General features: G+C 32.9%; 48 protein-coding genes and 1 other RNA gene (1 of these 49 running past the window's edge). 29 read left to right on the forward strand and 20 right to left on the reverse strand.

The annotated features are described in order from the left end of the window. The 6 genes from L3X39_RS04865 to L3X39_RS04890 all read left to right on the forward strand — a co-directional run. Positions 1–3,343 (forward strand): T9SS type B sorting domain-containing protein (locus L3X39_RS04865; RefSeq protein WP_237230645.1); only part of this gene is annotated, 3,343 nt, incomplete at its 5' end. 11 nt (positions 3,344–3,354) lie between these two features. Continuing rightward, positions 3,355–4,284, forward strand: a complete 930-nt coding sequence (locus L3X39_RS04870) for a PorP/SprF family type IX secretion system membrane protein (RefSeq protein WP_237230646.1) — start codon at positions 3,355–3,357, stop codon at positions 4,282–4,284. Positions 4,285–4,294: 10 nt separating this feature from the next. Beyond that, complete coding sequence (locus tag L3X39_RS04875; RefSeq protein ID WP_237230647.1) at positions 4,295–6,289, forward strand: OmpA family protein; 1,995 nt, start codon at positions 4,295–4,297, stop codon at positions 6,287–6,289. 18 nt (positions 6,290–6,307) lie between these two features. Beyond that, positions 6,308–7,966 (forward strand): OmpA family protein, encoded by a 1,659-nt coding sequence (locus L3X39_RS04880; RefSeq protein WP_237230648.1) that lies wholly within the window; start codon positions 6,308–6,310, stop codon positions 7,964–7,966. Positions 7,967–8,171: 205 nt separating this feature from the next. Then, a complete protein-coding gene (locus L3X39_RS04885; protein WP_237230649.1) occupies positions 8,172–8,990 on the forward strand; it encodes a hypothetical protein in 819 nt (272 codons plus the stop codon). Between the two features lie 373 nt (positions 8,991–9,363). Beyond that, positions 9,364–10,590, forward strand: coding sequence for a porin family protein (locus L3X39_RS04890; protein ID WP_237230650.1), 1,227 nt, complete (start codon positions 9,364–9,366; stop codon positions 10,588–10,590). A gap of 329 nt (positions 10,591–10,919) precedes the next feature. On the opposite strand, the gene L3X39_RS04895 is transcribed toward L3X39_RS04890, so the two are convergent. After that, complete coding sequence (locus L3X39_RS04895) at positions 10,920–11,417, reverse strand: CAP domain-containing protein (RefSeq protein WP_237230651.1); 498 nt, start codon at positions 11,415–11,417, stop codon at positions 10,920–10,922. A gap of 165 nt (positions 11,418–11,582) precedes the next feature. Beyond that, complete coding sequence (gene pdxH, locus L3X39_RS04900) at positions 11,583–12,230, reverse strand: pyridoxamine 5'-phosphate oxidase (protein WP_237230652.1); 648 nt, start codon at positions 12,228–12,230, stop codon at positions 11,583–11,585. A gap of 87 nt (positions 12,231–12,317) precedes the next feature. Between pdxH and L3X39_RS04905 the strand changes: the two genes are divergently transcribed. Both L3X39_RS04905 and L3X39_RS04910 read left to right on the forward strand, forming a co-directional pair. Then, entirely contained in the window at positions 12,318–12,731 is a 414-nt protein-coding gene (locus L3X39_RS04905; protein ID WP_237230653.1) for a hypothetical protein, read from the forward strand. 71 nt (positions 12,732–12,802) lie between these two features. Continuing rightward, on the forward strand, positions 12,803–13,234 hold the full coding sequence (locus L3X39_RS04910) for an SRPBCC family protein (protein WP_237230654.1): 432 nt from the start codon (positions 12,803–12,805) through the stop codon (positions 13,232–13,234). A gap of 32 nt (positions 13,235–13,266) precedes the next feature. On the opposite strand, the gene L3X39_RS04915 is transcribed toward L3X39_RS04910, so the two are convergent. From L3X39_RS04915 to rpsA, 6 genes are all read right to left on the reverse strand, one after another. Beyond that, a complete protein-coding gene (locus L3X39_RS04915; RefSeq protein ID WP_237230655.1) occupies positions 13,267–14,172 on the reverse strand; it encodes a ribonuclease Z in 906 nt (301 codons plus the stop codon). A 1-nt stretch (position 14,173) separates the two neighbouring features. Continuing rightward, a complete protein-coding gene (locus tag L3X39_RS04920; protein WP_237230656.1) occupies positions 14,174–14,644 on the reverse strand; it encodes a DUF3291 domain-containing protein in 471 nt (156 codons plus the stop codon). A 1-nt stretch (position 14,645) separates the two neighbouring features. Continuing rightward, positions 14,646–14,978: a ribonuclease Z gene (locus L3X39_RS04925; protein WP_237230657.1), complete on the reverse strand. Its 333-nt coding sequence runs from the start codon at positions 14,976–14,978 to the stop codon at positions 14,646–14,648. 3 nt (positions 14,979–14,981) lie between these two features. After that, complete coding sequence (locus tag L3X39_RS04930; protein ID WP_237230658.1) at positions 14,982–15,911, reverse strand: aspartate carbamoyltransferase catalytic subunit; 930 nt, start codon at positions 15,909–15,911, stop codon at positions 14,982–14,984. 9 nt (positions 15,912–15,920) lie between these two features. Continuing rightward, positions 15,921–16,460: a bifunctional pyr operon transcriptional regulator/uracil phosphoribosyltransferase PyrR gene (gene pyrR, locus L3X39_RS04935; RefSeq protein ID WP_237230659.1), complete on the reverse strand. Its 540-nt coding sequence runs from the start codon at positions 16,458–16,460 to the stop codon at positions 15,921–15,923. A 147-nt stretch (positions 16,461–16,607) separates the two neighbouring features. Further along, entirely contained in the window at positions 16,608–18,473 is a 1,866-nt protein-coding gene (rpsA, locus tag L3X39_RS04940) for a 30S ribosomal protein S1 (RefSeq protein ID WP_237230660.1), read from the reverse strand. Between the two features lie 296 nt (positions 18,474–18,769). Here rpsA and L3X39_RS04945 point away from each other — a divergent pair, with 296 nt between their 5' ends. Then, positions 18,770–19,150 (forward strand): LysM peptidoglycan-binding domain-containing protein, encoded by a 381-nt coding sequence (locus L3X39_RS04945; RefSeq protein ID WP_237230661.1) that lies wholly within the window; start codon positions 18,770–18,772, stop codon positions 19,148–19,150. 69 nt (positions 19,151–19,219) lie between these two features. On the opposite strand, the gene cmk is transcribed toward L3X39_RS04945, so the two are convergent. The 4 genes from cmk to L3X39_RS04965 all read right to left on the reverse strand — a co-directional run bounded on the left by cmk (position 19,220) and on the right by L3X39_RS04965 (position 24,400). Then, positions 19,220–19,915 (reverse strand): (d)CMP kinase, encoded by a 696-nt coding sequence (gene cmk, locus L3X39_RS04950; RefSeq protein WP_237230662.1) that lies wholly within the window; start codon positions 19,913–19,915, stop codon positions 19,220–19,222. 29 nt (positions 19,916–19,944) lie between these two features. Beyond that, complete coding sequence (gene porQ / locus L3X39_RS04955; protein ID WP_237230663.1) at positions 19,945–20,964, reverse strand: type IX secretion system protein PorQ; 1,020 nt, start codon at positions 20,962–20,964, stop codon at positions 19,945–19,947. A 167-nt stretch (positions 20,965–21,131) separates the two neighbouring features. Beyond that, the gene (lon, locus tag L3X39_RS04960; RefSeq protein WP_237230664.1) at positions 21,132–23,582 is read right to left on the reverse strand and encodes an endopeptidase La; all 2,451 of its coding nucleotides are present in this window, start codon (positions 23,580–23,582) and stop codon (positions 21,132–21,134) included. Positions 23,583–23,749: 167 nt separating this feature from the next. Continuing rightward, on the reverse strand, positions 23,750–24,400 hold the full coding sequence (locus L3X39_RS04965; protein WP_237230665.1) for a rhomboid family intramembrane serine protease: 651 nt from the start codon (positions 24,398–24,400) through the stop codon (positions 23,750–23,752). Positions 24,401–24,462: 62 nt separating this feature from the next. Between L3X39_RS04965 and L3X39_RS04970 the strand changes: the two genes are divergently transcribed. After that, positions 24,463–25,347, forward strand: coding sequence for a lysophospholipid acyltransferase family protein (locus tag L3X39_RS04970; protein ID WP_237230666.1), 885 nt, complete (start codon positions 24,463–24,465; stop codon positions 25,345–25,347). 36 nt (positions 25,348–25,383) lie between these two features. Here L3X39_RS04970 and glmM read toward each other — a convergent pair whose 3' ends face one another. Continuing rightward, the gene (gene glmM, locus L3X39_RS04975) at positions 25,384–26,769 is read right to left on the reverse strand and encodes a phosphoglucosamine mutase (protein ID WP_237230667.1); all 1,386 of its coding nucleotides are present in this window, start codon (positions 26,767–26,769) and stop codon (positions 25,384–25,386) included. A 77-nt stretch (positions 26,770–26,846) separates the two neighbouring features. On the opposite strand from glmM, the gene L3X39_RS04980 reads away from it, so the two are divergent. The 3 genes from L3X39_RS04980 (at position 26,847) to L3X39_RS04990 (ending at position 29,942) form a co-directional block, all read left to right on the forward strand. Continuing rightward, positions 26,847–27,440, forward strand: coding sequence for an acyl carrier protein phosphodiesterase (locus L3X39_RS04980; protein WP_237230668.1), 594 nt, complete (start codon positions 26,847–26,849; stop codon positions 27,438–27,440). 3 nt (positions 27,441–27,443) lie between these two features. Further along, positions 27,444–29,147: a gamma-glutamyltransferase gene (ggt, locus tag L3X39_RS04985; protein ID WP_237230669.1), complete on the forward strand. Its 1,704-nt coding sequence runs from the start codon at positions 27,444–27,446 to the stop codon at positions 29,145–29,147. Positions 29,148–29,219: 72 nt separating this feature from the next. Next, positions 29,220–29,942 (forward strand): hypothetical protein, encoded by a 723-nt coding sequence (locus L3X39_RS04990; protein WP_237230670.1) that lies wholly within the window; start codon positions 29,220–29,222, stop codon positions 29,940–29,942. Position 29,943: 1 nt separating this feature from the next. Here the strand turns inward: L3X39_RS04990 and L3X39_RS04995 are convergent, their stop codons facing one another. Further along, positions 29,944–30,468, reverse strand: a complete 525-nt coding sequence (locus tag L3X39_RS04995) for a DUF8685 domain-containing protein (protein WP_237230671.1) — start codon at positions 30,466–30,468, stop codon at positions 29,944–29,946. A 387-nt stretch (positions 30,469–30,855) separates the two neighbouring features. Between L3X39_RS04995 and L3X39_RS05000 the strand changes: the two genes are divergently transcribed. The 10 genes from L3X39_RS05000 to L3X39_RS05045 all read left to right on the forward strand — a co-directional run bounded on the left by L3X39_RS05000 (position 30,856) and on the right by L3X39_RS05045 (position 42,893). Next, entirely contained in the window at positions 30,856–31,227 is a 372-nt protein-coding gene (locus L3X39_RS05000) for a hypothetical protein (protein WP_237230672.1), read from the forward strand. Between the two features lie 137 nt (positions 31,228–31,364). Next, on the forward strand, positions 31,365–34,202 hold the full coding sequence (gene uvrA, locus L3X39_RS05005; protein ID WP_237230673.1) for an excinuclease ABC subunit UvrA: 2,838 nt from the start codon (positions 31,365–31,367) through the stop codon (positions 34,200–34,202). Positions 34,203–34,250: 48 nt separating this feature from the next. Next, positions 34,251–34,418 carry a lmo0937 family membrane protein gene (locus L3X39_RS05010; protein ID WP_237230674.1) on the forward strand — a complete coding sequence of 56 codons (168 nt, stop codon included), beginning with the start codon at positions 34,251–34,253 and terminating at the stop codon, positions 34,416–34,418. Between the two features lie 171 nt (positions 34,419–34,589). After that, a complete protein-coding gene (locus L3X39_RS05015) occupies positions 34,590–35,279 on the forward strand; it encodes an LOG family protein (RefSeq protein WP_237230675.1) in 690 nt (229 codons plus the stop codon). 125 nt (positions 35,280–35,404) lie between these two features. Next, positions 35,405–38,236 (forward strand): gluzincin family metallopeptidase, encoded by a 2,832-nt coding sequence (locus L3X39_RS05020; protein WP_237230676.1) that lies wholly within the window; start codon positions 35,405–35,407, stop codon positions 38,234–38,236. A 168-nt stretch (positions 38,237–38,404) separates the two neighbouring features. After that, positions 38,405–40,816 (forward strand): alpha-ketoacid dehydrogenase subunit alpha/beta, encoded by a 2,412-nt coding sequence (locus tag L3X39_RS05025; RefSeq protein ID WP_237230677.1) that lies wholly within the window; start codon positions 38,405–38,407, stop codon positions 40,814–40,816. An 18-nt stretch (positions 40,817–40,834) separates the two neighbouring features. Next, positions 40,835–41,311 (forward strand): hypothetical protein, encoded by a 477-nt coding sequence (locus tag L3X39_RS05030; RefSeq protein WP_237230678.1) that lies wholly within the window; start codon positions 40,835–40,837, stop codon positions 41,309–41,311. 29 nt (positions 41,312–41,340) lie between these two features. Continuing rightward, entirely contained in the window at positions 41,341–41,694 is a 354-nt protein-coding gene (locus L3X39_RS05035) for a hypothetical protein (protein WP_237230679.1), read from the forward strand. A gap of 71 nt (positions 41,695–41,765) precedes the next feature. Then, positions 41,766–41,942, forward strand: a complete 177-nt coding sequence (locus tag L3X39_RS05040; protein ID WP_237230680.1) for a hypothetical protein — start codon at positions 41,766–41,768, stop codon at positions 41,940–41,942. 138 nt (positions 41,943–42,080) lie between these two features. Continuing rightward, positions 42,081–42,893 (forward strand): alpha/beta fold hydrolase, encoded by an 813-nt coding sequence (locus tag L3X39_RS05045; RefSeq protein WP_237230681.1) that lies wholly within the window; start codon positions 42,081–42,083, stop codon positions 42,891–42,893. Positions 42,894–43,049: 156 nt separating this feature from the next. Here the strand turns inward: L3X39_RS05045 and L3X39_RS05050 are convergent, their stop codons facing one another. After that, positions 43,050–44,261: a TlpA disulfide reductase family protein gene (locus L3X39_RS05050; RefSeq protein ID WP_237230682.1), complete on the reverse strand. Its 1,212-nt coding sequence runs from the start codon at positions 44,259–44,261 to the stop codon at positions 43,050–43,052. A gap of 140 nt (positions 44,262–44,401) precedes the next feature. Here L3X39_RS05050 and pheT point away from each other — a divergent pair, with 140 nt between their 5' ends. From pheT to L3X39_RS05065, 3 genes are all read left to right on the forward strand, one after another. Beyond that, complete coding sequence (pheT, locus tag L3X39_RS05055; protein WP_237230683.1) at positions 44,402–46,828, forward strand: phenylalanine--tRNA ligase subunit beta; 2,427 nt, start codon at positions 44,402–44,404, stop codon at positions 46,826–46,828. Positions 46,829–46,830: 2 nt separating this feature from the next. Next, positions 46,831–47,688: a phosphatase PAP2 family protein gene (locus L3X39_RS05060; protein ID WP_237230684.1), complete on the forward strand. Its 858-nt coding sequence runs from the start codon at positions 46,831–46,833 to the stop codon at positions 47,686–47,688. 88 nt (positions 47,689–47,776) lie between these two features. Then, the gene (locus L3X39_RS05065) at positions 47,777–48,016 is read left to right on the forward strand and encodes a putative signal transducing protein (protein WP_237230685.1); all 240 of its coding nucleotides are present in this window, start codon (positions 47,777–47,779) and stop codon (positions 48,014–48,016) included. Here L3X39_RS05065 and L3X39_RS05070 read toward each other — a convergent pair whose 3' ends face one another. Further along, positions 48,017–49,642 (reverse strand): ABC-F family ATP-binding cassette domain-containing protein, encoded by a 1,626-nt coding sequence (locus tag L3X39_RS05070; protein ID WP_237230686.1) that lies wholly within the window; start codon positions 49,640–49,642, stop codon positions 48,017–48,019. A 297-nt stretch (positions 49,643–49,939) separates the two neighbouring features. On the opposite strand from L3X39_RS05070, the gene L3X39_RS05075 reads away from it, so the two are divergent. Continuing rightward, positions 49,940–51,361, forward strand: a complete 1,422-nt coding sequence (locus L3X39_RS05075) for a TlpA family protein disulfide reductase (protein ID WP_237230687.1) — start codon at positions 49,940–49,942, stop codon at positions 51,359–51,361. Between the two features lie 4 nt (positions 51,362–51,365). Here the strand turns inward: L3X39_RS05075 and L3X39_RS05080 are convergent, their stop codons facing one another. Together L3X39_RS05080 and ffs are read right to left on the reverse strand one after the other, a co-directional pair. After that, positions 51,366–52,169, reverse strand: a complete 804-nt coding sequence (locus L3X39_RS05080) for an SDR family oxidoreductase (RefSeq protein ID WP_237230688.1) — start codon at positions 52,167–52,169, stop codon at positions 51,366–51,368. A gap of 58 nt (positions 52,170–52,227) precedes the next feature. Beyond that, positions 52,228–52,326, reverse strand: an RNA gene (gene ffs, locus L3X39_RS05085) — signal recognition particle sRNA small type. An 89-nt stretch (positions 52,327–52,415) separates the two neighbouring features. Here ffs and L3X39_RS05090 point away from each other — a divergent pair. Then, positions 52,416–53,450 carry a glutaminyl-peptide cyclotransferase gene (locus L3X39_RS05090; protein ID WP_237230689.1) on the forward strand — a complete coding sequence of 345 codons (1,035 nt, stop codon included), beginning with the start codon at positions 52,416–52,418 and terminating at the stop codon, positions 53,448–53,450. Positions 53,451–53,592: 142 nt separating this feature from the next. Then, positions 53,593–54,243: an acetyltransferase gene (locus L3X39_RS05095; protein ID WP_237230690.1), complete on the forward strand. Its 651-nt coding sequence runs from the start codon at positions 53,593–53,595 to the stop codon at positions 54,241–54,243. 4 nt (positions 54,244–54,247) lie between these two features. Here L3X39_RS05095 and L3X39_RS05100 read toward each other — a convergent pair whose 3' ends face one another. Together L3X39_RS05100 and L3X39_RS05105 are read right to left on the reverse strand one after the other, a co-directional pair. Continuing rightward, positions 54,248–55,735: an aminotransferase class V-fold PLP-dependent enzyme gene (locus L3X39_RS05100; protein WP_237230691.1), complete on the reverse strand. Its 1,488-nt coding sequence runs from the start codon at positions 55,733–55,735 to the stop codon at positions 54,248–54,250. Further along, positions 55,732–57,671 carry the 3' portion of a protein-disulfide reductase DsbD family protein gene (locus tag L3X39_RS05105; RefSeq protein ID WP_237230692.1) on the reverse strand. Its footprint extends 64 nt past the window's final position, so the window shows 1,940 of its 2,004 coding nt (coding positions 65–2,004); its start codon lies beyond the right edge, outside the window; its stop codon occupies positions 55,732–55,734. Before L3X39_RS05105 ends, L3X39_RS05100 begins: the two co-directional genes overlap by 4 nt.

Here is a 57,671-nt window from a genome sequence, read left to right on the forward strand (position 1 = left end):
TGATAGTGCTTCTGCTACTATCCCTGAGTTATGTAATGGTGGGACTGCAACAGTAACTTGGACGATCACTGATTTATGTGAAACTATTAATGTATCTGCTGATTTCTCTGTAACAGCACCTACAGCTATAACTTACACTGCGCCAGTAGATGATTCATCTACAGCTTCTGAATTTGATGACCCAGACCCTGTGGTAGCTCAAAGTAATTTAGATGCAGATTTTGATGCATGGTTAGCTGACCAAAATGCAACAATTAATGGTAGTGTTGTTAATGGCTGTAATCCTGTGATTACTAATGATTATGCTGGTCAAAGAATATCATTCTGTATTTCTGATAGTATTACCGTAACATGGATAATTACTGATTTATGTGAAACCATTAATGTAAATGCTACTTATACTTTTACTCAACCAGACGGTATTAACTTTACGGATCCTTCTAGTAAAACTGCTAATTCTTGTGATTTTGATAATGATGATATTACCATTGCTCAAGCTAACGTTGATAACGATATTGCTACATGGGTAGCGGATCAAACTAATATTATTAATAGTAGTCTTACTGGTGGCTCTCCTGATGTTAGTCACGATTATAATAATGAAACTATCGATATATGTACGGGTGGTGCCATTGTTGTAAACTGGACTATTGAAGATATTTGTGAAACCATAAATAGATCAGCGACTTATACATTAGTTGCTCCTACGGCTATAACATACACAGCACCTGTGAACGATAGTTCGGATGCTTGTGATTATGCAGATCAATCGGAAGTTGATACCGCCTTTAATAATTGGGTGGCTGCGCAAACCAGTGCCTTTGCTATTGCCAATGGATGTTCACCTGTACTTACCAATGATAGTGCTTCTGTTACTATCCCTGAGTTATGTAATGGTGGGACTGCAACAGTAACTTGGACGATCACTGATTTATGTGAAACTATTAATGTATCTGCTGATTTCTCTGTAACAGCGCCTACGGCTATAACATACACAGCGCCTGTGAACGATAGTTCGGATGCTTGTGAATTTGATACGAACGATTTAACAAATGCACAAAACGAACTAGATGCTGATTTAGCTTCATGGGTTAATGATCAAACAACTATTATAAATGGTAGTTTTGCTAATGGATGTTCGCCAACTGTTTCTAACGATTTCAGTACTCAATCCATAGATTTCTGTACAGGTGGTTCAGTAATAATTACTTGGACGATAACTGATAAATGTCAAACTTTTGATGTGAGTGCAACTTATACATTTACTCAACCATCAGCAACAACATTTGATCAAACACTTCCAACAGATATGACAGTTGAATGTGATTCAGTACCAACTGCTGATGCGCTTACAGCATCTAATACATGTGGTGATATTAGCGTGGTATATGATGAAACAAGAACAGATGGAGATTGTCCTAATTCTTATTCACTTTTAAGAACTTGGACAGCAACAAATATTTGTGGAGTAACAATTGAACATAATCAAACTATTACTGTAATTGACTCTACTCCTCCAGTGCTTACATTACCAAATAATGTAACAGCTGAATGTAGTGATGATTTATCTCCAATTAATTTTGGTGAAGCAACAGCTACAGATAATTGTGATCCTAATCCAGTAGTAACATTTAATGATGTTAGAACTGATGGAGCTTGTTCTGGCACATATACTATTACTCGTACATGGACAGCAACGGATTCTTGTGGAAATGTTTCAACAGCGGATCAAATAATTTCAACGTCGGATACAACGGCACCTGAATTTGACCAAACGTCATTGCCAGGAGATGTTGTAGTAGAATGTGACGGTGTTCCTAGTCCAGTAGTATTAACTGCTTCTGATAATTGTGGAAGTGCTGTAGTAACAGTAAACGATGTTAGAAATGACGGTAATTGTGATTTCAATTATACTATTACTCGTACTTATACGGCTACCGATGAGTGTGGTTTAACTAAAACACATGTTCAAACTATAACAGTTCAGGATACAACACCTCCAACATTTGTTGAAGCACTTCCTGTTACAAACATAGTAGTAGAATGTGATTCTATTCCAACACCTCAAACCTTAACAGCTGTTGATAGTTGTGGTTCTGCCGTGGTTACGGTTAGCGACACTAGAACAGACGGAATTTGTCCTAATAGCTATACTTTAACGCGTACTTGGACTGCCACTGATGAGTGTGGTTTAACTACGACGCATTCTCAGAATATTATAGTACAAGATACAACGCCTCCAACGTTTGTTGAAGCTTTACCTAGTGATATGACTGTTGAATGTGATAACATCCCTGATGTTACTTCAATAACAGCTACTGATAATTGTGGTTCTGCTACAGTGACAGTAAATGATATTAGAACTGATGGTGATTGTCCTTCAAATTATTTTATAGCTCGTACTTGGATTGCTACTGATGAATGTGGTTTAACAACAACACACACTCAAATTATAACAGTTCAAGATACTACAGCGCCAGTGCCTACAACGTCTTATGAAGCTACTTTAGATGTAAGTTGTACAGATATTCCTGATGCTCCAGTATTAGAGTTTGAAGATAATTGTTCTGCAAACATTGTGGTTGTTTATAACGAAACAAATTCATTTGACGAAAATGTATTTGTAGACTATCAAATCGTTAGAACATGGACTGTAAGAGATGCATGTAATAATGAAGCAGTTTATACACAAACCTTGAATGTGACCTTAGATGAAGTTTATTCTGAAGTCGTTGCTGAGGATAGATGTTTTGATGAAGGTATTGTAAACTTAAATGATATCATATCTGATACACTTAATACGAATGGAACTTGGGAACTATTAGAAGGAAACCCAGATGCAACGCTTAATGGTAGCATTTTTGATCCAACGCAACTTAAGTTAGCAGCAGATTTTTTACCTGGTGATGGTGGAATAGATTATAGATTTAGATACACTACAACTCATGAAGGATGTATAAGCATTACTGAGGTTATTATGAATATTCATGCGGATTGTGTGGTTCTACCTTGTGGTGAAAATGATATAGTAATCTCTAAAGCTATTACACCAAATGGTGATGGTTACAATGAAACTTTTGATATCGCCGGAATTGATTTATGTGGTTTTGTTGCAGAAGTTAAAATATTTAACCGTTGGGGTGCTTTAGTGTACGAATCTAATAATTACACATTAGGTAGTATTGAAACATCCGGTGCTCAAGGTGATTGGAATGGCTCATCGCCAAAATCATCAATTGGAGCTTCAGGTAAATTGCCAAACGGAACATATTATTACATAATAAAATTACAAAATAGTGGATTGAGTCCTTTAACAGGCCCCGTTTACTTAGGAACCAGATAAACCCTTAACCTATGAAATTTATAAAACATAATATAATCGCTATTGCATTGTTCTGCTGTACGGTTGGAGTTGCGCAACAATTACCGCAATTCACCCAGTACATGTACAATACAATCTCAATAAACCCTGCTTATGCTGGGAGTCGAGAAGCTTTAAGCATAGTTGCATTGCATAGAAGTCAATGGGTTGGTTTTAAAGGTGGCCCAATTACACAGACACTTTCTATTCATACGCCGCTTAGGAATGATAGAATTGGTTTAGGTTTATCGTTTATTGAAGATGATTTAGGCCCTCAAAATTTCACATACTTATATGGAGATTTTTCATATAGTATTCCTACTGGTACAGATGGAAAATTGGCCTTTGGTTTAAAAGCTGGTTTCACGCAGTTTAGTTTTGATACAGACTTCCGTTTAGATCAAGCAAACGCAAATGATCCATTAATTTACGGAACTGAAGATAGATGGACACCTAATGTTGGTGCCGGTATTTACTGGAGTACTAATAGAATATATGCTAGTTTATCGGCTCCAAGAATATTAAATAACGATTTCAGCAACAAAAACAATGATTTTGAAGCTTTAGAGCGTATTAGTTATTATTTTACCGCGGGTGGTGTTATTGATTTAAGTAAATCAATTAAATTTAAACCAGCAGCCTTAATTAAAGCTACTAATGGTGCTCCTGTATCGTATGACTTAACAGCCAACTTCTTATTTAACGAAAAGTTTTGGTTAGGTGGTTCATATAGAATCAACGAACAAACTGCTGCTATCGGTGGTATTGCAGATTTTCAAGTATCCAGACAATTACGTATTGGGTATGCTTACGAAAAACCAATTTCAGAAATAGCAGATTATACAACAGGTACTCATGAAATATTGCTTATTTATGAGTTCAAATTCTTAAGTTCTAAATTAAAATCACCAAGATATTTCTAATATTAGTTCTATGAAAAACAAAGATTACATATTAGTTTGTATCGCATTAATGCTAAGCTTTACAGTATTTTCTCAACAAGGAAAGCAAAAAAGAGCCGATACTTTATTTAACAAATTCTCATTTGTAAAAGCTGCTGAAGTTTATAGAGAACTTATTCAAAACAATTACAATAAGGATTATGCAACCAGACAACTTGCTGATTGTTATGCTTATTTAAGAGACTCAAGAAATGCGGAGCGCTATTACAAAAGTGTTGTAAAACAAAAAAATGTGCCTGTTGAGTATTATTATAAATATGCGCAAGCTCTTCGTGGAATGAAAAAATACGAAGAATCTCAAGAGTGGTTGCAACGCTATAAAGATTCGGGTGGTGTAGTGAATGCGAACGATTTTTCAAAAGACATCAACTTTATTACAAGTGTATTTGGTGCAAAACAGCAGTACTTTTTAGACCGGGTTCGTTTTAATTCAAAATACAGTGATTTTGGTGCTTTTGAACACGATGGAAAAGTTTACTTTACGTCTGCACGCGATGAAGGTGTCGCTGTAAAACGCTTATATGGATGGAACGAACAACCATTTTTAGACGTCTATGTAACCGATGCCAATTCAAAAAAGAACGCAGATTATACCAACAAATTAAAAGGTGATGTAAACTCCATTTATCATGATGGACCTGTAACCATTACTAAAGATGGTAAAACCATGTATTTCTCTAGAAACAACTTTAATGAAGAAGTTGAAACAAAGGATAAAAAAGGGCTTACCAACATGAAAATTTACCGAGCTACTTTGGTAGATGGTTTATGGACTAATATTGAAGATTTACCTATTAACGGCGATAATTTTTCAACGCAACACCCTGCTTTAAATATTGATGATACCAAATTATACTTTACTTCAGATAGACCTGGAACTAGAGGTGGATCGGATATTTGGGTGGTTAATATTCGTCCTGATGGATTATTAATGGATCTAAAAAATGTCGGCGATGTAGTAAATACTGAAAGCGCTGAAGGATTCCCTTTTATAAATAACGAAGGCGTTTTATTCTTTTCTTCAGATGGTCATACTGGTTTAGGTATGCTTGATATTTTTGCAACAATTAAAGATGAAGAAGATAATGAAACCATTGTAGATGTTATTAATCTAGGTGTTCCGGTAAACTCAAATAGCGATGATTTTTCATTTAGCATGAATCCAGATGGTATTACTGGCTATTTTGCCTCAAACCGTCGTGGTGGCCGTGGTAGTGACGATATTTATGCCTTTCATAGAGTGCCTGTTTTACATGTTGAAGGTGTTGTAACTGATGCTATTAATACAAAACCAGTTCCCAGCGCGAAAATTACGCTTTACGATAATAACGAAAATCAAGTGGCCTTTATGGAAACGGATGAAAACGGGTATTATCAAATTAATATAGACAGAAATCAAGACTACAAAATTGTAGCGAGTCAAGATAAATATATTGATGATTACAGAACCTTTACATCAAAAAACATTCAAACAGAGCTTATTACTATAAGTGCCAATTTACTGTTGAATCCTGTTCCAGATGTCGCTAAACTAGCAGACTTGAATAACGTTAATTTCGATTATGAAAAAAATCAAATTGATGGCGATTCTACAGCTGTAGCAAATGCACAACTTAACCCGATATATTTCGATTTTGAAAAGTATAACATCCGTAAAGAATATGCTGTAGAGTTGGATAAAATCGTGAAATTAATGACGGTTGATTATCCTGAAATGGTAATTAAAATTGAAGCGCATACAGATTCTCGCGGAACGCACGAATACAACGATATTTTATCTACAAATAGAGCTAAATCAACCTATAACTATTTAATTTCAAAAGGTGTGAATCCAGCAAATATTGAATCGTATAAAGGTTATGGCGAACGTAGATTAATAAATGAATGTGCTGATGGTGTTTCTTGTGAAGAAGCTAAACATCAATTAAACAGACGTACACAATTTATTGTGATTAAAATGGAGTAAATAGAAGTATTTACAAACATGTACTTTAAAGATTTTTTAATTAATAAAGACCCCATGAAATTAAAAAACAACATACTAATTAGCATTGGTTTACTCACAGGTTTATTAACCTTTGCACAACCTGATGCTCAGAAAGATGTGGAGGCTCGTTTTAATACGTTTGGTTTCGATAATATAAAACAACAACATACTGTAACCAATATGCCTTTTAATTCAAAATTTAGCGATTTTGGAGCTTATGAGCATAATGGAAACATCTATTTTGCTTCCTCTAGAGATGAAGGTGTTTTAGTAAAACATATTGATGAAAGAACCAATGAGCCCTTTTTAGATATTTATGTCACCAATAAAGGCTCCGAGGAAACTCCTGTAGATCACAAATCTAAATTAAAAGGAAAAGTAAATACCGTATTTCATGAAGGTTCTCTTGCCATTACTAAAGATGGTCAAACCATGTACTTTTGTAGAAACGATTTCAATAATCAAATTTTAGGAGCTGATGAAAACCTTATCACGCATTTAAAAATCTACAAGGCTACCTTAAAAAATGATAGGTGGACGAACATTGAAGAACTTCCTTTTAACGGAACGAAGTTTTCAAATGCGCACCCAGCATTAAATGAAGACGAAACCAAATTATATTTCGCTTCCGATATGAAAGGCAGCATTGGTGGATCTGATATTTTTTATGTAGATATTCACAGTGATGGAACTTTCGGAACACCACAAAATTTAGGCAACCTAGTCAATACAAAAAAGGACGAAGGTTTTCCGTTTATAAGTAGCGAAGGGACACTCTTTTTTGCTTCCGAAGGACACGAAGGCTTTGGTTTACTGGATGTTTTTGAAGCCGTTTCAGATACAAACAATAGGATAATTAACGTTGTAAATCTTGGTGAGCCTGTAAACTCAAATAAAGATGATTTTGCCTATTTTTTAAATAACAATGGACTCACGGGTTATTTCGCCTCTAACAGAGAAGGTGGTGTTGGTAGTGACGATATTTATGCGTTTAACAGAATACCACAATTGGCTATTGAAGGTACCGTAACCGATGTAAATACCAACGAACCCATCGCCAATACCAAAGTAACTTTATTAGATACGGATGGCAAAGAAATTACATATGTTGAAACCAATGATGATGGGTATTACAAGATTATTATTGATAGAGATACCGATTATGTAGTGGCAACCAAAAAAGATGCTTTTGAAGACCATGCGGCTTCTATTACCTCTAAAAATATTGAACGACACGTTAAAAGTTTAACAGCAGATTTTGCACTAAATCCTGTTAAAAAAGAGGCGATACCAATAGCAGCACTCTACCCTATTTACTTTGATTTTAATAAATCAGTAATACGAAAAGATGGAACCTCTGAATTAGATAGAATTGTAGATTTAATGGTAAATAAATACCCAGGTATGACAATTAAAATAGAATCGCATACCGATTCTAGAGGGTCATCAGCCTATAACGACAAACTATCGCAAGCGCGTGCTGTGGCAACTTATAACTATTTAATAAGCCAAGGTGTAGACCCTGCAAGAATTGTAGAGTACAAAGGCTATGGTGAGCAAAACTTAATTAATAACTGCGATGGCACAACCCGTTGTACCGAAGATAAACACCAACTTAATAGGCGTACGCAGTTTAAAGTCATACAAATGGAATAATTTAAAGCTAAATTTTATAATTGTAAAAACCACCAAGCAACCTTCTTGGTGGTTTTTTTATTAAATAAGTAGAAGTACTTATTGGTTTTGTGGTAAGAAAATTCTAACTTCGTTTAGGTCTACTATAAATTATAAAAAGATTCATTCCATAAAGTAAGGCCAACATTTGATACATTTACTGACATTAATATCCGAACTTAAACCTATGAAATATCCAATATTTAAATTTATATGCATATCATTACTTTTAATAAACTGTTCAAAGAATGAATCAAATATTGAACCTATTCCAGAAAACATAGAAACAGAACAAAATTGTCTTATAGAAGAAATAAGATTTGCGACATCAAAATATAAATACATTTATAATAATAACAATGAGTTACACCAAATAATTAATACTTATAATGATAATCCCACGACATATTATGTAAATAAAATTGCAAACGACTCCATTGAAGTCGGACTAATATTCGCCGACTTATCTCAAGACTTACCTACTTTAAGTGCAAAATATAATGGTGAAAAGTTAATTCAATTAAAAAGGTTTTATAATCCTTCAACGGCTAATATTTTTAGCATTGAATACACTGAGAATAAAATAACTGTAAGGCAAGACTACTCTAATGGAATATCATATCAAAACATATCATATGCAGACTATTTTATGGATCAAAATGGGAATGTGAGTTCAATTAAGTTATATGTTTATGATAATAATTCTCCAAATAACTTCACACTATATAACGAAGCATCTTACACGTATGACAATGGAAATAATCCATGGAAGGGTGTTATTTATCCAACATTTTTATGCCAAAATCTACCTAACCCTATGTTATTTTCTCAAAACAATACGCTTTCAGAAACCAATAATAATACCGGAACCACTAATTATTACAGCTATAATTATGATGAAAATAATTTAACAACTAAAGGAATTGACAAATATCCATATAATGTTTGTAGTAGTGCCGTTACTTTAGATGAATACTATACATATACTAATTGTTACGGTTATTAAACTATATTCTGATTTATAGTTTACCTCTAAATTGAATAAAGATTATGATTAAAACTACTTACAACATAGTTAAAATTAATTAATAGAACTCATCTACATTTTTAAATTCTCACACACGAATACACTAAGCACAATGAAAAGCTAAATTTTATAATTGTAAAAACCACCAAGCCACTTTCTTGGTGGTTTTTTTATTTGATACTTCGCTTATTTGTAATTGAATTAATGTTAAATAAATACTGAAATTCTCACAATAAAACTTTATATTTCGTTCATGGATACGTACTGTTCATTAAAAGGATTAGATACCAAATGTGGTTGGTTATTTGAACCTCAGATTTAAAAAATATGTAAGTTTTAAAATATTCATATAATGAAAAAAAATTATTTGCTTTTTTTGTTAATCATTTTATCCACAAATACTTATAGCCAAATTTCTTTTGAGAAAGGGTACTTTATTAATAACTCAAATCAAAAAATTGATTGCTTAATCAAAAATATAGACTGGAAAAACAATCCAATTCAGTTTGAATACAAACTTTCCGACAATGGTGAAACCAAAACAGGTACAATACAGTCGGTAAAGGAGTTTGGAATTGGTAACTATTCAAAATATGTCAGAAGCAATGTAAAAATTGATAGGTCAAGTAAAAACACTAACTACCTAAATTATAGTAAAAATCCTATTTTTAAAGAAGAGGTTTTATATTTAAAACTATTAGTTGAAGGGAAAGCAAATTTATATTTATATGAAGACAAGAATTTAAAAAGATTCTTTTTTAATTATGATAACTCTGCTATTGAGCAATTAATTTTTAAAAAATACAAAACAACTAACAACAAAATAGGCACCAACGATAGTTATAAACAGCAATTATGGAGCAATTTAAAGTGTAAAGATATATCGATAAAAATTATTAATAACATTGATTATAAGGAAAATGAATTACTTGATTTTTTTGTAAAATACAACCAATGTAGTAATTCAGAATCCCTCATTATTAAACAGAAACAGAAACAAGACTTGTTTAATTTGACCTTAAGACCTGGAGTAAAAAGTACATCCCTATCAATAAATAATAGAAATGCAAATTTATCAGATGTTAATTTTGAGAATAAACTGGGACTTAGATTAGGACTTGAAGCGGAATTTATTATGCCCTTTAATAAAAATAAGTGGGCTTTGATAATAGAACCCACGTATCAATATTATAAATCTGAAAAAACTATCATGGTTAATCCATTCGACCTTGTTATACCTCAAGAGATAATTTATAAGATTGACTATAAATCAATTGAATTTCCTGTTGGAATAAGACATTATTTCTTTTTAAAAAACAATTCTAAAATTTTTGTAAATGGTTCTTTTGTTTTAGATTTCAATGTTGGAAATTCAAGTTTAAGTATAACAAACACATCGCTAATAGAAGGTCCTAATGTAATAGAAATAAAAACAAGAAATAATTTAGCATTTGGATTTGGTTATAAACACAACGATAAATATAGCGTTGAATTAAGGTATTTTACTAATAGGGATTTTAGGTATTGGGAATCAGATTATAATTCATTCTCGATTATTTTTGGATTTACACTATTTTAAAACTACACTTAATATCATTTCATATATAAAAAACAGCTGGTTCTGTGTGTAAATAAATAATAAAATAAAGTTCAGTTTTCAAGTTTAAGTCGAAAACTTATTACATTAAGAACCTCACTACTTTTTAAATTGAATATTGCAAAGTTAAACCAAAAAGCCCTCTCAAATAAATGAAAGGGCTTTATACCTAAAGCTAAATTTAATAACTGTTAAGTTATTAATTATAACCTATTTAATTTTTATTGCACAATACCTCTAAAATGCAACATTTGCTAAAAATCAGTCAAATCAAATAAGGTTATGAGGTTTCAATTGCATTAAAGCAATCGTTATTTTTTAATAAAAATGTTAGTATAATACCATCTCCCATTTTCGTTTTTTTCTGCCGATACATCAAAGTTTGTAAAATCGCCTTCTAGGTTTTCTCTATGCGATTCGCTCTTTATCCAAGCATTAACAACACCTTGCGCCGTACTATACCCATAAGCAACGTTTTCAGATACGCGTTTAGCACCTGCGTTGGCTTTTAAGTAATTACTACGTGTATAAAAATTGGCGTGTGATACTTCGTCCTTATCCACCATATAATCGGTATGTGTAAAGGCAACCGATTTTACTAAGGTCATATCCCCTAGCGGGTTTAATCCTTTAGATAATCTGTGGTCGTTAATAAGGTTTAATATTTCAACTTCAATATCCTTAACCTCAGGGGTTACAAGGTTTAATTCTATAGCATTTGCTTGATCGTCTAAGCTGTCTGTTGAACACGATGAAAAGGTTAAAACAGCAAACAGTGCCAGTACTGGCCATTTGATTAATAACTTCATAAGTAGGTAAATTTAGATTTGGTCCTATAAAGTTATTCAGCACGGTCAGGTTTGCACCCTATGAGGTCTAGAATTCGATGAACGACATTTGCAAAATCGACAAATTACTTATTTTATCGATAAAGTGTAAATAAAAATGTATGAAAAATACGTTTTATCGTATTTTTATGGAGATAAACGATTAATTGACCAGTTAAAGTCTTCTTGAAGCGTGTATCGAATGCGGTCATGCAAACGGTTTGGGCGCCCTTGCCAAAACTCAAATTCAACAGGTTTTACTATATAACCGCCCCAATGTATTGGTCTGGGAATTTCTTTTCCTTCGTATTGCTTCTCTAAGTTCGCCAGTTTGTTTTCAAGATACTCCCTATCAGGAATCACATCACTTTGATTGGAAACCAATGCTCCTAATTGACTGCCTCTGGGTCGGGATTCAAAATATCCATCACTTAAATTCTCAGCAATCTTTTCAGCTTGTCCTTTTATAATGATTTGTCTTTCGGCGCCATGCCAGAAAAAAGACAAACACACATTAGGATTGTTAGCAATGGCTTTTCCTTTTTCGCTATTATAATTGGTATAGAAAATAAAACCCTCGTAGGTGTATTTTTTTAGTAGCACTACTCTACTCTTTGGATACCCATCATCACCAATTGTAGAAATAGTCATGGCGTTGGTTTCGTCTTCACTAAAAAACGTATCAACCTCATAAAACCATTTTTGAAACAGTTCTAAAGGGTTTTCGGGCACTTCGCTTAAAAGTAACTCACCCTTTTCGTAAGATTTTCTATAGTTGCTTAAATCCTTATCCATATGCTACAAAATAACAAAAATTAAATCTTAGTTAATCATTAATTTTTCTAATAACTTTTTTAAGTTTGCACGCCCTAAAAACTAATTATGAAATTTGAAGACTCTAAATTTTTTAAAAGCCTACATTGTTATAAAATTGAAAAGCCCTTTGGAAACTTTTATTTTCTTGATAAATTGATTGTTTCTGAACTGAACGAATCCGTACATTTTGATTGGGATTTGATTCAAAATATTATGGCTGATGCCGTTGATTATTACGGGAAAGATGCCCAATTAGGATATATTTCTAACCGCGTTAATTCCTATTCCATGGATCCACACACCTGGAACCAAGTACTAGATGAGTACAATATGTTGGTTGCTGGAGCTATAGTAACCTATAATAGTATGACTTTTATGAATGCTACTTTAGAAAAACGCTTTTCTAAAAACAGCATTAAAAGATGCTTATCCTTAGAAGAAGCTATGGAATGGACCTTGAATTTAAAAGAGCTGAATTAAAGCTTAAAGACTGTCTGTTCTGTATTTTGATTCATCATTTTTTATTATCTTGAAGTACTAGAACGCTTTTTATGAAATTTGTCTGCCATATTTCCATCAATAAACCTATTGAAGAGGTTGTTAAACAATTTGAAAATCCTGAAGCACTTAAACAATCGCAAAAGGATTTTGTTAGAATTGAACATTTAAGCGGTAATAAAAGAGAAGCCGGTGCAAAATCAAAACTAGTCTACAAGAAGTTTGACTTATTTGAAACCATAATTCATAACAATTTACCTGAAGAATTTTACGCAAAATACGAGCATAAAAACATGACCAATACCATGCGAAATACCTTTGTTGCGGTAAATGCGCATGAAACAAAAATGGTTACTGAAATTCACTACAGCGAGTTGAGAGGCTTTGTTATAAAGCTATTTGCAAAACTATTTCCAGGAATGTTTAAAAAACAAGTAGATAAATGGCTTGTAAAATTTAAAAGCTTTGTAGAAAAGCAATCTTAATAAATTATCTGGATAGCATTAATTAAGAATAATTAAAACTCAAAGGTTTTGCCATCGTCGCTTAACTCTACATTTTCAAAAACCTCTTGAGCCTCTTCCTTAAAACGTTCTAAGCTATCGTATCGGGTAGAATAATGACCAAGTAATAATGTGCCAACATGCGCTTGTTTTGCAATACTAGCGGCTTGTTTTGCTGTAGAATGCTTGGTTTTTAAAGCTAAATGTTCGTGTTTGTTTAAAAATGTAGATTCGTGGTAAAGCACATCTACTTTTTTAATTATAGGTATAATATCTTCTTTATAATAGGTGTCGCTGCAAAACGCATAACTTTTTGGTTTGTTACCCGCTTTAGTAACTGTTTCATTTTTTATAGTGACGCCATCTTCATTAACAACATCAAAACCTTGTTTTAGTTTTCTATAATAAGCCACATCAATATTAGCTCTTTCAGCGGCTCTAACGTTTAGCTTTCTATCACCTACCTTTTCTTTAAAAAGAAATCCGTTGGTATAAACTCGATGGTCCAGAGGAATTGTATGGACTTCCACTTTTTCATCTTCAAAAATTAATTCGGATGTGTTTGAAGTCAATTCATGAAATATCAGATTATAATTGGTCCACGAATCGGCTAACTTCATTTGAAGTGTAACGACTTCTTTAATTCCTTTGGGACCGTAAATGTGCAAGTCGGTTTCTCGAGTTAACAATCTAAAGGTTGAAATAAGACCGACTAGCCCAAAAAAATGATCGCCATGTAAATGCGAAATAAAGATGTGTTTTATGCGGTTAAACTTTATTTTATGTTTGCGCAGTTGTACCTGTGTTCCCTCGCCACAGTCTATTAAAAACATGTGGTTGTTTATTTCTAATACTTGCGAGGTTGTATTGTTTAAAGTTCTTGGGGTGGCACTATAACAGCCTAAAATGGAGAGCCTCATATTACTTAAGAGGTTTATAATTTAACGCATCAGACGCTGAAAATTTACTTTTAAATGTAAAGGCATAAGGTGTTTCTCCGTAGGTATTTAAATAGTCCAGACGGTCTTTTGCATCCTGAAAGGTAGGTTCATAGCCTTCAGGAACATACCAAAACGCCATGTGAATCATTTTCATTTTACTAAACCACTCTTTTTTACGTTTAAAAATTTCAACGTGTACAGAATTATAAGTGTAATTAAAAAGAGCATCTAAATCAGTCCAAACCGACATGTTTATTAGCAACTTATCACTTTCGAAAATACGAGCACCTTCTTCTTTATCTTCATCCATCAGTCGCCATACAAACCCATCACTAACATCTGCAACAGCATTTATTCTGTCTAAATTATTGACAAAATCTTGCATTATTGGGTCGTCCATAGGAGCTAATCGTTCGGCAATATTTACTTGGGCTAGATGAAATTTACTCATATTAAAATCCTAAATCACGCTCCATTTCTTCCATTTCAATAATATCGTAAGCTTCTTGTAGTGTAGGAACGACTACAATTTCATCAGGAACAATATCTAAGTCAATTTTGTCGGATACTATAACAAATGAATGTTTTGAACCTCTATGTGTGTTTGATACTTGCAAAAATTCGGTAATATCCGAAAGCCCTAGAGCTTTCAACGATGTTAAAACCACTATAACATTATCGTTTTTGAATTTTGGATATAACGCTTGAATTTTTTTAACTAATTCAATTACTGTAGCCTTTTCTTGTGTAATTACAGTAATATTTTCGTTTTGTTCTAAAATCATAACTTACTGTTTAATTTTTGATGCTAATAAATAAATTACGGCCATTCTTATAGCTACGCCGTTTTGAACTTGATCTAAAATTATAGATTGTTTAGAGTCGGCAACATCACTGGTAATCTCAACCCCTCTGTTTATAGGGCCTGGGTGCATTATGGTTATTTCTTTATTTAAAGAATTTAGCAACTCTTTATTAACACCAAACTGTTGTGTGTATTCTCGTGTTGAAGGAAAATAACTTATGTCCATACGTTCATTTTGTACACGAAGCATATTAGCCACATCGCACCAGTTTAATGCTGTGCGCAAATTGGTTTCTACTTTTACACCAAGTTTATCAATATACTTAGGTATAAGCGTTTTTGGTCCGCAAACCATGACTTGAGCACCCTGAAGTTGCAGTGCAAATATATTTGAGAGTGCTACTCTACTATGTAAAATATCACCAACTATCACTACTTTTTTGCCTTTTACGTCGCCTAGTTTTTCTCTTATAGAATAAGAGTCTAAAAGCGCTTGTGTAGGGTGTTCATGCGCACCATCGCCAGCATTAATGATACTTGCTTTAACATGTTTAGATAAAAATACACCAGCACCAGGATTCGGGTGACGCATAACAACCATATCTACTTTCATTGAAAGTATGTTGTTTACTGTGTCTATTAATGTTTCTCCTTTTTTTACTGAAGATTGTGAAGAAGAAAAATTTAAAACATCGGCTGACAATCGCTTTTCGGCGAGTTCGAAAGATAATTTGGTTCTGGTTGAATTCTCGAAAAACAGGTTTGCAATCGTAATATCTCTAAGCGAAGGCACTTTTTTTATGGGGCGGTTAATCACTTCTTTAAAATGATCGGCAGTTTCAAAAATAAGTTGGATATCTTGTTTATTAAGATACTTAATTCCCAGTAAGTGATTTACACTTAATTCGCTCATTGATTTTATTTATTTTTCAATTAAGTAAACAGAATCTTCTTTGTCATGTTCAATCCAATTTACTTTTACTTTTTCATTATTTATAACATCTACTTGTCGACCTCTATAATCTGGTTGAATAGGTAAATGTCTGCTAAAACGTCTGTCAATCAAGGTTAATAATTCTATTTCGTTGGGTCGCCCAAACGATTGAATAGCGGTTAATGCCGCACGAATACTTCGTCCCGTGTATAAAACATCGTCAATAAACACAATGTTTTTGTCTTCTACTAAAAAGTTGATTTTTGTTTTGTTGGCTTCCAGTGTTTTTTGTCCACGTCGAAAATCATCTCTATAGAACGTAATATCCAAATACCCAAGTTGGATATTTTTAATCTTATAATCTTCCTTTAAAATTTTTGTTAATCTATCGGCTAAAAATATACCGCGTGGTTGTAAACCAATTAAAACAGTATTAGAGAAATCGTTATGTTTTTCAATAAGTTGGCAAGCCAATCGATGTAGAATGATGTTTACCTCTTTTGCGTTAAGTAAAACTTTTTGACTCATATACTTTCCAAACGTATTTGGAGTACAAAGGTAAGGTAAAAATTATGAAGTTGAAACATAAAAAATAATTCTTAAGCGAACCCTTGATTGATAAAAAAAGCCTTCAAGAAATTGAAGGCTTTTTGATATTAATAAATGATGGAAAAATTACTTTTTCTTAGCTTTAGTAGCTTTAGCTTTAGCAGGTTTTCCGTCCATTTTATCTTTAAGCGCTTGTAAAGCATCGTTAGCATCACCTAAAGTTGGTTTAGCTTCTGCCGCCGCAGCTTCCGCTTTTTTAACAGCTTGCTTAACAATTTTTGCTTCTTCTGCTTTAAATACAGCAGTATGTGAAGCCACTACACGTTTAAATTCTTTGTTAAATTCAATGATTTTAAACTCTGCAGCTTCGCCTTTTTTAAGTTTGCTTCCATCTTCTTTTTCAAGATGACGTGTTGGTACAAACGCTACGATATCTTCATTAAATTCTACAGTAGCACCTTTATCAACGATTTCAGATACTTCAGCTTTATGAACTGTGTCTAAAGCAAAATCTGTTTCATAAGCATCCCAAGGATTCTCAGTAGTTTGTTTATGTCCTAAACTTAATTTACGACCTTCAACATCTAACTCAAGAACAATAACATCTAACTTGTCACCTACTGCACAGAACTCACTTGGATGTTTGATTTTCTTAGTCCAAGATAAATCCGAGATATAAATTAACCCGTCAATACCTTCTTCTAATTCAACAAAAACACCAAAGTTTGTAAAGTTACGTACGATACCTGTGTGCTTAGAACCTAATGGGTATTTTTCAGTAATATCAGTCCAAGGATCAGCAGATAATTGCTTAATACCTAAAGACATTTTACGATCTTCTCTATCAAGTGTTAAGATAACTGCTTCAACTTCATCTCCAACAGAAACGAAATCTTGAGCAGAACGTAAATGTGTAGACCATGACATTTCTGATACGTGGATTAATCCTTCAACGCCATCAGCAACTTCAATAAACGCACCGTAATCAGCGATAACAACTACTTTACCTTTTACTTTATCACCAACTTTAACTTCATCAGCTAAAGCTTCCCATGGATGTTTGCTTAATTGTTTTAATCCTAATTGGATTCTTGATTTATCTTCATCAAAATCAAGGATTACTACATTAAGTTTTTGATCTAACTCAACAATCTCATTTGGATGGTTAATTCTAGACCAAGAAAGATCTGTAATATGGATTAAACCATCAACACCACCAAGATCAATAAATACACCGTAAGATGTAATGTTTTTAACAATACCTTCAAGTACTTGACCTTTTTCTAGTTGACCAATGATTTCTTTCTTTTGTTCTTCAATATCAGCCTCGATAAGTGCTTTATGAGAAACTACTACGTTTTTAAACTCGTGGTTGATTTTTACAACCTTGAATTCCATAGTTTTATTTACGTACTGATCGTAATCTCTAATTGGTTTTACGTCAATTTGAGAACCTGGTAAGAATGCTTCGATGCCAAAAACATCTACAATCATACCACCTTTAGTTCTACATTTTACAAAACCATTTACAATTTCGCCAGTTTCGTTTGCTTTAATAACTCTGTCCCATGCTTTGATTACACGAGCTTTTCTGTGAGATAATACTAATTGTCCTGTTGCATCTTCACGAACATCAATTAATACTTCTACTTTGTCTCCTACTTTTAAATTAGGATTGTAACGGAATTCGTTTAATGAAATAACGCCTTCAGATTTTGCATTGATATCAATGATAGCATCACGATCGGTAATATGAATAACCGTACCTTCTACTACTTCATCATCTAAAGTGTCAACGAAATTTTCTGCTACTAATTTTTCAAATTCTTTAAGTTGTTTGTCATCAACCTCATCAATACCTTCTTGGTAATTGTGCCAATTGAAATCTTTTAAGAATTTTTCTGGATTTGCTTGAGCTTCAGATACTACTGGAGCTTCTTTGGTAGTTGCTTCAGTTGCTTCAACCTCAGCTTGTTTTGCTTTTTCAGCCATGTGCTGATTAAAATTTGTATTCTGAATGTTCCGGGTGAATTAAGCAAATAACATACAGAAGTGTTATTATAATTTTCAGTTTTATCCTTTTATCATCCCGACGATTTGCTAAAAGGAGTGCAAAAATACAAACTTTTAATATAATTACCTAAAAATGAATACATAAATTAAATGTGACTTTTTTATGTATTGAGCATCTGAAAAATATAAATAATTATGTTGAATAATATTTAGGAGTTTTATGCAAATAATTCCTATATTGTTGATTGCAAAAACTGTTAAAAATTAATATAATTATGAGTGCAAAAAGTAAGTATCAACCTGTTTTAGAGCTAGGTGAAAAATTAAACATTCAAGATGGAAATGTGAGTGAAGAAAATGGTGTTTTAAAAATAAAAGGAACCGCTAAAACGCAATATGAAAAAAACATTCTTTGGGATAAGATAAAAGAAATTGGAGGACAAAACCCTTCAGACATAAAAGCAAACATCTCAGTAGCTGATGAAAGCGTGTATCATAGACACACCGTTAAAAGTGGAGAAACCTTAGGAAAAATTGCTAAACATTACTACGGAAACCCTTCAAAATATCATGATATTTTTAAAGCAAATTCTGATATTTTAAAGAATCCTGATTTAATTTATCCAGATCAAGAATTAATCATTCCAAATTTGTAGGATTAAAAACATTTAAAATAAAAAAGCGAACTTTTTAAAGTCCGCTTTTTTTATTTTGGCTATAATACTCTATTCACAATCTTCAATAGTCATTTTAACTAATTGAATAATTTTATCAAACTGTTCTTTTAGAGTCATATTGGAGTTGTCAACCTCAATGGCATCCTTAGCTTTTATCAGTGGCGAGTCTTCTCTATTCGAATCTATATAATCACGCTCCTTTACGTTTTTTAAAACTTGCTCAAAATTAACAGCATCTCCCCTTTCAACAAGTTCTTCGTATCTTCTTTTTGCTCTGGTTTCAGCCGAAGCAGTCATAAACAACTTTAATTCGGCATCAGGAAATACTACAGTACCAATATCTCTTCCATCCATAACAACACCCTTATCTTTTCCCATTTTTTGTTGTTGCTCGACTAATTTCTGGCGAACTTCCGAAACCTCAGCTACTTTACTTACAAAGCTTGAAACTTCAAGCGTTCTTATTTCTTTTTCAACATTAACATCGTTTAAATACACCTCAGCAAAGCCTAAGGATTTATTAAATTTAAAACTAATGTTAATACTAGGTAATTGATAGATTAGTGCTTCTATATTGAAATCTGACTTACTAATAAGTCCTTTTTGCATAGCATAAAGTGTCACCGCACGGTACATAGCACCAGAATCTACATAAACATATCCCAAATGTTTCGCTATTTGTTTTGCTACCGTACTTTTTCCTGTTGAAGAAAACCCGTCTATGGCTATTGTAATTTTATTCATGCGTATGTTTGAAGCACAAAAGTAGACATTTATTGTAAATCTATCTGTAACCCGAAGAAGTTTGAATTGGCTGCACTGGTATATTTTGCATGCGTATAACTAAAGCGCATTTTATTCATTTTAATAGAGATTCCAGCAGATAATCCTGAAAAATTACGTTGATCTACAATTCTAAGTTCCTCACCTCTTCTAAAATTGTATCCTAATCTGATATTAAAACCGCCTTCAGGGAAGATTTCTGCTCCTAAAATAGTATGCCTGATTACTTGCCCTAAAAAACCCACCTTTTCACTTGTTTGATTGCCACTTAAATCACTTGTAGTACGTGCTGGGTTGGGTCTAGAAATAGGCCATTCTTGTAAATTCTCTAAAGTAACATGCCAGCGAATAGGTACATTCTCTAGACGCTGCGACATTCCAAAAGCCACCTCAAAAGGCAAGCGCTCATTTAATCCAGCATATGTAGTAATCTGAGTTCCTAAATTTCTAACTATTAACGCAGCGTTAAAATCTAAATACTCATTAATATAAATCAAACCTAAATCCGCAGCAGCTCCGATGGAATTATATTGCTCTAACTTAGATGTTATAAGTTTTAAGTTCCCTCCAAAATAAAAATCGGAATACCCAATTTGTGTTGCATAACCAAATGATAATGCAGCTTCATTTCCTGTAAATGTTCCTGTGGAATTTCCATCTTCATCATAGCCATCAAACGAGCCATAATTAATATATGTTATACCGGCATGAAATGTTTGTGTACGTCTGTCTATGGTATAAGCGTATGATGCGGTTCCGTAACTAATGCCACCTAAATAGCTTGTATAGTTTACTGCCAACTGATTATCCATTTCTACATTAATTGTAGCGGGATTAAAGAGTCCTTGTGTTACATCGTAATCAACATTTGTAAATACTTTTCCCCCTAAAGCTGCTTGACGCGGTGAAGATATTAAGTTTAAAAACTGGTAGGTAGTCTCTCCTCCTACCTGACCAAAGGACAAAGTGCTAGAAACGATACAAAAAATGGAGATAATTTTTCTTAGCATATTTACTGATACAAAGTAAGTAAATCTATCTTAAAACGATAGCATGTATCTTTTATTTTAAATAAAATGAATTGCTTTTTGTGTTTTCAATACGGGAACTTATGAATTTGTTATCCTCCAAAAATCGAAAACATAAAAAAAACCTCGATAATCATCGAGGTTGAATTTTATATTTTTTTAGGGTTTTTAACTTTTTGATTTGTGATAGCCAATTTAATAACATCACTCATATCGGTTACATAATGAAACTTCAACCCTTTTAAATATTCTAGTTTTATTTCTTCAATATCACGTCTGTTTTCCTCACACAACAAAATTTCCTTTATTCGTGCTCGCTTTGCAGCCAATATTTTTTCTTTTATTCCACCTACAGGAAGTACTTTTCCACGAAGTGTGATTTCACCAGTCATGGCTAAACTTTTCTTTACTTTACGTTGAGTAAATAAAGACACTAACGAAGTAAGCATGGTAACACCTGCACTTGGTCCATCTTTAGGCGTAGCGCCTTCAGGTACGTGAATATGAACGTTATAATTATCAAAAACGGAATTATCAATTCCGAATTCATCAGCATTAGACTTTATATATTCCATAGCAATAGTAGCTGATTCTTTCATGACCGTACCTAAATTACCGGTAATCGTCATGGTTCCTTTCCCTTTAGAAAGAATAGATTCAATAAACAAAATATCTCCGCCAACACTAGTCCAAGCTAATCCTGTTACAACACCCGCAACATTATTATTCTCATATTTATCACGTTCTAATTTTGGTCCGCCTAAAACCTCTACAACATCTTCGTTTGTTACCTTGATGTTATAATCTTCTTCCATAGCAATATTTTTAGCTGCATAACGCACCATTTTTGCTATTTGTTTTTCAAGACCACGAACTCCTGACTCTCGTGTGTAACCTTCAACAATTTTCTCAAGTTGTGGCTTGCCAATTTTTAAATCATTATCAGTTAAACCATGCTCTTTTAATTGCTTAGGCAATAAATGACGTTTGGCAATTTCTACTTTTTCTTCAATAGTATAACCCGTAACGTTAATAATTTCCATACGGTCTCTTAAAGCAGGTTGTATCGTTGATAAATTATTACAAGTTGCAATAAACATAACTTTAGAAAGGTCGTAACCCATTTCTAAAAAGTTATCATAAAACTCGCTATTTTGTTCTGGATCTAGCACTTCTAACATAGCAGACGATGGGTCTCCCTGATGTGAGTTAGACAATTTATCTATTTCATCTAGAACAAATACTGGGTTTGATGTACCTGCTTTTTTTAGACTTTGAATAATTCGCCCTGGCATAGCACCAATATAAGTTTTACGGTGCCCACGAATTTCAGCTTCATCGCGTAAACCACCTAATGAAATACGAACATACTCGCGACCAACAGCTTCTGCTATAGACTTTCCTAAGGAAGTTTTACCAACCCCTGGAGGTCCGTATAAACAAAGAATAGGCGATTTCATGTCGTTACGCAACTTTAAAACTGCTAAATACTCTATAATTCGACGCTTTACATCCTCTAAACCAAAATGGTCTCTATCAAGGATTTTCATAGCGCGTTTTAAATCGAATTTATCTTTACTAAATTCATTCCATGGTAAGTCTAAAAAGAGCTCTAAATAGTTGCGCTGTATTGAATACTCAGCTACTTGAGGGTTCATCCTTTGCATTTTAGCTAGCTCTTTATCAAAATGCTTCGCTACCTTCTCATCCCAAAGCTTATCACTAGCTTTAGCCTTCATTTCTTCAATCTCTTCATCATGACTCACGCCTCCCAATTCCTCTTGAATGGTTTTCATTTGTTGATGCAAGAAATACTCACGCTGCTGTTGGCTCATATCCATTTGAACCTTGGATTGAATGTCGTTTTTAAGTTCTAATTTTTGAAACTCAACATTCATATATTTAAGCGTTGCCAAAGCACGCTTTTTCAAGTCGTCCATTTCTAACAGTGACTGCTTTTCAGTTACTGAAAGGTTCATGTTTGAAGACACAAAATTCACCAAAAACGAACTACTTTCAATATTTTTTATGGCAAATGATGCTTCGCTAGGAATATTAGGACTTTCCTTGATTATATCTAAGGCCAATTCTTTAATGGAATCAATGATTGCTAAAAACTCTTTATTCTTTTGAGCTGGTTTTGCTTCAGGAATATCTCTTATAGTAGCATTCATATAAGGCTCTTCCGTAATTACCTCGGCTACTCTAAAACGTTTTTTTCCCTGGATAATAACGGTTACGTTACCATCGGGCATTTTAAGAACCCTTAAAATTTGAGCAACTGTACCAATTTCGTGAATCTCTTTTGCTGTAGGGTTTTCAACCGATTCATCTTTTTGAGCTACAACACCAATAATTTTTTTACCCTTATTGGCATCATTTATAAGCTTGATAGATTTATCTCTACCAGCAGTAATAGGTATAACAACTCCTGGAAACAGTACGGTATTTCTCAATGAAAGTATGGGTAAAGTTTCGGGTAAAGTTTCGTTATTTATAGCTTCTTCATCTTCAGGTGTCATTAACGGAATTAACTCTGAATTTTCGTCAAATTCCTGTAATGACAAACTGTCAAGTGATATAAAATTAGATTTCTTCATAGATATATTTAAGTCAATCTGTCATTAAAACAAATCAATCTTCATTTTAAATATAATTATATATTATTTAAACAACTGAAAAACAATGATTTAAAAAATATTATATGTTTTCAGCTACTAAATAATGTCAATACTTATGCCAATTGCAAAATTAAATTCCACATATTTTACATTTTACCCATTCTTCTCAAAACAAATAGAATTAATATAGGAATAGCTAATAAACCAATCATAAGTAAATTAGTTTTAAATAACCATGGAGAGAGTATTAACGTAATAAGGTAACCCCCAATTGCGCCACCAAAATGAGCATCGTGCCCAATATTACCTATCCTGTTTTTCATTCCATAGATAGAGTACAGCAGGTAACCAATTCCAAAAATATAAGCAGGAATAGGAATAGGGATAAAAAACATATATAAACTCATTCCGGGTTGCAATAAAATAGCAGAATAAATAACACCCATTACGGCTCCACTTGCACCTACGGCGCTATAATGATATTCATTTTTATGAAAATAAAGTGATAACAAACTACCTAATAATAAACTTCCAAGATAAATAATCAGAAATTGCATTGTACTTAAAAGCGTTATAACCACATCCGCAAAAAAGTATAGCGTAAACATGTTAAAAAATAAGTGTGCATTATCAGCATGTAAAAACCCAGAACTGAATAATCGGATTTGCTCTCCACGTTGAACGGCACCAACCTGAAATTTGTACTTATCAAAAAAACTATAATCACTAAATCCTTTATAAGAAATAATGATATTTGCTGCTATTATAATAATGGTTACTGCACTTAAATTACCCATAGCTTGTAAACGTTTAAAATCAAATTAGCATATATTTGCCATTACAAATCTAAAATTAATTAATGCAATTTCTAATATATATTCTTGTTTATCCATTTTTATGGATTATCTCCATATTACCTTTTAGATTGTTGTATCTTGTTTCAGACGGATTATACATACTTATCTTCCGGATTGTTGGCTATCGCAAAAAAGTAGTTTATGATAATTTAAGGCTTGTTTTTCCAAACAAATCAAATGATGAAATTAAGCGTATTACCAAGGTTTTTTATCATCATTTATGTGATATGATTATGGAATCTATAAAATCTATGACCATATCGGAAGCAGAGATGAAAAAACGCTTTACGTTTACTAATGTTGAACTCATTAAGGAGATTGAAAATCAGAATAAAAGCATTATTTTAATGTGTGCTCATTACGGGAGTTGGGAATGGATTTTTATACTTCAAACCTATATTAAATCTAGAGGCAATGCTGTTTACAAGCGTTTGGCTAACAAATATTTTGATAAATTAGTTAAACGGATTAGAGCCAAGTATAACAGTTATTTAATTACTACCAAAGAAACGATTCCTACTTTAGTTGAATTAAAAAAACAAGGTGTTTTATCCATAAACGGGTTTGCCTCTGATCAATCACCAAGACTAGACAAAGCTTACTATTGGAATAAGTTTATGGGTATTAACGTTCCTGTGCATACAGGTGCAGAAATGCTTGCTAAAAGATTGGATATGGCTGTTGTTTTTTTTGGTGTAAAAAAAATAAAGCGTGGGTATTATGAAACAACGTTTAAAACCATCACATTAAACCCCCTAAAGTATAAAGACTACGAGATTACTGATATCTTTTTAAAGCTTGTTGAAGAACAAATTTATGAGGCTCCTGAGTATTATTTATGGACACATAAACGCTGGAAACATCGAGATAAAAAACCAATCAATTAAAAAAAAAGCGAAGATTTTATCTCCGCTTTTTTTTTGTTATTTAGCTATCTCTTTAATTTCCTTAATAAATCTATCGGCTAAATCACTGGCTTCTTGTTGCGATTTAGCTTCTGTATAAATTCTAATAATTGGTTCTGTGTTGCTTTTACGTAAATGCACCCAACTCTCAGGAAAATCTATTTTCACACCATCAATGGTAGTTAATTGCTCATTCTGATAGCGCTTTTCAATATCTTTTAATATACGATCAACATCTAAATCTGGTGTTAGTTCAATCTTCTTTTTACTCATAAAATAGTTAGGATAGGTTTTTCTAAGCTCACTTACACTAATATTTTTATCCGCTAACAAACTTAAAAACAAGGCAACACCCACTAAAGCATCACGACCATAATGTGCAGCTGGATAAATGATTCCTCCATTTCCTTCTCCTCCTATAACTACTTTATTTTTCTTCATAAGTTTAACCACATTAACCTCACCTACTGCACTAGCTTCATAAGTTCCACCATATTTTTCTGTTACATCTCGCAATGCTCGGGTTGAACTCATATTACTCACCGTATTTCCTGGTGTTCTACTCAGTACATAATCTGCGCAAGCTACCAAGGTGTATTCTTCTCCAAACATTTCGCCGTTTTCATCCATAAAAGCTAAACGGTCTACATCAGGATCAACCACAATACCAAAATCTGCTTTGTGTTTTTTAACAGCATCTGATAAATCCGCTAAATGCTCTTTTAAAGGCTCTGGATTATGCGGAAAATGTCCGTTTGGTTCACAATACAATTTAATAACATCAACCCCTAAACGCTCTAAAAGCAGAGGAATAGCAATACCGCCTGTAGAATTCACACCATCAACAACCACTCTAAAACGTGCTTCTTCAATAGGTTTTACTGTTACCAAATCTAAATCAAGCACTTCAATAATATGCAAATCTATATAGGCCTTATTCTTAGTGATTTTCCCAAGATTATCCACATCGGCAAAACTCATATCATCGCTTTCTGCTATTTCTAAAATTTTAGCACCTTCATCAGCATCTAAAAACTCACCTTTTGCATTTAAAAGCTTAAGAGCATTCCATTGTTTTGGGTTATGACTAGCAGTTAAAATAATTCCACCATCGGCATGCTCTAAAGTTACAGCGACTTCAACAGTAGGCGTTGTTGAAAGTCCAACATCAACCACATCAATACCTAAACCCACAAGTGTATTCATAACCAAATTCTGCATCATCTGCCCAGAAATTCGAGCATCTCTACCAACAACAACTTTGTGCTTGTCTTTTTGGCGTTGTTGCTTTAACCAAACACCATAGGCCGAAGCAAATTTTACAGCATCTATTGGGGTTAAATTCTCACCAACCTGCCCTCCAATGGTGCCTCTAATTCCTGAAATTGATTTTATAAGTGTCATACAATTATTTAAGATTAAAAAGCAAATATAGTATTTCAAAATCGGTTTTCTTAAATCCAAATTCGTAAATTTCACCAATGAATTATTTAGCGCATATTTATTTGTCTGGGGAAAATGATATGGTAACTATTGGCAATTTTATAGCGGATAGTATTAAAGGAAAGAAATATAAAAAATACCCTAAAAACATTCAAATTGGTATATTGCTACATAGAGAAATTGATACCTTTACCGATGCACATCATGTAGTAAGGCAAAGCACTAAAAGACTTCATGAAAAATACGGGCACTATTCAGGTATTATCGTTGATATTTTATATGACCATTATTTAGCTAAAAACTGGAGTTCTTATAGTGATGAATCGTTAGATAGCTACGTTGACAATTTTTATGATTCTCTGGAAGCACATTTCGATATTTTACCTCTAAGAATTCAAAAAATGATGCCCTATATGATAACTGATAATTGGCTACTAAGCTATGCCTCTATTGAAGGAATATCAAGGGTTTTAGACGGTATGAATAGACGTACTAAGAACCGTTCTAGCATGAACGAAGCTGTGGTAGAATTAGAACTATTTTATAAAGAATTTGAAACTGAATTCACCCTTTTTTTTGATGAACTCATTGCATTTTCAAAAGAAAAGCTTAATGAACTAAATAACATTTAAATTATGAAGAAACTAATTTACTTCTTGATTATACCACTATTGTTAATTTCATGCAAAAAAGCGACTGACAATAAAGAAAGCACAGAGCAATCTATAGGCTTAATTACCAAAAATGCCATGGTAGTTTCTGCGAGAGTTGAAGCTTCACAAATTGGTAGTGATATTCTTAAAAAAGGCGGTAATGCTTTTGATGCTATGGCTGCAACCGAGTTGGCGTTGGCAGTAGCTTATCCATATGCTGGAAATATTGGTGGTGGTGGTTTTATGGTTTATAGAAAAGCTAATGGCGATATTGGAGCTATTGATTACAGAGAAAAAGCACCCTTGGCTTCTACAAAAAATATGTTTTTAGACGAAAATGGAGATGTAATACCTGGAAAAAGTACGCTTGGTGCTATGGCGGTTGGCGTTCCAGGAACAGTTGCTGGAGTTTTTGCAGTACATGAAAAGCTTGGCTCCTTACCTATCGAGGATATTTTAAAACCTGTAATTGAGTTAGCATACAGAGGCGTTATTGTGACTGAAAAACAAGAAAAAAGAATTGCACAATATCAACCACTTTTTCCAAAAGCTAATAAAGATTCTATTCCTTTTGATAAGCATTGGAAAGCTAAAGACACCATCAAATATCCTGAACTTGCCAAAACATTAGAGCGCATATTAACCAACGGACGTGACGGGTTTTACAAAGGTGAAACCGCAAAAACCTTAGCAAAATTTATTCAGGACAATGGCGGTATTATTACAGAAGAAGATTTAGCTAACTATGAAGTAAAGTGGCGTACTCCAGTAACGTTTACTTATGATGATTTAAGAATTATATCTATGTCGCCACCTTCAAGTGGAGGTGTTTGTTTAGCGCAAATCATGAAAATGATTGAACCTTATAATCTCAGTGAATATGGACATAATTCGGTTAAAGCCATTCAAGTAATTACTGAAGCCGAACGACGTGCTTATGCCGATAGAAGTTATTATTTAGGTGACCCAGATTTCGTTGAAGTTCCAATAAAAAATCTTATAAATGAAGCTTACTTAAAGGAGCGTATGTCTACTTTTTCATTTGAAAAGGCGACATTATCAAGTGATGTATCTCATGGAAATATTCAAATTATTGAAAGTGATGAAACCACCCACTACTCTATTGTTGATCAATTTGGAAATGCTATTTCTGCCACCACAACTTTAAATGGTGCTTATGGCTCAAAATTATATTGTTCTGAATTAGGGTTCTTTTTAAATAATGAAATGGATGATTTTAGCAGCAAACCTGGAGAACCCAATATGTTTGGGCTTATTGGAGCTGAAGCGAATAGTATTGTACCAGAAAAACGGATGTTAAGTTCTATGACCCCAACCATTGTTGAAAAAAATGGTGAATTATTTATGTCTGTTGGCACTCCTGGTGGCTCAAGGATTATTACATCGGTATTGCAAACCATTTTAAATGTTCATGAATTTAACATGACCATGCAAGAAGCTGTAAATGCGCCTCGTTTTCATCACCAATGGCTACCAGATGAAATTAGAATGGAACCAAATTTATTTGACAAATCCATTATAAATCAACTTCAAAAATTAGGTTATATCATAAATGAACAAGACTCACCCATAATTGGTAAGGTCGATGGAATACTTGTTTTGGATGACAAATCGTATGAAGGTGGAGCCGATTATCGAGGGGATGATACGGCTATCGGTTTTTAAAACTTTTCTTTTCCTAAAACAATAGTATTTAATATTTTAGCTCACTTCACAAACTAAGATGTGTTGTGCGTTATGTCAAAAAAATCAAAAAGAATATTAAAAATAGTAACGGGAGCAATTGTATTTCTCACATTACCAAGTATGCTTTTTTTTGGTTTTTTATATTTTAAATACAATGAAGATTTACCAACGGGCATTCAAGGTGAAAAAGCCGATGCTTTGGCATACAAAATGCTAGATGCATTGGACTACGACGCCTATAAAAATACCAAAATCATTGAATGGACCTATAAAAAACGCCATCATTATGAATGGAATAAAGTAAAAAACACATGCGATGTCTATTGGAAAGAAAATAAAGTAACTCTTAATCTTAATGACATTTCAAAGAGTAAGGCCTATATACATGGGTTTAACACAGAACGTGAAATGGCCGAAGCCTTAATAGACAAAGCTGTTGATTACTTTAATAACGATTCTTTTTGGCTTGTTGCCCCATACAAAGTTTTTGATGCTGGTGTAGAACGCAGGTTGGTTAAAACTGAAACTAATGAAGACGCTTTACTTGTAACTTACAATAGTGGTGGAACAACTCCAGGAGATTCGTATTTATGGTTATTAGAAAAGAATGGAAAACCAAAAAGTTTTAAAATGTGGACATCGGTTTTACCTATTGATGGCTTAGAGGCTTCTTGGAGCGATTGGGTAACTACCGAAACGGGCGCTCAATTACCAACCTTTCACAAGCTTCTGTTTTTTGGTTTTGAAATAGAAGGGATTAAAGTTAGTAATTAACTTATTTACTTCGCTGTCCTACAAAATTATGACTCTTTGATTTAAACAGAATATTAAAACTGGTTAAACTTCCGTAAATTCTAGTAATATATTGCTGTAAATCATTTTTACCTTGTTCGTCTAAATCACTTGAATTTATTCGTTGTTCCATAACACGCAATCTATCTCTTACCATTGTTATTTTATGAAAAAAAGTATCTATTGGTAATTCGTAAGATTTTAAACTTGTATCGGCTGGTTCTAAAATAAGTTTACCACCTTTAAATTTATCAGCAATAGGAACAATTTCACTTATATCACTCCACTTTTTTAAAATACTTACTAAGCTACTTTCAATATCAAAAAAACTTACAGTATCTACATCTCCGTCGGCAGCTTCAATAATTTCAAATTCACTATCTAAATCAATGGTTTCTAATCCATTATCAATAAAAGTAACCCAGTAGTGTTGAGACGTTACATTGGTTACAACTCCTTTTCCATATTCAGTATGATTAATTCTAGATCCTATTCCTAATAGCTTCATAAGTTTCGTTTTTAATTTAAGTAAACAATTATAATAAATATGCAATAAAACTAAAATAATATTTAAAGAATATATCCTAAGGTTTTTTTGTCATGACTGATTTATTCGACGCCCTCTAACTTGTTTGTGAATAGTTAAATTTTTGTTAATTAATAAAAAATATTTCGATTAGAACTACCCCATAAAACAGATGGTTAATTCTTCTTAAAATCAACTCTACTTCTCTTTAACGGATAAGAAAAAGGGGGAATTGAATCGTAACAAATCATTTTATCAATATCAACCCTTAAAATTTAAAGGTATGAGAAAACAAAACCACCTTTAACTCAATATTATCAATAATTTTTACTTACTATTTTTGTATTGTTAAATTTAAAATGTATCGTTATGAAAAAATTAGTTTACCTTTTATTGTTTGCCTGTAGCGTATCATTCGCTTCTACACAATTGAATAATGATTATAATAACAATGACCCCGAAGTTGGTGACATTTTAAAAATTAGCACACCTAAAAACCTATCATTCAAACACATTGATTTTCCACGATTAAACTTTATTGCAAAGCGTGGCGGTCTTCCTAATTACAAGAGCGTATATGAAGAATTGGTAGTTGTTAAGAAAGTAACAGATAACAATGGAGATACCGTAGTTACTCTTGAAAGAAAAGATGGAAAAAAGTTTTTTGGATATTTAAAACAGGTAACTGCAAATTACACTCAGTCTATTGACACGGGCGAATTGGTAAAGATAAAATCTTAAGTTAATAATTATAATGACTCCTAAAGGGAAGCTACAAAATTGTAGCTTCCTTTTTTTTTAACATTTAATATAAATTCAGAATACTAACTACCAAGAATTTAACAACTAAAATTGTACCTTTGCACTTTTGCCAATTTATGAGCCAATTCGACGATTTTATTGAAGTAAAAGGTGCTAGAGTTCACAACCTAAAAAACATTGATGTATCTATTCCCCGTGAGAAACTTGTTGTAATAACAGGACTTTCCGGAAGTGGTAAATCATCATTAGCCTTCGATACTATTTATGCTGAAGGCCAACGACGCTATATTGAAACTTTTTCCGCGTATGCACGTCAATTTTTAGGAGGATTAGAACGACCAGATGTTGATAAAATAGATGGTCTTTCACCAGTAATAGCCATAGAGCAAAAAACAACTAGTAAATCACCGCGCTCTACAGTTGGCACAATCACTGAGATTTACGATTTTTTGCGATTGCTTTATGCACGTGCTAGTGATGCTTATAGTTATAACACTGGCGAAAAAATGATAAGCTATAGCGACGAGCAAATTAAAGAACTTATTACGAACGATTTTAATGGCAAACGTATTAATGTATTAGCACCTATTGTACGCTCTAGAAAAGGCCATTATCGTGAGTTATTTGAGCAAATTGCAAAGCAAGGTTTTGTAAAGGTTAGGACCGACGGAGAAATTCATGATATAGTAAAAGGCATGAAATTAGACCGTTACAAAACACATGATATTGAAATTGTTATTGACAGACTAAAAATTGATGATACGGTTGATAATGATAAACGCTTAACTGAAACCATTAACACGGCTATGTATCATGGAGAGGATGTATTATTGGTAATAGACCAAGATACACAAGAAACACGATACTTTAGCAGGAGTTTAATGTGCCCTACCTCTGGAATTTCGTATCCAAACCCTGAACCCAATAATTTTTCTTTCAACTCTCCAAAAGGCGCGTGTGATAATTGTAATGGTATTGGAACTTTATATCAGGTTAATGAGAAAAAAATTATTCCAGATGACACTATTTCAATAAAAGCGGGAGCTTTAGCACCTCATGGACCGGAAAAAAGTAGTTGGATTTTCAAACAGTTTGAAACTATTGCGCAACGATTCGATTTCAAACTAAGCGACCCATATAAAGATATTCCGGAGGAAGCAAAACAAATGATTCTATATGGTGGTAATGAAAAATTTTCAGTTGAAAGTAAAGTTTTAGGCGTTACTCGTGATTACAAAATAGATTTTGAGGGTGTTGCCAATTTTATTGAAAACCAATACAAAACAGCCGAATCTACCTCTTTAAAACGTTGGGCAAAAGACTATATGGACAAAATTAAATGTCCTGTTTGCGAAGGTTCGCGTTTAAAAAGAGAATCTCTCTATTTTAAAATTAATAATAAAAATATAGCTGAACTTGCCAATAAGGATATTGTAGAGTTAGCCGAATGGTTTAACGATTTGCATAATCACCTTTCAGAAAAACAGTTAAAAATAGCTGAAGAGGTTTTAAAAGAAATAAAGTCAAGATTACAGTTTTTATTAGATGTTGGGTTAGATTATTTATCACTTAATAGAAGCTCAAAATCACTCTCTGGTGGTGAAGCGCAGCGCATTCGTTTAGCAACTCAAATTGGTTCGCAGTTAGTAGGTGTATTGTATATTTTGGACGAACCCAGTATAGGATTGCATCAGCGCGATAATGAAAAACTTATAAATTCTTTGGTGTCACTACGTGATATAGGGAACTCAGTAATTGTAGTTGAGCATGATAAAGATATGATTGAACGTGCTGATTATGTTATAGATATAGGCCCAAAAGCTGGAAAGCACGGTGGTGAAATCATAAGTATTGGCACTCCTAAAGAGCTTAAATCCCATCACACGCTAACTGCTGATTATTTAAACGGTACAAAGGAAATAGAAGTCCCTTTAAAACGACGTGAAGGCAACGGTAAGTTTTTATCTCTTGACGGTTGTACTGGTAATAATTTGAAAAATGTATCGGTAAAATTTCCCTTAGGAAAAATGATTGGGGTTACTGGAGTTTCTGGTAGCGGAAAATCTACGTTAATTAACGAAACACTCTACCCTATTTTAAACGCTTATTATTTTAATGGTGTTAAAAAACCCATGCCATATAAAAGCATTAAAGGATTAGAAAATATTGACAAGGTAATTGATATTAATCAATCACCCATTGGCAGAACACCTAGAAGCAATCCCGCAACTTACACCAAAACTTTTGATGAAATAAGAAGTTTGTTTGCAAAAATCCCTGAAGCCATGATTCGCGGATATAAAGCTGGAAGGTTTAGTTTTAATGTAAAAGGAGGACGTTGCGAAACTTGTCAAGGAGGTGGATTGCGTGTTATTGAAATGAACTTTCTTCCAGATGTTTATGTAGAGTGCGAAACTTGCCAAGGAAAACGTTTTAATCGTGAAACTTTAGAGATTCGTTACAAAGGAAAAAATATTAGTGATGTTTTAAACATGACAATAAATGAAGCTGTAACATTTTTTGAGCACATCCCTAAAATCCATAAAAAATTAAAAACGATTAAAGATGTAGGTTTGGGCTACATTACTTTAGGCCAACAAAGTACTACACTTTCTGGTGGTGAAGCACAACGTATTAAACTAGCCACTGAATTGTCTAAAAGAGACACTGGTAATACGTTTTATATTCTAGATGAGCCCACAACGGGTTTACATTTTGAGGATATTAGAGTACTTATGATTGTGCTAAACAAGTTAGTTAATAAAGGGAATACAGTATTAATAATTGAGCATAATTTAGATGTTATTAAGACTGTTGACCACATCATTGACATTGGATACGAAGGTGGTAAAGGTGGTGGACAAATAATTGTTGAAGGCACGCCAGAAGAAGTTGTAAAACACAAAAAAAGCTATACTGCCAAATTCCTAAAAAAAGAACTGGTTTTAATATAGTCTCAAATTTCTTTAGTATCTTTAGTAGCAATCTATAACTATTTTATTATGAGAAATTTACTTTGGTTAGTAGCAGTAATATGTATTGTTGTATGGCTTTTAGGCTTTCTTGGAGTTATTCAAGGCATAGGGACTAGCAGTTTAATACATATTTTATTAGTTATTGCAATTATTGTGGTTCTATATAATATTATAAGTGGCAGAAAGCCACTTTAAATATTATTAATCGTTCAAAATACAAAAGGTAAATCTTTAAGGATTTACCTTTTCTTATTTACAGCTATTTTCATAATAATATTCACTGCAATTAAAGTAATCTAATTTTTAAATATTATTTTGCGACGTATTAATAATTTTATAATTGAACACATAAAAGAATAAAAATATATGAGAAAAGAACAACACCATAAGGGTTGGAATGAAATTAAAACCAACGATTCTTGGGCCATTTTTAAAATAATGGGGGAATTTGTAAACGGTTTTGAAAAAATGAGTAAAATAGGTCCTTGTGTTTCCATTTTTGGGTCTGCAAGAACAAAACCAGGTGATAAATACTATAAACTAGCCGAAAGTATCGCAAAAAAAATTGTAGAAGCTGGCTACGGAGTAATTACTGGTGGCGGGCCTGGAATTATGGAAGCTGGTAACAAAGGAGCGCATTTAGGTGGAGGAACTTCGGTAGGACTAAATATTGACTTACCTTTTGAACAGCATGACAACCCGTATATAGATCAAGATAAAAGTTTAGATTTTGATTACTTTTTTGTTCGTAAAGTTATGTTTGTAAAATACTCACAAGGATTTGTTGTTATGCCTGGTGGTTTTGGAACTTTAGACGAACTTTTCGAAGCAATTACGCTTATTCAAACACATAAAATAGGTAAATTCCCGATTATACTAGTTGGAACCGATTTTTGGGAAGGATTATTAGATTGGGTGAAAAAGACCTTATTAGACTCTTTTTCAAATATCAGTGCTAAAGATTTAGATCTCATTCATTTAGTAGATTCGGATGAAGAAGTTATTAATATACTAGATAATTTCTATAAAGAATCAGGCTTAAGTCCTAATTTCTAAAAAACCAATAATTCAAATTTTACGTTAATAATGTTAATACCATAGGCAACTCAAATGAGTTACGTAGGTATTTATTATATTGCGAAGCCTTTTATGAAATTTTAACCTTATAATGTTTTTCAAAATTGAAGTTAAGCCCTTTTAATTATATCATTTTTGTATTGCTTCCTTTTGTTAGCCTCTCTCAAAATAAAATTGATATAAAGGCTAATTTTGATATTACTAATAAGAAAATTAAAATTTCGCAAACCATACACTACCAAAATACATCGCAAGATGAATTACAAACTATTTATCTTAACGATTGGGCGAATAGCTATTCAACAAAAAAGACACCTTTAGCCATTCGAATTGCAGATGAGTATATAAACGATTTTCATTTAGCAAAAAATGAAGATAGAGGTTACTCGGTTATAACATCTATAAAGCAAAACAATGAGGATTTAGCGTTTAGTCCACTAAAAAATCAGACCGATGTACTACAAGTAGAATTAAAAAACCCTTTAAAACCAAACGATTCTTACACTATTCATTTAGAATATATTGTTCAAGTTCCTAATGCAAAATTCACCAGTTATGGTATAACAGATAATGGTGATTTAAATTTAAGATACTGGTACATAACGCCAGCTGTTTATGATGGCGAATGGCAGTACTATAGCAATAAAAATCTTGACGATTTGTATATTCCAAAAGCTGATATTAATTTAGAAATTGGATACCCCAACGGATATGCATTAACTTCAGAATTAGATGTAAGCAAAACATCACAACTACCAAACAATCAATTAGTTGTGTTAGAAGGAAAAGATAGAATAAGTACAAAATTATTTTTAAGTAAAAACTCAAATTTTAATACTTTACAAACTGATGATTTCTCAGTGATATCAAATATCGGTGATGAAAATCTTGAGGTGATTGACAAAGTTTTAATTACAGAAAGAGTTACTAATTTTATTTTTGACAACTTTGGAAAATATCCTCACAAAAAACTTTTGCTAAGTCAGATAGATTATGATAAAAATCCAATATATGGATTAAATTTTCTACCTAGTTTTATAAAACCTTACCCAAACCATTTTCAATATGAACTAAAGCTTTTAAAAATAGCTTTGCAAAATTATTTAGAAAATACACTATTAATAAATCCAAGAAAAGAACAATGGCTTTTAGATGGTATACAGATATACTATTTAATGAATTATGCCGAAAAGCATTATCCTAACATGAAATTTCTTGGTACTATAGCTGGTTTTTGGGGCGTACGTTCGTTTCATGCAGCTAAAATGAATTTTAACGATAAATATATTCTTGCATTTATGTTAATGGCAAGAACCAATAGAGACCAGCCTTTATCAATGCAAAAAGATTCCTTGTTAAAGTTTAATAGCAATATTGGAAATAAATATAAAGCAGGAATAGGTCTTAAATACTTAGATGATTTTGTTAATGGTAACATAGTTGAAAATAGTTTAGGGTCTTTTATAATTGAAAACAAATTAAAACCGACAACCACAAAGGCATTTGAAGCCTACATAAAGTCTCAAACCGAAAAAGACATTGATTGGTTTTTTGAAGATTATATAAACACCAGAAAAAAAATAGATTTCAAAATTAAAAAAGTTGTAAAAACTGAAGACTCTATTACTGTTACCTTAAAGAATAAGCGGGATAACAATATGCCTATTTCATTGTACAGCCTAAATAATGACAGTATTGTATCTAAAATATGGGTTGAGAATATTGATGAAAATAAAACGCTTACAATTCCAAGAAACGATGCTAACAAGCTCGTTTTAAATTACAATAGAGTGATTCCTGAGATAAATGAAAGAGATAATTGGAAATCATTAAAAGGGTTCTTTTTTAATAACAAACCTTTACAATTTCGACTATTTAAAGACATTGAAGACCCAAACTACAATCAGGTGTTTTTTATGCCAATTGCAGAATTTAATAATATTTATGATGGGTTCACTTTAGGAGTAAGAGCGTATAATAAAACTGTGTTAAGAAAACTATTTAACTATAAAATTGAGCCTCAATATGCTTTCAAATCCAAGTCATTAACTGGCTCAGCATCAATTTCTAAAACTCATTATTTAGAGAATAGTAATCTTTATTATATAAATTATGGATTTGTAGGTGGGTATGCTTCCTATGCTGAAGATTTATTTGTTAGAAAACTTACACCTTCATTAACCTTAAACTTTAGAGATGATGATGATTTCCGCTCTAATAAACGTCAGTCATTATCATTTAGATACATAGATATTCATAGGGATAAAGATGTTAGTAACGTTTTAACAAGCAATCAGCCTAATTATAGTGTTTTTAATGCACGATATATACACTCTAACGACAATTTAATTAATTTTAATAAGTGGTATACGGATTTTCAAATAGCCGATAAGTTTAGCAAACTATCTTTTAATTATGAGTACAGAAAACTGTTTGAAAGTAATAGGCAATTAAATATTAGAGCTTTTGCCGGTGCATTCTTAAAAAATGACAACGACCCAAATTCCGATTATTTCAGTTTTGCCTTGGATAGACCAACCGATTATTTGTTCGATTACTCATACTTAGGGCGTTCAGAAGCCACGGGTATTTTTAGCCAACAATACATTGATGCAGAAGGAGGCTTTAAATCGAAGTTAGAAACACCCTTTGCAAATCAGTGGATAACCACCTTTAATGCCAGTACAACAATATGGAACTACATACTTGCTTATGGCGATATAGGGTTGGTTAAAAACAAATCTGAATCAGCAAAGTTTGTATATGACTCTGGAATAAGAGTTAATTTAGTTACAGATTACTTCGAAATATATTTCCCAATATATTCTAATTTAGGTTGGGAAATTGGTCAACCGCGCTATGACCAAAAAATCAGATTCAAATTTACTGTCGATCCACAGGCACTTTTAGGACTGTTTAGAAGGCGTTGGTTTTAAAAAACGGTTTATTAAATTATTGTCAGTATATCTTATTTTTATTGAATAAATGATAATTTTTAACCCTATATATCGTCATTTTTAAATTATTCTCAATAAATTACAACATCATTTAATTGTAAATAAGGCAAACTTTAGCTATTTTTGCAACATAAAAAGCATGCCTCTATGCAAAGTATCACCAATTTGAAAAATAAATTATCATTTGAAGACTTTAAAACTGAAGTTATAGCAGACTATAAGATAGCTGTTGAAAGTCGAGAATGTAGCTTGCTTGGTCGCCGTGAAGTTTTAACCGGTAAAGCAAAATTTGGAATTTTTGGTGATGGTAAAGAAGTGCCCCAATTAGCAATGGCAAAAGCTTTTATGAAAGGTGATTGGAGATCTGGGTATTACAGAGATCAAACCTTTATGATGGCCATTGGAGAACTTACCAAAGAACAATTTTTTGCAGGTTTGTATGCCAATACCAACTTGGAATTAGAACCTATGTCTGCAGGACGCCAAATGGGTGGTCATTTTGCAACGCATAGTTTAAATGATAATGGAAGTTGGAAAGACTTAACTAAACAATATAATTCTAGTGCCGACATATCTCCTACTGCAGGACAAATGCCTCGGTTATTAGGATTAGCACAAGCATCTAAAATTTTTAGAAATGTTAAGGGCATCAATCAAACTAATTTTTCAAGTAATGGCAATGAAGTCGCTTGGGGAACTATTGGTAATGCTAGTACAAGCGAAGGTTTGTTTTTTGAAACCATAAATGCTGCTGGTGTACTACAAGTACCAATGGTGATTAGTATTTGGGATGATGAATATGGTATTTCAGTACATGCAAGACATCAAACCACTAAAGAAAATATTTCTGAAATCTTAAAAGGATTTCAACGCGATAATGACTCTAAAGGTTACGAAATTTTAAGAGTTAAAGGTTGGGATTATGCTAATCTTGTAGAAACTTATCAAGAAGCTGGAGCCATTGCAAGAGAAGAACATGTACCCGTTTTAATTCATGTTTTAGAACTAACACAGCCGCAAGGACATTCAACCTCTGGTTCGCATGAACGCTATAAAAATCAAGAGCGATTAGACTGGGAATCACAACATGATTGTAATACAAAAATGCGTGAGTGGATTATTGAAAGTGGTATTGCCACCAATGAAGCACTTATTGAAATAGAAAGAGCCGCAAAACGTGAAGTTAGAGAAGCTAAGAGACGTGCTTGGGATACGTTTTTAAAGCCTATTAAAAAAGAACAGCAAGAGCTAATTCTTCTTTTAAAACAATTAGAGGTAAACAGCGCTAACGGTGTATTTATCTCAAAGCTTAAAGATAGTTTAACAACAATCACTGAGCCTACTAGAAAAGACATTCTATCTCATGCTAGAAAAGCGTTAAGATTTACTATTGGTGAATCGAACTCTGAAAAGGAACAGTTAGCAACCTGGATTAATACTATTTTTGAAAAAGTACAACCGCAATTCAGCTCGCATTTATATTCAGAAAATGCACGCTCCAATGTGCTTATAAAAGAAGTTAAGCCAACCTATAGTGATGATGCAGAACAAGTTGATGGACGTATTATTCTTCGTGATAATTTTGATGCTATTTTTAGCAAACACCCTGAAACCCTTGTGTTTGGAGAAGATACTGGAAATATTGGAGATGTAAATCAAGGATTAGAAGGTTTACAGGAAAAATACGGCGAACTTAGAGTGGCAGATACTGGAATACGAGAGGCTACTATCCTAGGACAAGGTATTGGTATGGCACTTCGTGGTTTAAGACCAATTGCCGAAATTCAGTATTTGGATTATATCTTATATGCGATTCAAATTATAAGTGACGATTTAGCAACAACCCATTACAGAACAAAGGGTAAACAAAAAGCGCCTTTAATTATAAGAACTCGTGGTCATAGACTTGAAGGAATCTGGCATTCAGGATCTCAAATGGGTGGACTTTTAAATCTGGTTAAAGGTGTTCATTTACTAGTGCCGCGTAACATGACCAAAGCTGCTGGTTTTTATAACACTTTATTACAGGGTGACGATCCAGCTATAGTTGTGGAGTGTTTAAATGGCTATCGTTTAAAAGAAAAAATGCCCAATAATTTAAGTGCTATTAAAACACCTATTGGTGTTGTTGAAACCTTAAAAGAAGGAACCGATATCACCCTAGTTTCCTATGGTTCTACATTAAGAATTGTAGAGCAAACGGCGAAAGATTTACTAGCTGTTGGTATTGATGCTGAGGTAATTGATGTACAATCCTTATTACCTTTTGATTTAAATCATGATATAGTAAAAAGTATAGCTAAGACTAACCGCGTTATGATTATTGACGAGGATGTTCCTGGAGGTGCTTCTGCTTATATTTTAGATAACATATTAAATAAACAAAACGCATTTCAGTACTTAGACAGCGAACCTAAAACACTCACTGCAAAACCTCATAGGCCTGCTTATGGCAATGACGGTGATTACTTTTCAAAACCATCCGCTGAGGATATTTTTGAAGCTGTTTATGCAGTTATGCATGAGGTAAACCCTTCCGATTTTCCAAAATTGAGATAATTAGGCTAACTTACACCTATGAAAGCGGTTACACTGAAAGAAATAAAGCAAGAACTAAACACGCTTTCAACACAAGAAATACAAGAACTTTGTTTGCGTTTATCGCGCTTTAAAAAGGAAAATAAAGAGCTTCTTACCTATTTATTATTCGAATCGCATAACGAAACAGGATATATAGACAGTGTAAAAAGTTATATGGACAACGAGTTTGAACAAATTAATACGGATAGCTACTTTTACATTAGAAAAAGCACCAGAAAAATCCTTAGAAACGTAAAAAAGTTTATTCGCTACTCGCAAAAAAAGGAAACCGAAGTAGAACTCCTACTCTACTTTTGCCAAAAATTAAAAGATTTTAAACCAAGTATTAAGCGCAGTACACAGTTGGTTAATATGTTTAACAGGCAAGTTTTACTATCTAAAAAAATCATAGGGACTTTTCATGAAGATTTGCAGTACGATTATAATTTAATCTTAGAAGATTTTAATTTATAATAGTATAATTTCGTTATATTAGTGCTTAAATGCAAACTTTTAAAAACATACAAAAAGTTCTTCTTAGTTGTTTAATTTTAGTAGGGTTAACACTGTCTTTAGATGTTACAGCACCTATTACAACAAACAACCCTATTGGTATTGAACTTGTTTGGTCACAAAGTAAGACCGAAAATGGTGTTTTTAAAATACATCAAATTGCTTCACTTAACGCCCAAACCCAGTTCAAAAGAAGCATCGACTATGATTATTTAATTGAGAATGAAAAAAGACTTAATTATTCACGTTTTTGCATTCAAAGCCAATCGGTTTTAAGGTATAAATCTTCACTTTTAAAAATCGTTCTTAACGATATTAGCATTGTAAAATCTCATTGTATTTAATATTACTGATTTCAATACCAGTGATAATTAAATAATGCTATTTGTTTTAAATAGCGTAACAATGATATACAATGAAACTAAAAAAACTCATGCGCCTTATAGTGCTCATATTTTTTATACTATTATGCACCGTGGTGCCCTTTCCTATAAACTTCAATAGAAAAGATAAATTACCTACGTATACTATTGAACAGATTGATGAAAAACAAGATGATGAAGACACGGATGATACTTATGAAGTAACCTAAATGTTAAAAACTTTACTTACAAATTTTTATTACCTGATTGATTTTCTGATAGGAAAATTCTAACTTCGCTTATCATCTGATATAAATCATTAAAACGACTTCATATCATGTCGTTATAGGCAATCAAAAAATTAAAATATGAAAACATTCATTACAGCATTTTTACTAATGCTTGGCTTTCAAAGCCTTGACGCACAAGATGGAAATTTCGTCGAAACAAATGGAGTAAAGATATACTATGAAACACATGGCGAAGGAGAACCTTTGCTCTTACTGCATGGGTTTTCTCTCAGTCATAAGGCTTGGGATAGTTGGATAGATGACCTTTCACATGAATTTATGGTAATAACGCCAGATTTAAGAGGACATGGGAATTCAACAAACCCTTCAAAGGAATTCACACATGAATTATCTGCTCAAGATATCTATGGCTTATTAGATGCGCTTAAAATAGATAAGGTTAAAGCCATTGGACAAAGTACAGGCGCAATGACTTTAACTCACATGGCAACTATGGATAGTACAAGAATTTCTTCTATGATACTTGTCTCTGGAACTACAATGTTTCCATTAGAGGCGAGAAAAATCATGGAAACCGTGACTTATGAAAGGTGGAAAGGACATATGGAACCTCACCAACCAAGAGGCGAAGAACAAATTAGAATATTGGTCAATCAATTTCGAAATTTTGCAAAAACCTATAATGATATGAATTTTACTTCGCCATATTTAGCCACAATTACATGTCCAACGCTAATCATACATGGTGACAGAGACGATTTCTTTCCTGTAGATATCCCTATATCTTTTTATAAATCAATACCCAATTCATATTTATGGATAGTTCCAAACGATGGACACATCCCAATCGGGATTTATGGCAGAAATTCAATTTGGTCAGATGTATTCTATAAAGTATTAATAGAATTCTTTAATGGGACTTGGGATTAAAAATAATGAAGGCCTATAACAATGTATATAAAAAATAGGCGAATTAGTAATAAAATCAAGGCTTTTGGCTCGTATCAAACTTTATGCTTAACCGAAAGTTTCTTGCTTAGGAATCGCCTACTTTTCATATACTAACCGATAAGCGCAACATCAAAATTACTCACTCAACAACTCATCAACAAAGTCGTTAAATTCAGTTTTAAACTCTGTAAACTTATCACCCGTAGCAGGTCCGTTAAAGCCGGTGTGTATCTTTCTTACTTTACCTTTTTTATCAATATAAATAGTAGTTGGGTAAGACAATACGTGGTTTAACATGGGCAATTTTTCATTCGCAGCTTGTTTACTACTACTACCTATTTGGGCTAATAAAACGGGGTATGTAATACCTGTTCTCTCTTTTAAACGCTTAATCCCTTTAAAAGCACTCGCTTCAGTTTTGGCATATTCAAAAGCTAATGCTATAATTTCTAAATCTTTATCGTTGTTATTTTTATAGTATTCAGCGTAGTATTTACTTTCGTCTAAACAATTTGGGCACCAAGTCCCCATAATTTGTACCAATACTACTTTGTTTTTAAAGCGGGCGTCGTTTAACGATACCATGTTCCCATTTTCATCAGGAAATGTAAACGCAATACTATCATAGCCTTCTTTTAAAAAAGTAAGCGCGTTGGCATCGGGTAGCTCAAAAGCCTCGTTACGCTTTGCCACAAAAGGCTCCTTAAAATGGTTCCCAGAATAAAACATCCCTTGTAACGTGCTATCAGTAACGGCGGCTGTAAACATAAACGCATGTGCGCCATCAAAGGCCGATAGTTGCAATTGATTACCATTCAATACACCTTCTAAAAACCGATAATCGCCTGTGGTAGTTCTAAAAGTTCCTGTAACCTTGTTTTCTTGCTGTTTAAAAATACCTTTTGCTATATAGGTATCATCTTCACTATCAGGACTAAAAACAGTTTCCCAATTGCCCGAAATATCAAATGACGCTTTTTCAGAAACATCAAAACGCGTGGTGCTCTTTTCTGCTTTAAATTCCATCACTCTATCTAAACTCGGCTTAATAAAATACCCTTGAAGCATTTTATTGTCAATTTTAGCAGCTATAAAGCCTTCAAAAACTGGTAATTTTATATAAACTGAATCGTTTTCATAAGTAATATCATCAACATCTATAACTTCCTCAGCATTAAACACTTTTAACGTGTTTTCAGATAATACTTCAAAATTAAAGGGCAAATCGAGCATATCGTTTACTTTTAATAACGCTCTATACGTACCAGTATCTAGTTTTTCAGTCTTTTTTTCTTCTTTACAGGAAATGAACAAAAGTAGCGTTGCTAGTATAAAAATGGACCTCATTGAATAGATTTAAAATGTATTAATCGAATTTATGGCAAGATACTAACAAAATATTTCTTTTAGTTCACAATTTAAAAACGCATTGTTTGAATGCTAACTGCAATCTTTTATCTTTGCAAACTTAAATAGGATATTGATTTATGCGAATTTCATATAACTGGTTAAAGCAATTTTTAAAAACTGATTGGACGCCAGAACAAACCAGCGAATTATTAACGGATTTAGGACTTGAAGTTGAAGGTGTTGAAGCTTACCAATCGGTAAAAGGTGGTTTACAAGGTGTGGTTGTTGGAGAGGTTTTAACCTGTGTTAAACACCCAAATGCCGACAAGCTAAAGTTAACGACCGTTAATATTGGTGAAGAAAACCCTGTACAGATTGTTTGTGGTGCGCCTAATGTTGCTAAAGGACAAAAAGTGCCGGTTGCTACTATAGGAACCACTTTATACTCTGCTGAAGGGGAAGCATGGACCATTAAAAAAGGTAAAATTAGAGGTAAAGAAAGTCATGGTATGATTTGCGCCGAAGATGAACTGGGTTTAGGAGCTTCGCACGATGGGATTATGATTTTGGATGACAGCCTAAAAGTTGGAACGCCTGCTGCTGAAATTTTTGATATTGAAAACGACCATGTTTTCGAAATTGGATTAACACCAAACAGAGCTGATGCTATGAGTCATTTAGGTGTTGCACGCGATTTAAAAGCGGGATTTATTCAAAGAGAAATAAACCTAGAGCTTATAACACCCTCGGTTAGTGCATTTCATGTAGACAATAGAACGTTAAAGATTGATGTAGACGTTATCAATAAAGATTTAGCGCCAAGATATTGTGGTGTTACCATTTCAGGAATAAAAGTAAAGGAATCACCTAGTTGGTTACAAAACCGACTTAAAGCTATTGGATTAAGCCCGATAAACAATATTGTAGATGCAACCAATTATGTGTTACATGATTTAGGACAGCCACTACATGCCTTTGATGCTGTAAAAATTTCTGGAAATAAAATTGAGGTTAAAACCTTAAAATCTGGCACAAAATTTACCACTTTAGATGGTGTAGAACGCACCTTACATGAGGATGATTTAATGATTTGTGACGCCGAAAAACCCATGTGTATTGCAGGTGTTTTTGGTGGTATTCACTCGGGAGTTACAGAAAGTACAACGAGTATTTTTTTAGAAAGTGCTTATTTTAACCCAGTGAGTATTCGTAAATCGGCTAAACGTCATGGTTTAAATACGGATGCATCGTTTAGATTTGAGCGTGGGATAGATCCTAATATTACCGAATATGCCTTAAAACGTGCTGCTTTGTTAATTCAAGAGTTGGCAGGTGGTGAAATAACGAGTGATATTATAGACCTTTATCAAAATAAAATAAAAGACTTCGAGGTTCGTCTTAGCTTTGAAAATGCTAAAAAACTGATTGGTGAAGAAATTCCAAAGGAAATTATAAAACGTATTTTAACCTCGTTAGAAATAAAAGTTAATAATGTTACCGAAACTGGTTTAGGTTTAACCGTACCTGCTTACAGAAATGATGTAGAACGTGAAGCCGATGTTATTGAAGAGGTTTTGCGAGTTTACGGTTATAATAACATTAAAACCACTGTAAAATTAAATGCATCAATATCAAGTACTACAAGATTTGAAGACCATAAAATTCAAGATATAGTAGGCAATCAGTTAGTATCGCAAGGTTTTTACGAGATTCTATCTAATTCACTCACTACGCCAAATTATGTAGCTTTAACCGAACAATTAAAGGAGGAACACAACATAACCATGTTAAATCCTTTAAGCAATGATTTATCGGTTTTAAGACAATCGTTATTATTTTCAGGCTTGGAAGCCCTTTCTTTTAATATAAACAGAAAAAGAGGCGATTTAAAACTTTTTGAATTTGGTAAAACCTATCATGGATACGACGATAAACGCGAAGAATTCAAACGTCTAGCATTATTAACAACAGGTAATCAATCGCATGAAAGCTGGTTATCCGCAGGCAAAAAGAGTGATTTCTTCTATTTAAAAGGAAGTATTACGACTATTTTAGAGCGTTTAGGAATTTCTAGATATAACGAATCTCCTACAAAAAGTGATTTACTTAGTGAAGGTATTAGCTTAAGCTTAGGTAAAACGAAGTTGGTAGATTTTGGATTGGTTAAAAAACCGATTTTAAAGCATTTTGATATAACCCAAGAGGTTTTATTTGCTGATTTTAATTGGGATGCCATATTAGAGATTGTAAGGCGCAATAAAATTACTTTCAAAGCCATTACAAAATACCCAGAAGTAAAACGAGATTTCGCTTTGTTACTTGATGAAAACGTAACGTTTGAATCGATTTATAAGATTGCGAAGCAAAGTGAAAAAACATTGCTTAAAAACGTGAACTTATTTGATGTTTATCAAGGTAAAAATTTACCAAAAGGTAAAAAGAGTTACGCTGTTAGTTTTACGTTACAAGATGAAAATAAAACGTTAACTGATAAGCAAATTGATAAAATAATGAATACGCTTCAAAAGCAATTTGAAAGTCAGTTAGGTGCTGAATTAAGGTAATATTGAAAGCAAAAATCTCATTTTTATATTTTTTTATTGCTCTTTTTGTTTGCAATCTTAACGCACAACAACTTGAGACTAGTTCTACTAAAATCAAGGACACATCTTCTATTGGTGAGTTAGCATTATACGATTTAAAGCAAAGTGTTAAAAGTGTAGGACATGCTTTTTCAAGACCTTTTTTTTGGGATACAAAAGATTTTACCACTTTAGGTACTGTTATTGTTGGTTCATTAGCTTTATCTACTATTGATGATGAAGCAAGTGCTTTTTTTGTGAGAAACGAACCTCATGTTCCAGAGTTATTTCAAGAAGCTGGTACACGCTTTGGAAGTCCACAAGTCTATTTTATAACAAATGCTACCTTGTATGGCGTAGGACTTTTTACTAAAAACGAAAACTTAAGAAAAACGAGTGTTTTAATTATTTCGTCATCATTTACTTCAGGACTTATTCAAAGTTTTAGCAAAACTGCTTTTGGTAGAGTACGCCCTGGAAATGGATATAAAAGTACTGAGTTTAGATTTTGGTCTGGCAAACCTGCTTTTCACTCATTCCCATCTGGCCACACAGTTTTATCGGTTACTATGGCACATGCCATTGCTAAACAGTTTGATAATACATGGTCTAAAGTAGCTGTTTACTCTCTAGGAGCAGTGGCTCCTATCTCCAGATTATTTGCTGGAGCACATTGGCTGACTGATATAGGGGTATCTACTGTTCTTAGTATTGTAGTTGTGGATAGTATCGATAAATTCTTGTTTAAAGACAAGGCCTACAACTACCCTAAAAAAGAAAAACAAATTTCCTGGAATTTTACCTTTAGTGGTAATAGAATTGGACTAATTGGTCGTTTTTAACATTTAAAGCCGTATTTATTTTAAAAACGAATGTTATTAAATAGGCAATATTTAGTATATTTAAGTATAATAATTAAAACCTTATGCTATGTCTGATTCAAACTATATAAAAATTTTTACTGGAGATATGATTATTGTACAGCGTATAGTATCTGAATTAGAAAATGCAGATATCGTGCCTGTTGTAAAAGACCAAACAGAATCGGCTCGATTGGCAGGTTTTGGCGGTGGTAATTTTCCTGGGTTTCAAGAAGTTTTTGTCAATAAAGACGAACTTGATAAAGCCGTAGTAATTGTTGAAAGTATTACTTCAGAATTACAAGACTAATTAAGCCGTTACAGCGTACATTTTATCGCGCAGTTCTTTAATTTTCTTATCCTGCATATATTCGTCAAACGTTGTATAACGGTCAATAACACCATTTGGAGTTAACTCTACCACTCTGTTAGCTACGGTTTGTGCAAACTCGTGGTCATGTGTAGTAAACAAAACAGTGCCTTTAAAGTTTTTTAAGGAGTTATTAAATGCCGTGATACTCTCTAAGTCTAGGTGATTTGTTGGCTCATCAAGCATTAACACGTTAGCTCTTACCATCATCATTCTACTTAACATGCATCGTACCTTTTCACCTCCAGAAAGTACATTCGATTTTTTTAGTGCTTCTTCACCACTAAAAATCATTTTTCCTAAAAATCCGCGAATATAAACTTCTTCACGTTCTTCTTCAGTGGTAGCCCATTGACGTAACCAATCTACCAAAGTTAAATTGTTATTAAAAAACTCGCTATTATCTAATGGTAAATACGATTGAGTCGTAGTTACTCCCCAAGAAAATTTACCAGCATCGGCCTTTTCTTTATTATTTATAATTTGATAAAAAGCTGTTGTAGCCCTTGAATCTCTTGAAAACACGACTACTTTATCGCCTTTAGCTAAGTTCAAATGAATATTTCTAAATAATACTTCACCATCTAAAGACACTGCAAGGTTATCTATGTTCAAAATTTGATCGCCCGCTTCCCTATCTCTTTCAAAAATAATAGCTGGATAACGACGACTAGTTCGTCTTATATCAGCAATATTAAGTTTTTCAATCATCTTTTTTCTACTGGTAGCTTGCTTACTTTTTGCTACGTTGGCAGAAAAACGACGGATAAATTCTTCCAATTCCTTTTTCTTCTCTTCAGCCTTTTTGTTCTGTTGAGCATGTTGACGTGCCGCTAGTTGCGAAGATTCATACCAAAAAGTATAATTACCTGAATAATGGCTTATTTTTCCAAAATCTATATCAGAAATATGTGTACAAACGGCATCTAAAAAGTGTCTGTCGTGAGAAACCACAATCACACAGTTATCATAGTTTGCTAAAAAGTTTTCTAACCACGAAATAGTTTCATAATCCAAATCGTTGGTAGGCTCATCCATAATAAGTACATCGGGGTTTCCAAATAAGGCTTGAGCCAACAAAACTCTTACCTTTTGTTTTCCATCTAAATCGCTCATTTGAGTATAATGAAATTCTTCTTTTATACCCAAATTTGATAACATAGAAGCTGCATCACTATCGGCGTTCCAACCGTTCATTTCTTCAAATTGAACTTGTAATTCTCCTATCCTATCAGCATTTTCATCAGAATAATCAGCATATAGAGCATCGATTTCAGATTTAATTTTAAACAAAGGCTTATTACCCATTAAAACAGTTTCTAAAACAGTATGCTCATCATATAAATTATGATCTTGCTCAAGTACAGACATACGTTTTCCAGCTTCTAAATGTACCTGACCAGCAGTAGGTTCTTGCTTACCTGAAATAATTTTTAAAAATGTGGATTTCCCTGAACCATTTGCTCCAATAATACCATAACAATTGCCGCCATTAAATGAAATATTTACTTCATCAAAAAGCACACGTTTTCCAAATTGAACTGAAAGGTTTGAAACTGATAACATAAGCTTGTTTTAAATTTTTTGCAAAAGTAGAAAATTCCATTGGTAAGGCGAAACATATATAGCTTTTAATTTATATACCCCCTCAGAATTATACTATTAATAATTAGGTACTTCTTCAAATGAAATAAGTCCGTACACATGAACCAAAATTATATGGTTTGTAAGAATTATACGGTTCTAATCTGTATTTTGACTAGATAAACATTTAACAACGCCTTAACAGCACTTTATTAATACAAGCTATATTTTTGTTGTGGATATTATTGTATCCATATAAAAAATTCATTAGAGGGATTTATGAAGTATTATATTTTTATTGCAGTTGCTTTTCTTTCGTTTTTTGGTTGTAAAAAAGATAACCAAAAGATTGAAGACGCTTATGCATACATTGGAGGAGAAATTATTAACCCCAATACAAACTTTGTTGTACTCTCTAAAGACGAAGAAGTTATTGACACCGTAAAGTTAGATGGTAGAAATAGGTTTCTTTACAAGATTACCGACCTAAAAGAAGGCATGTATACCTTTAGGCATGGTGGCGAATACCAAATAGTGTTGCTAGAACCTAAAGACAGTGTATTGTTTAGATTAAATACCTTAGATTTTGATGAATCGCTAGTTTTTACAGGAGAAGGAGATAAAAAGAATAATTATTTAATAAACGATTTTCTTGAAAGTGAGAAGGAAGAAAAACAAGTTATTAAACTATGTCAATTAAATCCTGCTACCTATCAGAAGCATCTAGATTCCTTAAAAGATAGTAAGCTAAAAGCATATAAAGAATTTAAAAAGAAATATGGAAGCACAGAACTGTTTGAGAAAATTGCTCTAGCAAATATAAATTACACCTATTATTCGAGTAAAGAAGTTTATCCTTTTATACACTACGGTAAGAATAAAGCGGCTATTTTAAAATCGGTGCCAGATGATTTTTATAGTTATAGAAAAAACATTAACTACAACGATACTTTCTTTAGTAGATACTTTAACTACAACACATTTTTAAGACATAACGTAAGCAATATGTCTTTGGAATTACATGACGGCCATACTAATAGTGGTGAGTTTGATAGAACATCGCTTTGTTATAATCTAGACAGGTTAAAGCTTATTGATAGTCTGATAACAAATAAAGACATTAAAAGTGATTTACTACATTACTTTACCATTATGTACTTATCTAGAAGTGAAAACCCAGAAAGTAATGATGCCATCTTAAAATCGTATACTGCAAAAAGTAGTAACGAGAAAGATATTAAGATGTTAACCAAATACACCAAATCGCTTAATAGTCTTAGAAAGGGATCACATTTACCAGATATTGAGCTAGTAAATTATGAAGGCGAACCATTAAAGATTAATACCCTTGTAAATGCCCCTACTAGTATTTGTTTTTGGTCACAAACCTATTATGACCATTTTAGAGACAGTCATAAGAAGTTAAATGAATTAAAAGAGAAATACCCAGAAATAAACTTTATAACTATTAATATTGATAGCTATGGGTTGGAAAAATCGAAAACATTACTGCTTAATCATGGTTTTGATTTGACTGATGAATATCAATTCAAAAACCCGAAAACAGCGATGGATACCTTGGCTATTTACCCTATGACTAAAACTATTCTAATAGACAGAAACAAGGAGATTATTAATAGCAACGCCAATATATTTTCAGTATATTTTGAAGAGCAACTTCTTGGGCTGATTAATAAGTAGGTAGTTAAAGCTTATAATGCTTCATAAGCATTTTTTCATAAACCTTATCCGGTAAAATACGCTTTAAAACAATAGAAAATTTCTGCATAAACTCCCCTACTTTGTAATGTCCTTTTGGGTTTGGGTTAATAATTATTTTATAAACTGCCTCTGCCATAATATTAGGATTACTCCCATTATCAACATGCTCATTCATAAGTTCTAAAGTATCGCCATAAGGCTTCTTATAAGGTGAGTCACCAAGCAATGGTGCATGGTATCTACCGGCGGCTATATTGGTTGCAAAATCACCGGGAGCTACATTGGTCATTTTTATATTAAAATCTTTTAACTCCATCCTAAAAGCTTCGGTTAAAAGCTCTAATGCGCCTTTGCTCGCACTATAAACTCCTCTGTAAGGTAACCCCATGTAACCTGCTATGGATGTGATATTTATAATTAATCCAGATTGTTGTTTACGCATTTGAGGTAAGACCGCTTTAATGACATTAATTGGCCCGAAAAAATTAGTTTCAAAATTGCTTTTAATTTCAGCTTCAGGTATTTCTTCAATAGGTCCAGTAATACCAGCTCCAGCATTATTAATCAAAACATCCAATCGGTTTTCTTTAGAAATGATTTCGGATACCGTTTGTTTAATAGTTTCTACTTTCTTTACATCTAAGGCTAGAATAGGAAACTTACTGTTTTTATAATTTTCTGGGTTTCTACTCGTCCCATAAACTATAAATCCTTTTTCAGCTAAATACTCACCAATAGATTTTCCTATACCTGAAGAACCACCTGTTATTAAAACAACTTTAGACATTTATAAAATAAAATTAGAGTTTAAAGATAGAAAGATTTACCAAACTAAAAGGCATAAAAAAAGGCAAGCTACCTACATCACACCGCTACGACCATTTACCTTTGCTTCGTTCCCGACCTGGAGGATTCAACAGGAGCTGGTTGTGTAGGACTTGCCGACTGCAAAGATACAACCCTTTTAAAATTTTCACAATGATTTTTTAAACTGATTTTAAATAAATATCTTGCTTTAAATTTATAATGAGAAATGAATACGTTCAAATATCTAACAATCATATTATTAAGTGTTTTATTGGTTTCCTGCGGATCAAATTCTGGGCAAAAAAAAAGTGATTTCTCAATAATAACGAATGCTATCAAAGGAAATATATCGATTAACGAAACATTAAAGCTTTCATTAGAAAATAAAAAAAATCATGCTATTGATTCTGTTTTATATCTTTTAAACGGTAAAAAAATAAGTGAATCCACTTCATTAAAAGATTTTAAATTAGGCAAGCAAACCATTGAAGCTACTGTATATTTTAATAATGAAAACCAAGTTACAACTTCAGTAATAACCATTTTAAACAATGAAATACCTAAAGTTTATACCTATAAAATAATTAATGAATATCCTCACGACATAACATCCTATACACAAGGTATTGAGTTTTTTAATGACACACTTTATGAAAGTACAGGGCAGTATAAAGAATCGAAGCTTAGGAAGATGAATTATAAAACTGGTGAAGTTATTAAAAACATTGATTTAGCCGATGAATATTTTGGAGAAGGCCTTACTATTTTAAACAATAAAGTTTATCAATTAACGTGGCAAAAAGGCACTGGTTTTGTATACGACGTGAATACTTTTGAGAAACTAAGTAGCTTTAAATATGGAAATAGTAAAGAAGGTTGGGGTTTATGCAACAACGATACAACATTATTTAAAAGTGATGGTACTGAAAAAATTTGGTTGTTAAATCCTGAAACCTTAGTAGAAGAAGACTTTATTCAAGTATATACCAACAAAGGAAAGATTGTAGGCATTAATGAAATGGAATGGATTGAAGGAAAGATTTATTCTAACAGATATCAAAAAGATGGTGTTGCTATTATTAATCCAAAAAATGGTGCTGTTGTTGGCGTAATCGACTTTTCTCCACTTAAAAAATTAGTCACCCAGCATGAAGGTTTAGATGTTTTAAATGGTATAGCTTACAATCCTAAAACAAAAACCATTTTTGTTACAGGTAAACGCTGGGATAAACTATTTGAAGTTGAAGTTGTTGAAAAGTAAAAACATCTTCAATTTGGATGATATATTCACATTTATTACTAATAATTAGCACTTAAGACTCTGCTATTCGAAAACTGATAAATGTCATTTTTTCAAAAAATTAATTGTGATAATTTCATAAATTAATTCTATACCATTTATAATGTCAGAAAATAGAGAAGTTAGATTATATGGTGCTGGTGGACATTCTCAAGTAATTCAATCTGTTTTAAAACAAAATGGCTATACTATTAGTGACCTTTTTGACGACAATCCAAAAAATTCCCATAAACTATTTAAAGATGTAAAACACGGTGTTCGCAGTCATAAATCTAATTTCCCTCACCAAGGTGTTCCTTTTATTATTGGTGTAGGTGATAACTATCAAAGGTTTGAAATTGCTAAAATTTTAAAAAGTGAATTTAGTAAAGCTATCCATAAGTCTGCCATTATTGACCCTAGTGTTAGCATAGACGATGGTACAGTGGTTTATGCAGGATCTACAATACAAACTAACGCATCAATTGGTAAACATGTTATAATTAATACTATGTCTAGTGTTGATCATGATAGCATTATTCAAGATTTTGTACATATTTCACCAAATGCTACCATTTGTGGCCTTGTTAATATTGGTATAGGAACACATATAGGTGCTGGTGCCGTTGTAATACCTCAAGTAAAAATTGGAAAATGGTGTATAATTGGAGCTGGTACTGTAGTTTTAAAAGATATTCCAGATTATTCCGTTGTAGTTGGCAATCCAGGAAAAATTATTAAAAAAAATATTATTAAAAACTTAGTTTCAGCTTAGCTTTTTATAGCTTAAACCAATCTTGGGTTATAGCACTTTCAATATCATGATTGCCTTTATGGATAAACTCGTTTTTTAAAGCATCGTATTTATAATCCGCTCCCCATTCCTTTATATTTTCAGCAACTTGTTTAATAGCTTCACAAATAAATTCGATTTCAGCATTAGTCATAGTTGGATGAATGGACATTCTAATCCAACCTGGACGCTCCATCAAGCAACCTTCTAATATTTTTTGTTCAATAGCTTTCGAAGTTAATTGGTCTACATGGAGTAAATAATGTCCATAAGTACCAGCGCAGGAACAACCTCCACGGGTTTGAACTCCGAACCGATCGTTTAAAAGTTTTACAACTAAGTTAAAATGAACATCTTCAATATAAAATGAAAACACACCCAATCTATCTGTATGTTTGGGTGCCAAAATGGTTAAGTTCTTAATTTTAGATAGTCTGTTAAATACAACCTGACACAATTCGTGCTCCCTCTCTAAAATATTCTGAACGCCCATATCTTCTTTTAATTGAATACAAAGGGCTATTTTAATAGCTTGAAGAAAACCTGGTGTTCCGCCATCTTCACGGGTTTCAATATCATCAATATAATCGTGGTCGCCCCAAGGGTTTGTGTAGTTTACGGTACCACCTCCTGGATTATCAGGTACTAAATTTTTATACAATTTTTTATTAAATACAAGGACTCCTGACGTTCCTGGACCACCTAAAAACTTATGTGGTGAAAACGTTATGGCATCTAAATACTCATCGTGGTTTTCAGGATGCATATTTATAGATACATAGGGTGCAGAACAAGCAAAATCAACAAAGCATAAGCCGTTATTTTGATGCATAATTTTAGCAACTTGGTGATAGTTTGTTCTAATACCAGTTACATTGGAACAACCAGTAATTGCGGCAATTTTTATAGGAACTTCTTGATATTCCAACAATAGTTTTTCTAAAGCATTTAAACACGGTAAGCCTTCTTCATTTGAAGGAATTACTTTTACTCGTGCTATGGTTTCTAACCAGGATGTTTGGTTAGAATGGTGTTCCATATGAGAGACAAAAATTATAGGTCGCTTTTCTTCGGGAACGTCTGTGTGATCTTTTAAATTTTCATTGAGTTTAAGCCCTAAAATACGCTGAAACTTATTTATAGCACCTGTCATTCCTGTTCCAACGGTAATCAATACATCATCACTTGAAGCGTTTACGTGCCTTTTTATAATGTTTCTAGCTTCATGGTAAGCCAAAGTCATGGCAGAACCCGTAATGGATGTTTCGGTATGTGTATTAGCAACGAATGGACCTATATCATTTAAAAGCTTTTCTTCTATAGGTCGATACAGTCGTCCACTTGCCGTCCAATCTGCATAAATAATCTTTTTTCTTCCGTAAGGGGACTCAAAAAATGCATCAATACCTACAATGTTTTCCCTGAATTTAGAGAAATATTGTTCAAGCTTCGAAATACTTATGGCATTATTCATTTTTGACTCTGATTATAAACTTCTAAACCTTCTTCTAAAAAAGTAGCATATTCATTTTCATCAGGCGTATAACCAACAGGTTGGTTTAAAATTTCGGTACCTTCTGAATTCAATAACACATAAAAAGGTTGTGAATTAGTTTGGAAAAACTGCGTTTGAAAATTTGCCCATTTATGACCATAGTTTTCCAATTTTCTGGTACCACCATTAATCCTATTTACTAAAACCTGTTCGTTTTCAGGAAGTTCCTTTTTGTCGTCAACGTATAAAGATATTAAAACATAATCGTTTCTTAATATGTCATCTATTTTCTTTTCAGACCAAACATGCTCTTCCATTTTTCTGCAGTTTACACAAGCATATCCTGTAAAGTCCAACATAATAGGCTTGTTTACTTCTTTAGCATATGCTAACCCTTCCTTAAAATCTTTAAATATTTTTAAATTATTGGTGGAGATATTCGGGAAAAAGAAGCTGTATGTTACGGGTGGTGCTAATCCACTTAATAGTTTTAGAGAATGATATGTATTAGTTTCCTTGTTAACTCTAAACCCTGTGCCTAAATAAATAGTAAAGGCAGCCACTAAAATTCCTAATGAAATTCTAGAAAAAGACAGTTTTTTTATAGGTGAATCGTGAGGAAATTTAATTTTTCCAAAAAGATATAAGGCTAAACCTCCAAAAATTATAATCCAAATTATCAAAAAAGGCTCAATTTTTAAAATACCCCAATGCGCCACTAAATCGGCATTTGATAAAAACTTAAAGGCTAATGCTAGTTCTAAAAACCCTAAAACAACTTTAGTAGTGTTTAACCAGCCTCCAGATTTTGGTAAAGCATTCATCATATTTGGAAACATAGCAAATAAGGCAAAAGGTAAACCTAACGATACTCCAAAACCTGCCATACCAGCTGTAAGTTGCCACGCTCCACCATCAGCTGTTAAAGAACCCGCTAATAATGAACCTAAAATAGGGCCTGTACATGAAAATGATACAATAGCCAAAGTAAGTGCCATGAAAAATATACCTATTAATCCACCTGCATTTTCTCCTCTTGTTGTCTTATTTGTCCAACTTGCTGGCAAGGTTAGTTCGTAATAGCCAAAAAATGAAAAAGCAAAAAATACAAATATGGCGAAGAAGATTATGTTTAACCAAATGTTGGTAGATATATCGTTTAAAATGTCTGGGTTAACTGAATCTAAAAGATGAAATGGTACACTTAAAATTACATATACAGCAAAAATAAAAAAGCCATAAAGCAGCGCTTTGGATATACCTGATGTTTTACTTGCTCCACTTTTTTTAGTAAAAAAACTAACTGTTAAAGGGATCATTGGGAAAACACAAGGAGTTAATAGTGCTAGCAAACCACCTAAAAATCCCAAACCAAAGATTGCCCAAAGTGTACTTGATTTTTCTGGTAAATCAATATTAGTTTTAATATCCTCCGGGGACATGCCATATAGCATGTTATTTACCTCTGCATTATCTACCAATGAAATATTATCCGTAGTATTCACAGAAGGTTCTTCAGAGCTTGATTGAGAACCGTTTAAATTAAAAACTAAATCTATATCATTAGGTGGTGTACATCTTTCATCATTACACGCCATAAACTCTACAGATCCATTGATAACAGATACCTCGTCTTGAATTTTTACTCTTTGTTTGAAAATAGCAACATCTTCAAAAAATTTGATTTTCATTTCGAATACAAGATCATCAACAACATGCCCTTCTTCTTCTATCGTTTTCCCCAGTAATTGAAAGCCTGTATTCGCATTTTTATACGTAAATGTTGTTGGGATTGGACCACCATCTGGAACTATTTGAGAATACAAGTGCCATCCACTATCAATAGTCGCTTTAGAAACTAATTCGTATTCTGTGTCTGAAATTTTATGAACGGAAGTACTCCATTTTACGGGTT

Origin of the sequence: Flaviramulus multivorans (genome assembly GCF_021728415.1) — a bacterium.
Classification (GTDB): domain Bacteria; phylum Bacteroidota; class Bacteroidia; order Flavobacteriales; family Flavobacteriaceae; genus Sabulilitoribacter; species Sabulilitoribacter multivorans.

Coding starts and splice junctions, on each gene's coding strand:
- L3X39_RS05000 (WP_237230672.1), top strand. CDS start 30,856: ATGAAAAAATTAGTTTACCTTTTATTGTTTGCCTGTAGCGTATCATTC.
- rpsA (WP_237230660.1), bottom strand. CDS start 18,473: ATGGCTGAAAAAGCAAAACAAGCTGAGGTTGAAGCAACTGAAGCAACT.
- glmM (WP_237230667.1), bottom strand. CDS start 26,769: ATGACACTTATAAAATCAATTTCAGGAATTAGAGGCACCATTGGAGGG.
- lon (WP_237230664.1), bottom strand. CDS start 23,582: ATGAAGAAATCTAATTTTATATCACTTGACAGTTTGTCATTACAGGAA.
- L3X39_RS04915 (WP_237230655.1), bottom strand. CDS start 14,172: ATGAGGCTCTCCATTTTAGGCTGTTATAGTGCCACCCCAAGAACTTTA.
- L3X39_RS04970 (WP_237230666.1), top strand. CDS start 24,463: ATGCAATTTCTAATATATATTCTTGTTTATCCATTTTTATGGATTATC.
- L3X39_RS05050 (WP_237230682.1), bottom strand. CDS start 44,261: ATGAGGTCCATTTTTATACTAGCAACGCTACTTTTGTTCATTTCCTGT.
- pheT (WP_237230683.1), top strand. CDS start 44,402: ATGCGAATTTCATATAACTGGTTAAAGCAATTTTTAAAAACTGATTGG.
- L3X39_RS04920 (WP_237230656.1), bottom strand. CDS start 14,644: ATGAGTAAATTTCATCTAGCCCAAGTAAATATTGCCGAACGATTAGCT.
- L3X39_RS05095 (WP_237230690.1), top strand. CDS start 53,593: ATGTCAGAAAATAGAGAAGTTAGATTATATGGTGCTGGTGGACATTCT.
- L3X39_RS04905 (WP_237230653.1), top strand. CDS start 12,318: ATGAAATTTGAAGACTCTAAATTTTTTAAAAGCCTACATTGTTATAAA.
- L3X39_RS05015 (WP_237230675.1), top strand. CDS start 34,590: ATGAGAAAAGAACAACACCATAAGGGTTGGAATGAAATTAAAACCAAC.
- L3X39_RS05080 (WP_237230688.1), bottom strand. CDS start 52,169: ATGTCTAAAGTTGTTTTAATAACAGGTGGTTCTTCAGGTATAGGAAAA.
- L3X39_RS05035 (WP_237230679.1), top strand. CDS start 41,341: ATGCAAACTTTTAAAAACATACAAAAAGTTCTTCTTAGTTGTTTAATT.
- L3X39_RS04895 (WP_237230651.1), bottom strand. CDS start 11,417: ATGAAGTTATTAATCAAATGGCCAGTACTGGCACTGTTTGCTGTTTTA.
- L3X39_RS05100 (WP_237230691.1), bottom strand. CDS start 55,735: ATGAATAATGCCATAAGTATTTCGAAGCTTGAACAATATTTCTCTAAA.
- L3X39_RS05045 (WP_237230681.1), top strand. CDS start 42,081: ATGAAAACATTCATTACAGCATTTTTACTAATGCTTGGCTTTCAAAGC.
- L3X39_RS04990 (WP_237230670.1), top strand. CDS start 29,220: ATGTCAAAAAAATCAAAAAGAATATTAAAAATAGTAACGGGAGCAATT.
- porQ (WP_237230663.1), bottom strand. CDS start 20,964: ATGCTAAGAAAAATTATCTCCATTTTTTGTATCGTTTCTAGCACTTTG.
- L3X39_RS05030 (WP_237230678.1), top strand. CDS start 40,835: ATGAAAGCGGTTACACTGAAAGAAATAAAGCAAGAACTAAACACGCTT.
- L3X39_RS04925 (WP_237230657.1), bottom strand. CDS start 14,978: ATGATTTTAGAACAAAACGAAAATATTACTGTAATTACACAAGAAAAG.
- L3X39_RS04870 (WP_237230646.1), top strand. CDS start 3,355: ATGAAATTTATAAAACATAATATAATCGCTATTGCATTGTTCTGCTGT.
- L3X39_RS04890 (WP_237230650.1), top strand. CDS start 9,364: ATGAAAAAAAATTATTTGCTTTTTTTGTTAATCATTTTATCCACAAAT.
- L3X39_RS05065 (WP_237230685.1), top strand. CDS start 47,777: ATGTCTGATTCAAACTATATAAAAATTTTTACTGGAGATATGATTATT.
- pdxH (WP_237230652.1), bottom strand. CDS start 12,230: ATGGATAAGGATTTAAGCAACTATAGAAAATCTTACGAAAAGGGTGAG.
- L3X39_RS04945 (WP_237230661.1), top strand. CDS start 18,770: ATGAGTGCAAAAAGTAAGTATCAACCTGTTTTAGAGCTAGGTGAAAAA.
- L3X39_RS04910 (WP_237230654.1), top strand. CDS start 12,803: ATGAAATTTGTCTGCCATATTTCCATCAATAAACCTATTGAAGAGGTT.
- L3X39_RS05040 (WP_237230680.1), top strand. CDS start 41,766: ATGAAACTAAAAAAACTCATGCGCCTTATAGTGCTCATATTTTTTATA.
- L3X39_RS05090 (WP_237230689.1), top strand. CDS start 52,416: ATGAATACGTTCAAATATCTAACAATCATATTATTAAGTGTTTTATTG.
- L3X39_RS04995 (WP_237230671.1), bottom strand. CDS start 30,468: ATGAAGCTATTAGGAATAGGATCTAGAATTAATCATACTGAATATGGA.
- pyrR (WP_237230659.1), bottom strand. CDS start 16,460: ATGAGTCAAAAAGTTTTACTTAACGCAAAAGAGGTAAACATCATTCTA.
- L3X39_RS04965 (WP_237230665.1), bottom strand. CDS start 24,400: ATGGGTAATTTAAGTGCAGTAACCATTATTATAATAGCAGCAAATATC.
- L3X39_RS05070 (WP_237230686.1), bottom strand. CDS start 49,642: ATGTTATCAGTTTCAAACCTTTCAGTTCAATTTGGAAAACGTGTGCTT.
- L3X39_RS04885 (WP_237230649.1), top strand. CDS start 8,172: ATGAAATATCCAATATTTAAATTTATATGCATATCATTACTTTTAATA.
- L3X39_RS04880 (WP_237230648.1), top strand. CDS start 6,308: ATGTACTTTAAAGATTTTTTAATTAATAAAGACCCCATGAAATTAAAA.
- cmk (WP_237230662.1), bottom strand. CDS start 19,915: ATGAATAAAATTACAATAGCCATAGACGGGTTTTCTTCAACAGGAAAA.
- uvrA (WP_237230673.1), top strand. CDS start 31,365: ATGAGCCAATTCGACGATTTTATTGAAGTAAAAGGTGCTAGAGTTCAC.
- L3X39_RS04930 (WP_237230658.1), bottom strand. CDS start 15,911: ATGAGCGAATTAAGTGTAAATCACTTACTGGGAATTAAGTATCTTAAT.
- L3X39_RS05010 (WP_237230674.1), top strand. CDS start 34,251: ATGAGAAATTTACTTTGGTTAGTAGCAGTAATATGTATTGTTGTATGG.
- L3X39_RS04980 (WP_237230668.1), top strand. CDS start 26,847: ATGAATTATTTAGCGCATATTTATTTGTCTGGGGAAAATGATATGGTA.
- ggt (WP_237230669.1), top strand. CDS start 27,444: ATGAAGAAACTAATTTACTTCTTGATTATACCACTATTGTTAATTTCA.
- L3X39_RS04875 (WP_237230647.1), top strand. CDS start 4,295: ATGAAAAACAAAGATTACATATTAGTTTGTATCGCATTAATGCTAAGC.
- L3X39_RS05025 (WP_237230677.1), top strand. CDS start 38,405: ATGCAAAGTATCACCAATTTGAAAAATAAATTATCATTTGAAGACTTT.
- L3X39_RS05075 (WP_237230687.1), top strand. CDS start 49,940: ATGAAGTATTATATTTTTATTGCAGTTGCTTTTCTTTCGTTTTTTGGT.